Origin of the sequence: Kitasatospora paranensis (assembly GCF_039544005.1) — a bacterium.
GTDB lineage: Bacteria > Actinomycetota > Actinomycetes > Streptomycetales > Streptomycetaceae > Kitasatospora > Kitasatospora paranensis.
The window spans coordinates 2201829-2259499 of the sequence record NZ_BAABKV010000001.1 but is presented as its reverse complement, the minus strand read 5'-3'; the positions used below and the strand labels follow the sequence as shown (position 1 = coordinate 2259499).

The following is a 57671-nucleotide window of genomic DNA, read 5'->3' as shown; positions in this document are numbered from 1 at the left end:
CGGCGGCACGGCGGTGGAGCGGGCGTGGCATGGGGGTGCCCTTCCGTGGGGACGTGCCCGGTCGTGCGCGCGGATCGTGGGGGTGCGCGGACGGGGGCGGGGGACGGTGTGCGGCGCCGCCACTTCAAAATGGACTAGACCATCTGAGCACGTCAACCCCTCGGGCCCACGCTTACGCGGCCGTTAAGGTCCGTCCCGTCCGGAGGCCGCCGGTGGCCCGGAGCCCGTCGCGGGCCCGGCCGGATCCTCCGGAATGCGTTTCCGGCCAGGGGAGTTGCCTCCGGTGGCATGATCGGTGCCATGTCGACCACGCATCTGACGCCCGCACAGACCGTCGAGCGGTCCGGGTTCAGTCTGGACACCCTCCGCTACTACGAGCGGATCGGACTGCTCGGCGAGGTGCAGCGCTCGCACGGCGGACAGCGCCGGTTCAGCCCGGAGGACGTCGAGTGGCTGGGGGTCCTGCGCTGCCTGCGCGACACCGGGATGCCGATCGCCGGGATGCTCCGGTTCGCCGCACTCGTCCGGGGCGGCGACGGCACGGTCGCGGAGCGCCTGGACCTGCTCCAGGGCCATGACACCCGGGTGGAGGAGCAGATCGCGGCCCTGCGCGGGCAGCAGGCGCGGATCCGCGAGAAGATCGACCACTACCGCACCGCCCTGGCCGGCCGGCCCGTCGTCGGATCGGCGACTTGACCTGGAGTGCACTCCAAGCGGCAGGCTGGGCGCCGACATCGGCGGAACCGAAGGAGAGTCGGACATGCGCACCACCACGCTCGGTGACGGCGGCCCGGAGATCGGCGTCGTCGGCCTCGGCTGCATGGGGATGACCTGGGCGTACGACCCGAAGGGGCGCGACGACGGCACGTCCGCGGCGGTGCTGCGCTCGGCGCTGGATCTCGGGGTGACCCTGATCGACACGGCCGACGTCTACGGGCCCTACAGCAACGAGGAGTTGGTCGGCCGGGCGCTGGCCGGCGGCCACCGCGAACGGGCGGTGCTGGCGACCAAGGTGGGCCTGGTCTCGCCGGGTGCCGACGGTGCCAGGGTCGGCAACGACGGGCGGCCCGAGCATGTGCGGCGGTCGATCGAGGCGAGCCTGCGCCGCCTCGGCACCGACCACGTCGACCTGTACCAGCTCCACCGGGTCGACCCGGGGGTGCCGATCGAGGAGACCTGGGGCGCGATGGCCGAGGCGGTCACCGCGGGCATGGCGCGGCGGATCGGCCTCTCGGAGGTGACGGTCGAGGAGATCCGGCGGGCGCAGGCCGTCCACCCGGTGGCCTCGGTGCAGTCCGAACTGTCGCTCTGGACCAGGGACGTGCTGGCCGAGGTGCTGCCGTACACCGAGCAGCAGGGCATCGCGTTCCTGCCGTTCTCACCACTCGGACGGGGCTTCCTGGCGGGCCGATTCGCATCGTCGGCCGACCTGCCGGCGGACGACATGCGGGCCGCGCTGCCGCGGTTCCAGGCCGAGGCGCTGGCGGCCAACCTGGCGATCGTGGAGCGGGTCCGGGCGGTCGGCGAGCGGATCGGGGCCACGGCGGCCCAGGTGGCGCTGGCCTGGGTGATCGCCCAGGGCCGCCTGGTGGTGCCCATCCCCGGCACGAAGACGCCCGCCTACCTGGCGGACAACGCGGCAGCGGCCGGCGTGCAGCTCTCCGCGGCCGATCTCGCGGAACTCGACGCGCTGCCCGCACCGACGGGCGGCCGGTACTGACGGGCGGCCGGTACCGACCGGTCGCCGGGGCGGGCCGGTCACCGGGACGGGCGGGCCGCCCGCGGCGCCGGGTGGCCCGGCTGTCCCGGCCAAGGCCGGCGCGGGCTCAACCGGTGGTGATCCAGACCATCTTGCGGCCGGTCTCGGACGGCGCGGTGACCGGCGAGTCGTCGATCCGGTCCAGCCGGTAACCGAGCTTGCGCGGCACGGACGCACTGGCCAGGTTGGCCTCGTCGCAGTGGATCTCCACCCGGTCCACGCCGGGCAGGCCGAGCGCCGCCGCGGTCAACGCCCGGGCGCCCTCGGTGGCCAGGCCGCGGCCGTTGTGCGCCTGCGCCACCCAGTAGCCGATCTCCAGGGCGCCCGGACCGATCCGGCTGTGCAGGCCGAACGCGCCGATCACCGCGTCGCTGCCGTCCGGCGCGGTGAGCACGTACATGAAGTCGGTGCCGGCGTCCCAGACCTCCTCGCCGGCCCGGGACATCTCGATGCTGCGCTCCAGGCTGGGCTCCTCCTTGGCCCACGGCATCCACGGGCGGAGGTGTTCCAGGTCCGTGCGGACCGCCTCGTTGAGCCCGGTGGCGTGCATCACGCGGCGGCGCCGCAGCGAGGCGCCGCCGGGGAGCTCCAGCAGCTCAGGGGGCGGGCGGAGGACACCGGGTGCGGACCGGCGTCGGGCACATCGGCAGTGTGGTTCATGACAAGGATTATTCCCGCAGGCCATCGGCGCCATCAACGCCTTTCCGGCCCGGCGGCGCGCCGCTCGGCCCCTGTCAACTCTCCTTGACCGTGCCGCCGTCGACCACCAGCCGACGGTTGACCGTCACCGACTCCAGCATCCGCCGGTCGTGCGTGACCAGCAGCAGCGTCCCGGTGTACGAGGCCAGCGCGGACTCCAGCTGCTCGATCGCGGGGAGGTCCAGGTGGTTGGTGGGCTCGTCCAGCACCAGCAGGTTCACGCCGCGGGCCTGCAGCAGGGCGAGCGCGGCGCGCGTCCGCTCACCGGGGGAGAGGGTGCCGGCCGGGCGCATCACATGGACGGACTTCAGGCCGAACTTGGCCAGCAGGGTGCGGACCTCCTCGTCGGTCAGCGCGGGCACGGCCGCCGCGAAGGCGTCCGCGAGCGGCTCGTCCCCCAGGAACAGGCCGCGTGCCTGGTCGACCTCGCCGACCACCACGCCGGAGCCCAGCACCGCGCTGCCGCCTGACAGTTCGAGCCGGCCGAGGAGCGCCGCCAGCAGCGTCGACTTGCCGGCGCCGTTGGCCCCGGTGATCGCGACCCGGTCCGCCCAGTCGATCTGGAGGTCGACCGGGCCGAAGGCGAAGCCGCCGCGCTGCGCGGCGGCACCGCGCAGCGTCGCCACCACCGCGCCGGAGCGCGGCGCCGCCGCGATCTCCATCCGCAGTTCCCACTCCTTGCGCGGCTCCTCCACCACGTCCAGGCGCTCGATCATCCGCTGCGTCTGCCGGGCCTTGGAGGCCTGCTTCTCGGTGGACTCGGCGCGCGTCGCGCGGGCCTTCTTGTCGTTGTCGCTGCCCTTGCGGCGGGCGTTGCGGACGCCGTGCTCCATCCAGTTGCGCTGCATCTGTGCACGGGCCTCAAGGCCCGCCTTGGTGTCGGCGTACTCGTCGTACTGCTCGCGGGCGTGCCGCCGGGCCACCGCCCGCTCCTCCAGGTACGCCTCGTAGCCGCCGCCGTACACGTTGACCTGCTGCTGGTGCAGGTCCAGCTCCACCACCCTGGTCACCGTCCGGGCCAGGAACTCGCGGTCGTGGCTGATCAGCACGGTGCCGGCGCGCAGCCCCTTGACGAAGGACTCCAGCCGGTCGAGGCCGTCCAGGTCGAGGTCGTTGGTCGGCTCGTCCAGCAGGAACACGTCGTAGCGCGACAGCAGCAGCGAGGCCAGGCCCGCGCGGGCCGCCTGGCCGCCCGAGAGCGCGGTCATCGGCAGGTCGAGCGAGACCGCGAGGCCGAGCGAGGCGGCCACCTCCTCGGCCCGCTCCTCCAGGTCGGCGCCGCCCAGGTCCAGCCAGCGGTCCAGGTTCACCGCGTACGCGTCGTCGGCGCCCGGCCGGCCCTCCACCAGGCCCTCGGTGGCCTCGTCCAGCGCGGCCTGGGCCGCCGCCACACCGGTGCGGCGGGCCAGGAAGTCGCGGACCGACTCGCCGGGGCGCCGCTCAGGCTCCTGCGGCAGGTGGCCGACGTTGGCGGTGGGCGGGCTGAGCTGCAGCGAGCCGCCCTCCGGGGTGTCCAGCCCGGCCATCAGCCGCAGCAGGGTGGACTTGCCTGCCCCGTTCACCCCGACCAGGCCGATCACGTCACCCGGTGCGACCACCAGGTCCAGACCGGCGAAGAGGGTGCGCTCGCCGTGGCCGGCGGCAAGGTCCTTGACTACGAGAGTGGCGCTCATGATGCCCCGATTCTAGGCGAGCCGCCGCGGCCCCCGGCCCGGACCGGGGGCCCGCGGCGCCTCGCCGCGGGGCCCGTCCCTACGAGGGCTGCACGGGGCTGACGTCGAACGCCCCGCAGACCCGCAGGTGGTACGGGACGAGCAGCTGCTGGCGGCTGCCCGGCGGGAAGACGCCGAGATAGGCGGACGTCGCGCGGCAGGTCGGCACGACGCCGGGATCGTTGGTGCGGACGGTGGCGGTGGCGGTGCGGTCGGGTCCGAGGACCACGGTGGTCACCGGTACGCCGTTGCGCGCGGCCGGGGTGCCGATCATGCCGTGCCCTACGGTGAGGACGGAGACACCGGGGTAGCCGCGCAGCGCGCAGGAGTGGGTGGAGGTGTTGGTGAACTCCACCGGGTAGAGGAAGGATCCGGCGGCTCCCTGCGGCTGCCCGACGGAGAGGTAGAGATCGCCGGCCTGGCAGGTGGGAGTCGCGGACGCGGCCTGGCCGACCTGGGCCGTGCCGACCGCCCCGCCGACGGCGAGGAGGGTGGCCACGGCGCCGAGCGCCAGGGTGCGCTTGCCGATGGGAATCATGTCGTCCCCCGTTCGGGGCCGGGCAGGCATCGTCTGCAGGCCTGCCCACACCAGGGGGACGCCCGGCCGGTCACGCACGGTTGCGGCCCACCGGCGGAAAACCCTTTGCACCGTCCGAGACCGCCGCCTACCGTGGTTCGTGCCCGTTCACCCCTCCCGTCTGGAGAAGGCCGTTGCTCCTCTGAGGTCATGAGACACCGCCCCCGCTCCCGCCGTCCCGCGACGGCCGAACGTGTGTGAGCGTGCGACCTCGGACGAGAGCCGGCCCCCAGGGTGTCCGTGCCGTTCCCGCTGTGTCCCTGCCGCTCCCGCGGTGTCTCCCGTGTTGCTCCCCAGCCCATCGCAGCAACCACCGGAGGCCCCCATGGCACAACCCGTCACCTCGATCCTCTGCACCGACCTCTCGTTCGAGTGGCCCGACGGTGCCGCCGTCCTCGACGGCTTCCACCTCGCCGTCGGCCCCGGCCGTACCGGCCTGATCGGCCTCAACGGGGCCGGCAAGTCCACCCTGCTGCGCCTGCTGGCCGGCGAGCTGACCCCCACCTCCGGCACCGTCCGGATCGCCGGGGAGGTCGGCTACCTGCCGCAGGGCCTCACCCTGGCGCAGGACACCCGGGTCGACGAGGCGCTCGGCATCCGGGCGGCCCGCGAGGCGCTGCACGCCATCGAGGCGGGCGACGCCGACGAGCGGCACTTCACCGTCCTCGGCGACGACTGGGACGTCGAGGAGCGCGCCGCCGAGACCCTCGACCGGCTGGGCCTCGGCCACCTCGGCCTGGACCGCACCACCGGCGAACTCTCCGGCGGCGAGGGCGTCCTGCTGCACCTCGCGGCGCTGCTGCTGCGCCGCCCGGACGTGCTGCTGCTCGACGAGCCGACCAACAACCTCGACCGCCGGGCCCGCGCCCGGCTGTACGAGGCGGTCGCCGCCTGGCGCGGCGTCCTGGTGGTGGTCAGCCACGACCGCGAACTGCTCTCCCACGTCGACCAGATCGCCGACTTCAGGGACGGCACCGTCACCTGGTACGGCGGCACGTACCAGGACTACGAGCGGGCACTGGCCGCCGAGCAGGAGACGGCCGAGCGCCTGGTGCGCAACGCCGAGTCCGACGTCCGGCGCCAGCAGCGCGACCTGATCGAGGCGCGCACCAAGCTGGAGCGCAGCGCCGCCTACGGCAAGAAGAAGTCGTTCACCCGCAACGATCCGAAGATCCTCGCGGGCGCGTTCAAGCGGCAGGCCGAGGAGACGGCCGGCCGGGTGCGCGGCATGCACGCCGAGCGGCTCGCGGACGCCAAGGAGCGGCTCACCGCCGCGGAGGAGGCCGTCCGCGACGACGCGGAGATCAGGATCGACCTGCCCCGCACCGCCGTACCCGCCGGGCGCACCGTGCTGGTCCTCGACCGGGTGCGGCTGTCGTACGGCGCGCTCGCGCACGGCACCGCCGACCTGGAGCTGCGCGGTCCGGAGCGGGTCGCCCTGGTCGGGCGCAACGGGGCGGGCAAGTCCACCCTGCTGCGCGCGATCGCGGGCGAACTCGCCCCGGCGGCGGGCGAGGTGGCGGTGCCCGTGCCGCTGCGGCACCTGCCGCAGCGGCTCGACCTGCTGGACGACACGCTCAGCGTGGTCGGCAATGTCCGCCGGTTCGCGCCGGCGGCGGGCGACAACGCGATCCGGGCCCGGCTGGCCCGCTTCCTGTTCCGCGGCGAGCGGGCCGACCGGCCGGCCGGCACCCTGTCGGGCGGCGAGCGGTTCCGCGCCACACTGGCGGCCCTGCTGCTGGCCGACCCGCCGCCGCAGCTGCTGCTGCTCGACGAGCCGACCAACAACCTGGACCTGGCCAGTGTCCGCCAGCTCACCCAGGCCCTGGCCGGCTACCGGGGGCGCTCGTGGTGGCCAGCCACGACCTGCCGTTCCTGCGCTCGATCGGCATCACGCGCTGGCTGGAGCTGGAGGACGGGCTGCGCACCGTCGACCCGATGTGACGGTGGCCGCGGCTCAGTGCGCGGTGAGCGTCACGTCGTCGCACCAGCCGTATCCGCTGCCGCTGCGGGCGTAGCAGTAGATCCGTACGCTCGTGGCGGCCGGGCCGGTGGTGAAGTCGGTGCTGCCGCGCGCGTACGCGGTGGCGGTGAACGCGGCCCGGGTGGTGGAGCCGGCCGTGTCGTACTGCTTGGCGCCGAGCGAGAGTTCGGTGCCGGCGGCCGACACCCGGCCCCAACCCGCCAGCGTGTAGGTGGTGCCGGGCCGGACGGTGACGACCTGTTCGGCGGCGGCCCGGGCCGGTCCGACCCGGACGGCCCAGCCGCCGTCGTGGGCGGCGGCCCCGTCCGTGGCGGCGCCGCCGTAGAACGTCCAGGGGGCGAGCGTGCCGGTCTCGAAGCCGCCGTTGCGCACCGGGTCGCCCGGGGTGCAGTCGGCATCGGCGAAGGCCGTCGCCTGGTGGAAGCCGGCGTCCGGCCGGCAGACCGCGGGGACGGCCGCACCGAAGTAGTCCTGCCCGCCGTCGCCCGGCACCGCGACCCCGGCGGCGCGGGCGGGGAGGCGGCGCCGAGCCGGTAGTCCTGCGGGGTGGCGCCGCCGGGGTCGGCCAGCAGCGGGTCCGCGGTGGTCTTCTGCGGGTCGGCCGGTTCGTTCGCCGGGTGGTTGCCGAAGAACACGTTGGCCGTCCAGGTGAAGTCGCCGGGCCGGTAGCTGTTGCCGCCGAAGCCGCCGTACCCGCCGGTGCCCAGGTTGTCGAACAGGTTGCCGTTCATCGCGGTGACCGAACTGCCGCTGCCCTGCTGGATGATCGGTGCGGTGGAGCCGGCCGGCAGGTAGACGGTGTTGTTGTCCATCCGGGCGTTCTTCTCGCCGACCGCGAACAGCCACCGCGACCGGTCGCCGACGCTCAGGTTGTAGCGCACCACGGTGCCGGTGCTGCTGGAGCCCGCCCCGCAGGCCCCGCAGAACAACATGAAGCCGCCGTCGTTGTCGTGGCTGTAGTTGTACTGGAACAGCGAGCCGTTGTTGCCGAAGTCCGAGTCGAAGGCCATCCCGTCGTTGCTGTCGGAGAGCCGCCTGACCCGGTGGACCTCGTTGTACTGCACGGTGGTGGCGTCGGAGTCGATCGTCCAGATGCCCGCGTTGGAGCCCATCGGCCGCATCGCGATGTCGTACGCGGTGTTGTGCTCGACGAGCGCGTGGTCGGCGGCGCGCACCACGATCCCGTCGCCGCCGGTGTCGCTGACGGTGTTGCCGCGGAAGACGACACGGGTGCTGGGACGCCAGTTGACGGTGCTGCCGCAGCCGTCGCCGGAGCCGTAGGCCGGCCGGCACATCCAGGTGGAGCGGGTGGTCAGGCCTTCGCGGTCCACCGAGGCGATCCGCGAGTTCTGCACCACGACGTCGTCGAACGAGGTGGGTGCGGTGGTGCCGGACACCCGGAACTGGATGCCGTTGCTCCACTTCGTGCTGTCGCCGTCCACGTCGTGCACGTAGACGTCGTCCACCAGGTAGTGGCTGCCGACACCGTCCGGCAGGTCGGCGATCTCCACCAGCAGGCCGTTGCGCTCCTTGCGGGTGGCGGCGGTGTCCGGGAAGGTGATCTCCAGTCCGTGGATCTCCCACTGTTCGACGTTCAGGAGGTGCACGGCGGCGTTCTCCGGGCCGCTCGGGTCGCCCGCGACCACGGGCCGCGCCGTCCCGGGGCCGTACGGGGCCAGCACGACCGGGTTGCCGGGGCTGCCGGAGCCGTGCGGGGCGAGGGTGCCGGTGCAGGTGGTGCCGCGCTTGAGGAGCAGTCGGTCGCCGGGCCCGAGCACCAGGGCGTTCGCGGCGGCGAGGGAGTCGAGGGGGCTGGTGAGGGTGCCGGTACCGTTCACCGCGGCGGAGCAGTCGACGTACACGGTGGTGCCGGCGGCGGCGGCGGCGGCCGGACCGGCGGTGGGCAGGAGCAGGCAGGCGGCGGCCAGGGCGGCCGGTGCCGCTCCATCGCGGAGGGCGCGCAGGAGCATGAGGGTCTCCCGGAGCAGGAGTGGGGGAGAGGGTGGGGGTGCCGGGGCGGGGCGGGGCGACGAGGGCCCCGCGGCGGCGCGGCCTCACCGTAGGGTCGGTCATCTGATCGAGTCAATACACTCGGACTCTTCGATCGGACTTCGATCGAATGATACAAATTGATCAGCAATGCGGAGCACCCCGCGAACGGGAGGAGCAGCCCATGACCATCACGGCCGAGGAACGCCGGGCACGGATCCTGGAGGTCGTCCGCGACCTCGGCACCGTCCGCGTCGTCGATCTCGCGGGCCGCATCGGCCTGTCCGCGGTCACCGTCCGCCGCGACGTCGCGGCCCTCGCCGACGCCGGCCTGCTGCACCGCTCGCACGGGGCCGTCTCCCTGCCCGACAGCGGCGCCTTCGCCCGGCCGCAGGGCCGCGACCAGGTGATCGGCATGCTGGTGCCCACGGTCGGCTCGTACTTCGACGAGGTGATCACCGGCGCCCGGTCGGCCGCCGCCGCGGTCGGTGCCCGCCTGGTGCTGGGCATCGCCCCGTACGACTCGGCCGACGACCGCGCCCAGGTGCAGCGTCTGCTGGAGTCGGCGGTCGACGGCCTGCTGCTCACCCCGAACTGGCGGCCGGACGGGCGGGTCGGGGACGGCGACTGGCTGCGCGAACTGGCCGTCCCCGCCGTCCTGGTGGAGCGCCGCGCCGCCCCCGACAGCGCCGCCGCGGAGCTGGACTCGGTCGGCTCCGACCACCGGCACGGGGTCCTGCTGGCGCTGCGCCACCTCGCCTCGCTCGGCCACCGCTCGGTGCTGCTCGCCGCCCGCGACGACACCTGGACGGCGCACCGCGTCCGGCTCGGCTACGCCGAAGGCATGCGGATGCTCGGCCTGGAGCCGCAGCCGGTCGTCGACATCCGCCGGCCCGGGCTGGACGCGGAGGAGGTGGCCGCCGCGATCGCCGGCGCCGTGGCCGGCGGCGTCCGGGCCGTCCTCGTGCACAACGACCAGGACGCCATCCAGCTGCCGCCGCTGCTGCGCGCGCACGGCCTGAAAGTCCCCGACGACCTGGCGCTGATCAGCTACGACGACGTGTTCGCGGCGCTGGCCGCACCGCCGCTGACCGCCGTGGCCCCGCCCAAGCGCGCGGTCGGCGCGGCCGCGCTGGAGCTGCTGCTGCGCCGGATCGGCGGCGGCGGTTCGCTGCCCGTGCACCACCTGGAGCTGCTGCCCTCGCTGAAGGTGCGCACCTCCTGCGGCGGCACCGGCACCGGCACCGGCGGCTGACCGGCGGCCCGGCCCGACCTGCGCTGCCGCAGGTCGGGCCGGGCGCCGCAGGTCAGGCCAGGCACCGCAGGTGGCGCGCGCCCGGTCCGAGCAGCGGGGGCAGCGGCGCCGCCGCCGGGTGCCAGGGCGCCTCGTACTCCCAGGAGACCCAGCCGTCGCCGGGCAGCCCGGCCAGGCAGTCGGCCAGCGGCAGCACGCCCGCGCCGAGCGGCAGCGGCGTCAGGTCGTCGGCGCCCGCGACGTCCTTGACCTGCAGATAGCCGGGGTGGGCCGCCAGCGCGTCGCGCGTCGCGGCCGGGCTCTCGCCGGCCAGCCAGGTGTGCAGGACGTCCCAGATCGCGCCGACCGACCGGTGGCCGACCGCGGTCAGCACCCGGCCGACGGCCCGCCCGGAGCGATGCGAGTCGTGGGTCTCCAGCGCGATCCGCACGCCCAGCGCCTCGGCGAGGCCGGCCGCCGAGGCCAGCCGCCGCACCGCCCGGCCGTCCGCCTCCGCGCCCTCGGCGCCCGCGCCGCCCTGCGGGAAGACCCGCAGCCAGTGCGCGCCGAGGTCGGCCGCCAGCCGCAGGTGGTGGGCGAGCTCGGCCGCGACGGCGGCGTCCTCGCCCGGCCGGGCGACGCCCACGTACGAGGCGAGGGCCAGCGGGGTGATTTCGTGCGCCGTCAACTCGGCGGCGGCCCGGCGCCGTTCGGTGGCGGTCAGAGCGGGGTGGACACTCTCGCCGGGGGCGCAGCGCAGCTCCACCCCCTGCCAACCGTGGTCGGCGGCCAGGCGCAAGGCCTCGCCGAGCGGCCGGCCGGGCAGCCCGAGCGTGGAGAGGGCGAGCCGCACGTCTCTCAGCCCTCCCGTCGCACGGTCACCTCGGCCGTGCCCGGTCCGAGCCGGGCCTCGTGCTCGGTGCCGTCGGGCCAGCACACCCGGACGAGGGAGCCGTCGGGGGTCCGCTCCGTGGTGACGTGCACGGCCCGGAAGGGGGCCGGGGCCGGTCCCCGGGTGAGCCGGGAGGCGGCGACGAACAGGGCGGCCGGGCCGTCCGTCCGGCCCGTCAGCACCGGCACGGCGGCGGCCGGGCCGAAGGCGGTGCCCCCGGGCAGCGGCGTCGCGGTCGCGGCCCCGAAGCCGTGGACGCGCTGCAGGACCGCCGCCAGTGGCAGCCCGTCGGCGCCGGTGGCGGTGGCCGCGGCCCGCAGGTCGTCGCCGCCGGTGCCGGCCTGCTCGCCGGCCACCGCCCAGCCCGCCTGCCGGACGGCGGTGCCCGGGGCGGCCCCGGTCACGAGATGGGCGTGCACCTCCTCGGCCCCGGCGGCCAGCACCACCGAGGTCACGGTGGTGCCGGGCAGTTCGGTGCCGCCCAGCCGCGGGCGGTGACTGGACGCCGCCCAGCCCTCGCCGGTGCCGAGCGGGGTGATCCGGCCGCGCTCGCTGACCTCGTCCCCGACGACCAGCCCGAAGTGGTTGTCCGGCGGGGCGTCGAAGGCCGGGCCGGTCGCCGTGGAGTGCGCGAGCCGGGCGTACAGCGGGTCGTCGGCGATGGTCTCGTCGGCGGGCTGGTCGTCGCTGCCGTGGTTGTGCAGCCGGACGATGCCGTCCGCGGCGGTGGACTGGATCAGCCAGCCGGGCCCGGGCAGCGCGACGAGGGCGTCGGCGCGCTCGGACGGCCCGGGCTCTTCGCGGGCGGTCCACACCGGGTGGTCCGGTGGCAGCAGCAGCCCGAGGAAGCCCTTGCTCGCCCAGTACGGCGAGGCCGGGCCGGAGTACGGCTGCACCCCGGGGCGTGCGGACCGAACCAGCCGAGACCGAGCAGCCCGTCGGGGCCGGCCGCGCCGCGGTCCAGGAAGTACCGCAGGGCGCCGGAGGCCAGCCGCCGGGTGGTGCCCGGGGCCAGCGGGGTGTGCCCGGTGAGGGTGCCGGCCCACAGCGGCGCGGCGGCGGCGAAGCGGTAGGTGAGCGAACGGCCCTGGTGGATCGGGGCGCCGTCGGCGCCGAAGAGCCGGCCGGAGCCGTCGAGGTGCTCGGCGAGCCGGCGGCCGAGCCGGTCGGTGGTGTCGCGGTCGCCGGCGAGGTGGGCGTGGAGCAGCGGGTAGAGGTGGAACGCCCAGCCGTTGTAGTGGTCGAAGGCGCGCGGCCGTCCGTCGGTGTACCAGCCGCCGCCGCGGTACCAGGGTTCGACGGCGGCCAGGCCGCGGTCGATCGCGGCGCGGGCGGCCCCGGTCTCGATGCCGACCTCGGCGAGGAAGCCGCCGACGGTGAGCGGGAAGAGCCACCAGTTGTTCGCCACGGGTGTGCGGCGCAGCGCCTCGGCGAGCCAGGCCGCGGCGCGTTCCCGCTCCCCGTCGTCCAGCCTGTCCCAGAGCCAGCGGCGGGTCAGGCGCAGGCCGAGGGCGACGGAGGCGGCCTCGACCATGGCCTGGCCGCGGTCGGTGATCACCGGCCAGCCGTACGGGTCGCCGTCGGCGAGGTCCCGTTCGGTGGTGGGGCGGCGGGTGCCGGCGGTCAGGCCGGCCGCGTACCGCTCCAGCAGTCCGTGCGGGTCGGCGCCGCCCGCCCCGGCCACCCGGAGGGCGGCGAGCAGGAACGTACGGGCGTAGCCCTCCAGACCGTCCGACCGGTGGCCGGACCAGCTCGGCCGGGGGCCGGGCAGGTTGATCAGGGCGTGGCCGGGGCCGGCGTGCGGTTCGACGGCGGCGAGCAGGGCGTCGGCGGCGGCCTCCCAGTGGGCGCGGGTCCAGCCGGTGTACGGGCTGAGCACCCGGTCCTCCGGGGGCAGTGGGATCGCGGACATGCGGGCTCCTCCGGGCGGCGGACGGTGCGGCGGGTGGGGTGCGCGGGGCGGTGGGTGCGCGGTGCGGTGGGTGCGCGGGCGCCTCGAATCTAGGAAGGGGCGGATCGATCGTCAAGGCATCTCGATCATCTGATCCGGTTCGGATCATTTCAGATCATCCGATCCGAAAGTCTTGACTTCGATCGGATGTGCTCCGAGGATGGCGGTCATCCCTCGCAGACCCCCGCCTCCAGGAGCCGAGCCATGTCCGCTGCCCCCGCCCGCAGTCGCAGAGCCGCCCTTCGCGTTGCCTCCGCATTCGGCGCCGCCGCCCTCGCCACCGCCCTGCTCACCGCCTGCGGCAGCGGCACCGGCACCACGTCCGACCGGGCCGCCACCGACGGCAAGCCCGTCTCCCTCACCTTCTGGGGCTGGGCCAAGGGCACCAAGGACGTGGTCGCCGCCTTCAACGCCTCCCACCCGGGCATCCAGGTCAGCTACGAGGAGATCCCCTCCGGCAACGCCGGCGGCTACGCCAAGATCTCCAACGCGGTCAAGGCCGGCAACGCGCCCGACGTCTTCAACGTCGAGTACCCCCAGCTGCCGGACTTCGTCAGCCAGGGCGCCGTGAAGGACATCAGCAAGCTCGTCGGCGCCGACCTCAAGGCCAAGTACCTGCCGCAGGCCGTCGACCTCACCACCCTCGGCGGCGCCACCTGGGCCCTGCCGCTGGACGCCGCACCGCAGGCCTTCTACTACCGCAAGGACCTCTTCGACAAGGCCGGCATCACCGTCCCGAAGACCTGGGACGACTTCCGCACCGCCGCCCAGAAGCTGAAGCAGGCCGACCCGAACACCCGCATCGCCACCTTCTTCCCGGACGACCCGAGCACCTTCGAGGCGATGAGCTGGCAGTCCGGCGCGCACTGGTTCGCCACCTCCGGCGACAGCTGGAAGGTCGACCTGGCGGGCGCCGAGACCAGGAAGGCCGCCGACTACTGGCAGAAGATGATCGACGACGACCTGGTGCGGGTGCAGACCTCCTTCAGCCAGCAGTGGACGGCCTCCCTGCAGAAGGGCGAGACCGCCGGCTACCTCGGCGCCTCCTGGGGCGGCGGCGTGCTCAAGAGCACCCTCCCGGACGCCGCCGGCAAGTGGGCCGTCGCCCCGATGCCCAGCTGGGACGGCAGCCCCGCCAGCGGCATGCTCGGCGGCACCACCTTCGCCGTCTCCAAGGACAGCAGGAAGGCCGAGGCCGCCGTCGAGTTCGCCACCTGGGCCACCACCACCCCCGAGGGCATCAAGGCCCGGATCGCCTCCGGCACCTCCTCCGCCTACCCGGCAGACCCGGCGCTCGTCCCGGTCGCCGAGAAGGCCTTCGACACCGCCTTCTACGGCGGCCAGGACATCTACGGCGTCTACGTCGCCGCGGCCGGCTCCATCCGGCCCGACTGGGCCTGGGGCCCGGTCATGGGGGCCACCAACACCGCGCTCAAGGACTCCTTCGGCAAGCTCGCCGCCAAGTCCGGCACCCTCGCCCAGGCCGTCGACGCCGCCCAGCAGTCCACCCTGGCCGAGCTGAAGAACCGCGGCCTCAAGGTCGCCGGCTGATGAGCCCCGCCACCCGCAGCGCCGCAGACCCGGGCCCGGCCACCCGCACCGCGGCCGCGCCCGCCCAGGGCGCCCCGGCCGCGGACCGCAGCGCCGCCCGCCCCGCCGCCCCCGGCGGCGGCGCGGGCGGTACGGGGCCCCGGCCGTCCTGCTCGCCCCGTTTCTGCTGCTCTTCACCGCCTGCACCCTCGTGCCGATCGGCTACGCCGGCTACCTCAGCCTGTTCACCGAGCACCGCTCGGGCCTCGGCTTCGGCGGCAGCGAGACCGTCTTCACCGGCCTGGGCAACTACACCCGCGCGCTCGGCGACGCCGCCTTCCGGGCCGGCTTCGTCACCACCGCCGAGTACTGCCTGCTCTACATCCCGCTGATGGTCGGCCTGTCCCTGCTGCTCGCGCTGCTGCTGGACTCCGCCCTCGCCCGCGCCCGCCGCTTCTTCCAGCTGGCGCTCTTCCTGCCGCACGCGGTGCCCGCCATCATCGCCGCGCTGATCTGGATGTACCTGTACACCCCCGGCATCAGCCCGGTCGTGGACGCGCTCGACTCCGCGGGCTGGTCCGCCGATCCGATGGCCCACCCCCTGCCCGCGGTGGTCAACATCGCGCTGTGGGAGTGGACGGGCTACAACATGGTGATCTTCTACGCCGCGCTGCAGGCCATCCCGCGCGAGGTCCTGGAGGCCGCCGTGGTCGACGGCGCCGGAGCACTGCGCACCGCGGTCGCCGTCAAGATCCCGCTGATCCGGCCCTCGCTCGCGATGGTCGGCCTGTTCACCGTGATCGGCTCGCTCCAGCTGTTCACCGAGCCGGTCATCCTGCACGGCGTCTCCCCGGGCGTGGTCTCCACCTGGACGCCCAACATGTACGCCTACTCCGCCGCGTTCGAACGGGGCGACTACGGCCTGGCCGCCGCCTCGTCCGTGCTGCTCGCCCTCGCCGCGGCCGCGCTCTCGTACCTCGTCACCCGCCTCACCCGGGGCCGCGGCGGACGCCGATCGGAGGACACCGCGTGACCACCCTCGCCCCCGGCCGGGCCCGCACCCGCCGCCCCGCCCGATCCGCCGGGGACCGCCCGCGCCGCCCCCGCTCGCTCTCGAGGGCCGGCGTCAACGCGGCCCTGGTCCTCGCCACCGCCTACACCCTGCTGCCGCTCGGCTGGCTGCTCACCGCGGCCGCCAAGAACACCGGCGACCTGCTCGGCGGCCGCACCCTGTCGCCGGCCACCTGGCACCTGGGCGCCAACCTGCACGACCTCGCCACCACCGGTGACGGCATCTACTTCCGCTGGTACCTCAACTCCCTGCTCTACGCCGGGATCGGCGCCTCGCTCTGCGCCCTGGTCTGCGTCGCGGCCGGGTACGCCTTCCACGTCCACGACTTCCCCGGCAAGGAGAAGGTGTTCGGCCTCGTCCTGCTCGGCGTGCTCGTACCGACCACCGCGCTCGCCCTGCCGATGTACCTGCTGGCCTCCGAGGTCGGCGTGGTCAACACCTTCTGGGCGGTCTTCCTGCCGTCCCTGGTCAACCCGTTCGGCGTCTACCTCGCCCGGGTGTTCTGCGCCGGCTACCTGCCCGGCGAGGTGCTGGAGGCCGCCCGCATCGACGGCGCCGGGGAGCTGCGCACCTTCCGCTCGATCGGCCTGCGGATGGTGATGCCCGGCCTGGTCACGGTGTTCCTGTTCCAGTTCACCGCGATCTGGAACAACTTCTTCCTGCCGCTGGTGATGCTGTCCGACAACCGTCTGTTCCCGGTCAGCCTCGGCCTCTACAACTGGAACACCCAGACCCACGCCTTCCCCGAGTACTACCCGCTGGTCATCACCGGTTCGCTGTTCGCCGTGCTGCCCCTGGTGGCCGCCTTCGTCGGCCTGCAGCGGCACTGGAAGGCCGGTCTCACCGCCGGAAGCGTCAAGTGACCTCCGCCCGCGCCCGTTCCGCACACTCCCCGGAGCTCCCCGTGTCCCACCCGACCACGCTGCCCGTCCCGGCCCCCGGTCCGCCCCGCGCCGCCGCCCGCCGCCCGCGCGCCCTGCTGGCCATGCAGCCCGGCCTCGCCGAGCGGCTGATCGACCGCGGCACCCTGGACCGCCTCACCGACCTCGCCGACCTCGACCCGGCCCTGGTCGTCCACGACTTCGGCACCCCCGCCGCGGCCGCCGCGCTCCGCGAGGCCGAGGTCGTCGTGACCAGCTGGGGCTGCCCGCCGCTGGACGACGCCGTCCTCGACGCCGCCCCCGCGCTGCGCGCCGTCATCCACGCCGCCGGATCGGTCAAGCACCACGTCACCGAAGCCTGCTGGCGGCGCGGCCTGCAGGTCAGCTCGGCCGCCTGGGCCAACGCCCTGCCGGTCGCGGAGTACACGGTGGCGGCCGTGCTGCTCGCCAACAAGCAGCTGCTGCGCATCCGCGAGGACTACCGTGCCCGCCGCGCCCCGCACGACTGGCAGGACGCCTACGCCTCGGCCGGCAACTACCGCCGCACCGTGGGCATCGTCGGCGCCTCCCGGATCGGCCGCCGGGTGCTCGACCTGCTGCGCCCGCACGACCTGGACCTGCTGCTGCACGACCCGTACGTGGACGCCGCCGAGGCGGCCGGGCTCGGCGCCCGGTCCGTCTCCCTGGACGAACTCTGCGCCGCCGCCGACGTGGTGAGCGTGCACGCGCCCGAACTCCCGGCCACCCGCTGCCTGATCGACGGCCGCCGGCTCGGCCTGATGCGGGACGGCGCCACGCTGGTCAACACCTCGCGCGGCTCGCTGATCGACCAGGACGCCCTGGTCGCCGAGCTGGTCACCGGCCGGATCGACGCCGTGCTGGACGTCACCGAGCCCGAGGTGCTGCCCGCGGACTCCCCGCTCTACGACCTGCCGAACGTCGTGCTCACCCCGCACGTGGCCGGCTCGCTGGGCGGCGAACTGCACCGGATGGCCGCCGCCGCGGCCGACGAACTCGCCCGCTACGCCGCCGGGTTGCCCTTCGCGCACCCGGTGACGGCCGAGGACGCCGCCCGCTCGGCCTGAGCGGACGGCGTCCCGGCCGGCCCGGGGTCAGTGGTCGGCGTGCTCCGGCTCGGCGACCCGCTCCGGAGCGGGCTCGCCCGCCGAGCGGCCGGCCAGCCGGGTGCCGAGCCGGTCGAGGCCGACCACGGCCGCGCCGAGCACCACGAACTCGACGGTCAACTGCCCGATCTGGCCCAGCACCCAGCCGTACCCGTCCGTGGTCGGGTCGAGGAAGAAGTACGGGTACTTCAGCGGGAAGGACGGGAAGAGGATCGCCCGCAGCTCGGTCAGCACGGCGTAGCCGAGCGGGAAGGCCAGCCACAGCGGCAGGTCCTTCCAGCGGGAGGCGTTGCGGGGCTTCAGGACCAGCCAGTCGCCGAGGACGAGCAGCGGCGTCACGTAGTGCAGGAAGAAGCTCGACCAGTTCTGCAGCCGGTCCGGGCCGTCGACCAGGCCGGGCAGCGGGTCGGCGCCGTGGTTGAGCAGGATGTGCGCGACCAGGCCGGTGATGGTGATGTAGAGCGTCGCGGCGCCGCGCAGCCGGGGCGCGGGCGCCAGGACGGTGCCGCGCCGCACCATCCAGTAGACGGCGCCGATGAAGTAGCCGAGCACGATCACGTTGCTCTCGATGGTGAAGTACACCAGCGAGCTGTTGCTCAGGATCAGGCCGAGCCCGGCCGAGAGTACGATCGCCAGCCGCCACCAGAGGGCGGGCCTGGTCCGGACGGTCATGTGCTGCGTTCCCCGTTCCCGTCCGCGCGCCCGTGGGGCCGCCGGACCGCGAGGGACGGATGGGTGGAAAGGCGGACCGGTCGCCGCACTCTACCCGCCGGTAGCGTGGCTGCGGAAGCCGCCGGCGATCACGCCGACGGGCTCGCCGCGCAGCGTGCGGGCAAGGGAGCGGGCCCGGTGGCCGTCGTCGCCGGGCCCTTCGCGTGCGCCGGATCAGAGGCCGAGCCGGGCCGTCTCGTGGGTGCGGGTCTCGATCCCCGTGGCCGCCTTGTCGATCAGCTGGTGCGCGAGGTTGGAGCAGGCCCGGGCGGCGGCGAGCTCCTCGCCGATGGTCGAGTCGGGCGAGTCGTCGGGATTGCGCCGCGCGATGCCGATGCCGCGGACGCCGGGAGCGCTGAAGCCGCTCAGTGAGGCGGTGCAGCTGGTACGGCTCTCGTCCTCCTCGAAGTTCAGGTCGACGATCCAGTGGTTGTGCATGGCGGATCACCCTCTCCGGATTTGCGCTCGTCAGCCCCAGAATCCGCCCCTGCGCCCGGGACGGCAACCGCGGCGGCCCGGCCCGGGCGGCGCGCCGGACAGCCGGCGGCGGGCTCTTGTTACCGGCGGGTTGCGTGTCTATCATCGCGACTGTGACAGCTTCACTGTCAAACTTTGGAGGGCCGGCGGTGGCGAACGACCGTGCAGTCCCCGGCGGCGCGGGGCACGGTCCGCTGGCCGGCGTCCGCGTCCTGGAGCTGGCCGGGATCGGCCCCGGCCCGTTCGCGGCCATGCTGCTCGCCGACCTCGGCGCGGACGTCGTCCGGGTCGACCGCCCCGGCGGGGCCGGGATCGGCCCCGAGCCGGCCGCGGACCTCACCAACCGCAACAAGCGCTCCGTCCTGCTCGATCTCAAGGCCCCCGACGGGCTCGCCGCGGCACTCGCCCTCGCCGGGCGGGCCGACCTGCTGATCGAGGGCTACCGGCCCGGCGTCGCCGAGCGCCTCGGCATCGGCCCGGCCGACTGCCTCGCCCGCAACCCCGCCCTGGTCTACGGCCGGATGACCGGCTGGGGCCAGGACGGACCGCTCGCCCAGCGGGCCGGCCATGACATCGGCTACCTCGCGACCGCCGGGGTCCTCGGCATGATCGGCGCCCCCGACGGCCCGCCCGCCATTCCGGCCAACCTGCTCGGCGACTACGCCGGCGGCTCGCTCTACCTGGTGGTCGGACTGCTCGCCGCCCTGCACCATGCCCGGGCCACCGGCGCCGGCCAGGTCGTCGACGCCGCCATCGTGGACGGCGCCGCCCACCTCGGCACCATGCTCTGGGGCCTGCTCGGCGCCGGCCAGTGGCAGGACCACCGCGGTGCCAACCTGCTCGACGGCGGCCTGCCCGGCTACTCCGTCTACCGGACGGCCGACGGCGCCTGGATGGCGGTGGGCGCCCTGGAGCCCCGGTTCTACGCCGAGTTCGCCGCCCTGCTCGGCCTCGGGGAGGACGCCCCCGGGCCGTACGACCTCGCCCGCGCGCCCGAACTGCGCGAGCGGATCGCCGCCCGCTTCGCCACCCGCACCCAGGCCGAGTGGGCCACCCTGTTCGAGGGATCGGACGCCTGCACCGAAGCCGTGCTGACGATGCGTCAGGCATCGGAGCACCCGCACCTGGCGGCCCGCGGCACCTACACCGAGCGGGACGGCATCGTCCAGCCCGCGCCCGCGCCGCGGTTCTCCGCCACCCCCGGCGCCCTGCGCCGCCCGCCCGCCCTCCCGGGCGCGCACACCGCCGAGGTCGCCCGCGACTGGGACGTCCCCGGCCTCACCGCACCGCAGCACGGCTGACCGCACCGACCGTCCACACCCCCGAGGAGCAGCAGGTGCAGCGCGAGATCTACACCGACGAGCACGAGGCGTTCCGCGAGACCGTCCGGGCCTTCCTCGCCAAGGAGGTGCTGCCGCACCACGAGCGCTGGGAGCAGGCCGGCATCGTCGACCGCGAGGCGTGGCTCGCCGCCGGCCGGCACGGCCTGCTCGGTCTCGCCGTCCCCGAGCAGTACGGCGGTGGCGGCACCCCCGACTTCCGCTTCCCGGCCGTGCTCGCCGAGGAGTTCACCCGGGCCGGGGTGAGCGGGCTGGCGATCGGCCTGCACAACGACATCATCGGGCCGTACCTGACCTCGCTCGCCACCGAGGAGCAGAAGGAGCGCTGGCTGCCCGGCTTCTGCAGCGGCGAGATCGTCACCGCGATCGCGATGACCGAGCCGGGCGCCGGCTCCGACCTGCAGGGCATCCGCACCACGGCGGTGGACCGGGGCGACCACTACCTGCTCAGCGGCACCAAGACCTTCATCTCCAACGGGATCATCTCCGACCTCGTCGTGGTGGTCGCCCGGACGACCCCCGAGGGCGGCGCGCACGGCCTCAGCCTGCTGGTCGTCGAGCGCGGCATGGCGGGCTTCGAGCGCGGCCGCAACCTCGACAAGATCGGCCAGAAGTCCCAGGACACCGCCGAACTGTTCTTCGACGAGGTGCGGGTGCCCAAGGAGAACCTGCTCGGCGAGGAGAACGAGGGCTTCCTGTACCTCATGCGCAACCTCGCCCAGGAGCGGCTGGCCATCGCGGTCTCCGCCATCGCGGGCGCCGAGCACCTGCTGGAGCTCACCACCCGGTACGTCAAGCAGCGCACCGCGTTCGGCAAGCCGCTCGCCAGGCTCCAGCACGTCCGCTTCGAGATCGCCGAGCTCGCCACCGAGTGCGCGGTCACCCGCACCTTCGTCGACCGGTGCATCACCGAGCACAACCGGTACGCGCTCACCCCGGTGGACGCCTCGATGGCCAAGTGGTGGGCGACCGAACTGCAGAAGCGCACCGCCGACCGCTGCCTCCAACTGCACGGCGGCTACGGCTACATGAGCGAGTACCCGGTTGCCAGGGCGTTCACCGACGGGCGCATCCAGACCATCTACGGCGGCACCACCGAGATCATGAAAGAGATCATCGGCCGCCCTCCTCGGCTGACCCCGATGCATCGAAAGGCATCCACCGTGACCACTGAAGCGTACGTCTACGACGCCGTCCGCACCCCCGGGGCCGGGGCAAGGCCAACGGCTCCCTGCACGGCACCAAGCCGATCGACCTCGTGGTCGGCCTGATCCACGAACTCCAGGCCCGCTTCCCGACGTTGGACCCGGCGGCGATCGACGACATCGTGCTCGGCGTGGTCAGCCCGATCGGCGACCAGGGCTCCGACATCGCCCGGATCGCGGCCATCGCCGCCGGGCTCCCCGACACCGTCGCGGGCGTCCAGGAGAACCGCTTCTGCGCGTCCGGCCTGGAGGCGGTCAACCTGGCCGCGGCCAAGGTGCGTTCGGGCTGGGAGGACCTCATTCTGGCCGGCGGCGTGGAGTCGATGTCCCGGGTGAAGATGGGCTCCGACGGCGGAGCCTGGGCGATGGACCCGATGACCTCGTACGAGACCGGCTTCGTCCCGCAGGGCATCGGCGCCGACCTGATCGCCACCATCGAAGGCCTGAGCCGCACCGACGTGGACGCCTTCGCCGCCGAGTCCCAGGCGCGCGCCGCCAAGGCCCAGGCCGACGGCCACTTCGACCGCTCGGTCGTCCCGGTGCGCGACCGCAACGGGCTGGTCGTGCTCGACCGCGACGAGTTCATCCGCCCGGGCACCACCGTGGAGACGCTGGCCGGCCTCAAGCCGTCCTTCGCGGGGATCGGCGAGATGGGCGGCTTCGACGCGGTCGCGCTGCAGAAGTACCACTGGGTGGAGCGGATCGACCACGTCCACCACGCGGGCAACTCCTCCGGCATCGTGGACGGCGCCGCGCTGGTGGCGATCGGCTCCCGGGAGGTCGGCGAGCGCTACGGCCTCACCCCGCGCGCCCGGATCGTCTCCGCCGCCGTCTCCGGCTCCGAGCCGACCATCATGCTCACCGGCCCCGCCCCGGCCACCCGCAAGGCGCTCGCCAAGGCCGGGCTGACCGCCGAGGACATCGACCTGGTCGAGATCAACGAGGCGTTCGCCGCCGTCGCGCTCCGCTTCATGCGCGAACTCGGCTTCGGCCACGAGAAGGTGAACGTCAACGGTGGCGCGATCGCGCTCGGCCACCCGCTCGGCGCCACCGGCGCGATGCTCATCGGCACCCTCGTCGACGAACTGGAGCGCCGCGACCTGCGCTACGGCCTGGCCACCCTCTGCGTGGGCGGCGGCATGGGCGTCGCCACCGTCGTCGAGCGCATCTGACCACCCCTGATCCCCGGAGAGACCCTGCCATGACCGACGCAACCGCCATCCGCTGGGAGCAGGACCAGGACGGTGTGGTCACCCTCGTCCTCGACGACCCCGCGCAGTCCGTCAACACCATGAACGCCGCCTTCACCGCCTCCCTGGACGAGGTGGTGGCCCGCCTGGCGGCCACCGAGGGCCTGCGCGGCGTGATCGTCACCTCCGCCAAGAAGACCTTCTTCGCCGGCGGCGACCTGCACCTGCTCTCCTCCGTCGGGCCCGACCGGGCCGAGGAGACCTTCGAGCACGGCATGCGGATCAAGCGCGCCCTGCGGGCCCTGGAGACCCTCGGCCGGCCGGTGGTGGCCGCGATCAACGGCGCCGCGCTGGGCGGCGGCCTGGAGATCGCGCTCGCCTGTCACCACCGGATCGCCCTGCGGGCCCCCGGCTCGAAGATCGGCCTGCCCGAGGTGACCCTCGGCCTGCTGCCCGGCGGTGGCGGTGTCGTCCGCACCGTGCGGCTGCTCGGCATCACCGACGCCCTGCTGAAGGTGCTGCTGCAGGGGCAGCAGTACCGTCCGGCGCAGGCGCTGCAGCACGGCCTGGTCGACGAACTCGCCGACACTCCGGAGGAGTTGCTGACCAAGGCACGGGCGTTCATCGACGCCCACCCGGAGTCCGTGCAGCGCTGGGACGCCAAGGGCTACAAGATCCCCGGCGGCACCCCCGCCACCCCGGCGCTGGCCGCCAACCTGCCCGCCTTCCCGGCGAACCTGCGCAAGCAACTGGCCGGCGCGCCGTACCCCGCCCCGCGCAACATCCTGGCCGCCGCCGTGGAGAGCGCCCAGGTCGATGTCGACACCGCGATGGCGATCGAGGCCCGCTACTTCACCGAGCTGGTCACCGGGCAGACCGCCAAGAACATGATCCAGGCGTTCTTCTTCGACATGCAGGCCGTCAACTCCGGCGCCGGACGCCCGAAGGACGTCCCCGCCCGCCCGGTCGCCCGGGTCGCCGTGCTCGGCGCCGGGATGATGGGCGCGGGCATCGCGTACTCCTGTGCCCGGGCCGGCATCGAGGTGCTGCTCAAGGACGTCACGGTGGAGGCCGCCGAGCGCGGCAAGGCGTACTCGGCCGCTCTGCTGGACAAGGCGGTGGCCCGCGGCCGCAGCACCCCGGGGAGCGCGACGCGCTGCTCGCCCGGATCACGCCGACCGCGGACGCGGCCGACCTGGCCGGCTGCGACACCGTCATCGAGGCGGTCTTCGAGAACCCCGAGCTCAAGCACAAGGTGTTCCAGGAGGTGCAGGATGTCGTCGCCCCCGACGCGCTGCTCTGCTCCAACACCTCCACGCTGCCGATCGGACTGCTCGCCGAGGGCGTCTCGCGCCCCGCCGACTTCATCGGCCTGCACTTCTTCTCGCCGGTCGACAAGATGCCGCTGGTGGAGATCATCAAGGGCGAGCGGACCGGCGACGAGGCGCTGGCCCGCGCGTTCGACCTCGTCCGGCAGATCCGCAAGACCCCGATCGTGGTGAACGACTCGCGGGGCTTCTTCACCTCGCGGGTCATCGGACAGTTCATCAACGAGGGCGTGGCGATGGTCGGCGAGGGCCTCGACCCGGTCTCGGTGGAGCAGGCCGCCGCCCAGGCCGGGTACCCGGCCAAGGTGCTCTCGCTGATGGACGAGCTGACCCTCACCCTGCCGCGCAAGATCCGCAACGAGTCGCGGCGCGCGGTCGAGGAGGCCGGCGGCAGCTGGACGGCGCACCCGGCCGACACGGTGATCGACCGGCTCGTCGACGAGTTCGACCGCCCGGGCCGCAGCGGCGGCGCGGGCTTCTACGAGTACGAGGACGGGCGGCGGACCCGCCTGTGGCCGGGGCTGCGCGAGCACTTCACGCAGCCCGGCAAGGAGATCCCGTTCGAGGACATGAAGGAGCGGATGCTCTTCAGCGAGGCACTGGACTCCGTCCGCTGCCTGGAGGAGCAGGTGCTCACCTCCGTCGCCGACGCCAATGTCGGCTCCATCCTCGGTATCGGCTTCCCCGCCTGGACGGGCGGCGTCCTGCAGTACGTCAACGGCTACCCGGGCGGGCTGCCCGGCTTCACGGCCCGCGCCGAGGAGCTGGCCGCCGCCTACGGTGAGCGGTTCACCCCGCCCGCGCTGCTGCGGCGGATGGCCGCCGAGGGCCGCACCTTCGGCGACTGACCTCGTCCGTGCCGCCCCACCCCGCCCGCGCGGGGTTGGGCGGCACAGGTCCGCCGTGCGTCCCGCCCGGCGGGCGGGCTACCCCAGGCGCGCGTCGTGGGCGAGGGACTCGACGAGCTCGTCGACGCGCTGCTCGGGCAGCCCCCGGGAGGCGAACCAGGCGCCGACGTTGCGGACGTCCCGCTCCAGGAAGGAGCGCGCGCGGGGGTTGGCGACGAGGTCCACGATCTGCGGCACGTCGATGATCACCAGCCGCCCGGCGTGGACGAGGATGTTGTAGGCCGACAGGTCGCCGTGCGCGTAGCCGCCGAGCGCGAGCAGCGACAGGCTGCGTCCGAGCTGCTCCCACAGGTCGTCGATGTCGGCTTCCTCCGAGCGGAGTTGGGCCAGCCGGGGTGCGGCCGCGCCGCCCGCGTCGCCGACGAACTCCATCAGGATCTCGGTGCCCGTGATCTGCACCGGGTACGGGACGGCCACCCCGGCCGACCAGAGCCGGCACAGCGCGGCGAACTCGGCGGCCGCCCACTGCCCGGCGATCGCCTCCTTGCCGAACGCGGTGCGCTTGGCCATCGCCCGGCTGACCCGGGACTCCTTGTGCGCGCGGCCCTCCAGGTACCCGGAGTCGCGGTGGAACATCCGGTGCTGGGCGTCCCGGTAGCGCTTGGCGGCCATCAGGGTGCGCCGCCCGGTGCCCGGCACGCCGCGTTCCAGCAGGAAGACGTCGGCCTCCTTGCCGGTCTTCACGATGCCGAGCTCGGTGTCGACGGCCGCCAGCTCGGTCACCACCCAGGCGGGGCGCGGCTCGGGCCCCTTCTCGGTGGGGGTGGACCGGTCCCAGGTGGACCAGCGGTCGCCCTCGGCGGGGCCGTCCAGGGTGTCGGCGTCGTCGAGGGCGTCGGGCTGTCCGTCCGTGCCGGACGGGACGTACTCGGGCTCGAAGTCGTCGAACCGGTCGGACCTGCGGCCGCGACGGGATCCGCCCCTGGGGCGGATGCGGGAGAAGGAATCGCTGTCGGCAAAGCGCTCGCGCACTGCGGTGGCTCCTGAGGAGTGGCCCACCGGGCGGGCGTGACGACGCGCTGTCAGCCGGTGGGGAGAGGACGTACGAGGGAGGCGTATGGCGCGCACACGAAGGCGCGCCGCGTCACGGCGGCAACCATCCGGACACACCTCCTCGACGTCAGGTCCTCGCACGGCATCCGCGAGAACGTCAGTACCCTAGCCGCTCCCTCCCGCGGCGCAACCGAATATTCTGCGGGCCGGCCGACCGCCCCGGGGGTGTGGTGGTCGAGGGACGGCGTCGCGCCGGTGCCGAGAGCGGCGGCGGCGCCCGTCCGGGTGCCGGGGCGCTACTCGGTGCCGCCGGTCAGCTCCTCGGCCAGCGAGCGCTGAAAGGCCGTCACCAGCGCCTGCACCAGCAGGGGCTGGATCTGGTCGGTGAGCAGTTTCATCCGCTCCAGCTCGGCCGGTTCGGGACCGCTCTCCCGGTACGGCTTCCAGACGGTGTCCCGGAACAGCCGGTGCAGGTCGTGCGCGGTCGCCCGGCTGTGCAGGCGGACGACGGCGCGGGCGGCCAGCAGGGTCTCCAGCGGGATCGGGACGTCCAGCACCCGGACGCCGAGCGGCAGCAGACCGGGGTCGATCTTGAAGACGTCCGGGTCCTCCGTGCGGTGCAGGGCGCCCATGGCGGCCAGTCGGTCCACGTCGGCGTCGGAGAGGGTGCGGCCGGCCCGCCGCGAGAGCTGGGCGCGGTCGGCCTCCTCGGCGGCCTCCGGCGTCCACGACGCGACCAGGGCACGGTGGATGGCGAGGTCGAGCGACCCGATGTCGTCCGGGAGCTGGGCCAGGTACCGCTCGATGGCGGCCAGTGTCAGGCCCTGCCGCTGGAGCTCCTCGATCAGCTCCAGCCGGCCCAGGTGCTCCGGCCCGTACCGGCCCACCCGGCGCGGCCCGAGCTCGGGTGGCGGGAGCAGCCCCTTGGCCGCGTAGAAGCGCAGGGTGCGGACGGTGACCCCGGCGCGCGCCGCCAGCTCGTCGACGGTCAGCTGCGGCGTGCTCGCTGTCATCCCCTGCCCTCCTGTGCCCCGCGCCCCGCCGGGTGCGGCAGTCCTGCTGTGACAGCAGCAGTGTGACAGTGCCCGCCGCCCGTGGTCCACCCGCGGCGGGCGGTCCGGCGCCGCCCGGACGCCCGGGGCCGATCCGCACTAGGCTCGGCGCCATGAGTCCTTCGATCGCCACCAACACCCGGGTGCAGCTGGCCGAGCTGCTGGACTTCGTCCGCCCCCGGCACCGTGCCCTGCTGCTGACCCGGCGGGCCGACGGCACCCCGCAGGCCTCGCCGCTCACCTGCGGGGTGGACGACGCGGGGCGGATCGTGATGTCGACCTACCCGGAACGGGCCAAGACCCGCAACGCGAAGCGGGATCCCTCGGTGAGCGTGGTGGTGCTCTCCGACGAGTGGAACGGGCCGTGGGTGCAGGTGGACGGCGAGGCGGAGGTCGTCGACGTCCCGGAGTCGGTCGGGCCGCTGGTCGAGTACTACCGGAACATCGCCGGCGAGCACCCGGACTGGGACGAGTACCGGGCCGCGATGCTCCGGCAGGGCAAGTCGCTGATCCGGATCACCCCGCGCCGCTGGGGTCCGATCGCCACCGGAGGCTTCCTGCCCGCCTCGTCCAGGACGAGGCCTGAGCTCCCGCCGTCAGAGCGCGGCGCGGACGAGGTCGAGGATCTCCGGGTCCGACAGGCCGAGTGCGCGGGCCTCGGCGACCAGGCCGACGGCGCTCTCCCGCAGCCGGGTGCGGTCGGGGGAGGCGCCGGCCGCGACCACGGCGCCGCGGCCCCGGCGGAGTTCGATCAGGCCCTCGTCCCGGAGCAGCTGGTAGCCGCGCAGCACGGTGTGCATGTTGACGTCGAGCGAGTCGGCGAGCGCCCGGGCGGAGGGCAGGCGTTCGCCCGGGCGGACGCTCCCGTCGGCGAGGGCGCCGCGGACCGCGCCGGCGATCTGCTCGGCCAGGGGGAGCGGCGAGGCGGGGTTGACCCGGAAGAGCACGTGGGCGTCCTACCGTGAGCGCTGGAGGAGGGCGGTGAGCAGGCCCGCGGCGGTGGCCGCGTCGGCGACCGTCACCACGAACTCCGAGCCGTCGGTGAGGCGCAGGGCGAGTGCCTCCCCGGAACGCATCACTATGCCACTGGTGCCTGGCCGCAGTCGGTGGCCCCAGCCGCCGAACTCCGCGCGGGCCCGGACCTGCCGGGTGCCGGCGGCGGCGATCCGCTCCAGCGGGATGTGCAGGTGCGGACGGCGCAGCAGGGGCGGGCCGACCGTCAGGCCGTGCCGGTCGACGGTGACCCGGATCCGGGCGCCCGCGGCGACCAGCAGCCCGGCCGCCGCGATCGGGGCCGCGCCCGCCGGGCTGCCGGCCGCCCAGACGATCGCGGCGAGGGCGAGCAGCGCGGGCCCGGCGGTGCGCAGGGCGGGGAGCCGGCCGTACGGCTCCAGGCGCCGCGGTCGCCGGTGCCGAGGTCGAGCGGTTCCGCGGGGCGGACCGGCGCGGGGGTGCGGGGGCCGGTGGCCGAAGCGCCGGGGAGCGGCCCGCGAGCAGCAGTCCGAGGGCGCCGGCCGCCGCTGCCGCGGCCAGGGCGAGGGCGGCCGCCCCGCCGGGGAAGGACACCCGGTCGGCGGTGCCGGCGTCGGCGTTGGCGGCCAGCAGGGCGGTGAACAGCCCGCCGAGCAGGGCGGCGGCCGCGTATCCGGCCGCGAGCGCGCCGCGCAGCATCGGCCCGTCGGCGCGGTGGGCGAAGGCGACGGACACCACGCCGACCAGGGCCTGGAGGGCCAGCGCGAGAAGCAGGAAGCGCAGCGGGGCCATGGTGCCGTCGGTGCGGCTGCCGGAGAAGTGTGCGGCCATCGGGTCGGGCAGCCGGCCGTGCAGACCCAGGTAGGTCAGGGCGACGGTGCCGGCGGCGAGCAGGTGGGGCGGTAACGCGAGGGTGCGGCGGCGCGGGGTGCGCGGTGCCGGCTGGTCCATGGGGATGCTCCAGTTGTTTGCATGATGCTAGAACAATGCAAGCATTGAAGGCGCGCGGACGCAACAGTGCGGCCGCTCCCCGGGGAGCGGCCGCACCGTCGTGGTCGGGCCGGATCGGCGCCGGGTCAGGCCGCGGTGAGCGGCAGCAGGTCGGCGTGGTGCCGCCGGGTCACCCCGGGGTGGGCCCGCAGGTAGCCCTTGAGTTCGTTGCGGCCGAACTCGGCGTACAGCGGGTTCGCCGGGTCCTGGGTGGCGCCGGGCGCGTGGTGGGCCTGCGGGAAGTCGAGCGGTTCGATGTGGGCGTCGAGGCGCGGGTTGTAGAAGAACGGCACGGAGAACCGTTCGCGCGCCCCGGGCGGGCTGACCACCCGGTGGCTGGTGGCCTTCAGGTAGCCGTCGGTGGCGACCTCCAGCAGTTCGCCGAGGTTCACCACGAACGCGCCCTCCATCGGCGGCACGGCCAGGAAGGTGCCGTCCGGGCGCTCCACCTCCAGCCCGCCGACGGTGTCCTGGAGCAGCAGCGTGATGAAGCCGTAGTCCTTGTGGGAGCCGACCCCCTGGGCCGCGCCGTCGGGCGCGGTGCCGGGGTAGCGCACCAGCTTGAGCCGCAGGTGGGGGTGGCCGGCGAAGGCGTCGTCGTAGAAGTCCGGGCGGGCGCCGATCGCGGCGAGCAGTTCGTGCAGCAGCCGCCGTCCGACGCCGCCGAGCCGGTCGATCCAGTGCAGCGCGGCCTCCCGCAGTTCGGGCAGGGCGGCCGGCCACTGGTTGGGGCCCTCCAGCCACCAGTACGGGGGTTCGCCGCGGGCGGGCACGTGCGGGGGCAGTTCGGCGCCGATGTCGAGCTGGTCGCGCCAGTCGCGGTTGCCGCCGGTGCGTTCGTCGCCGGTGCGGGTGTAGCCGCGGAAGTGCGGGGAGTTGAGGTTGCTCACGGCCAGCCGGTCGGCCTCCGGCAGGGCGAAGAACGCCCGCATGGCTCCGGTGAGGGCGGCCGTCTCGGCGGGGGTCACGTCGTGTCCGACGAGCTGGAAGAAGCCGACGCCGGTGGCGGCCGACCGCAGCGCGGTGTGCAGCCGGGTGCGGCCCCGGGGGCCGTCGTCGGCGAGCGAGAGGTCGATCACGGGGAGACCGGTGGGGTGGGACTGCTGCGTCATGGGTGACATCACCTGGGGTGTCGATGCCCGGCGGGGCCCGGCGATGGCCGGGGGCGCTGCCGCTGCCGCACCGGGTGTGTCGGGTGCAGCGGGGCCGGGACGGGTGTGTGCCCTGAGGGCGGAGGCGGAGCGGGATCAGCCGGAGCGTCGACAGGACATGCTCGTGACGCGGAGCAGGTCCACGTGGCGACGGCTGACGAGAAGGAGCACGTCACCAGGGTAACGGACGGCGACCGGCGGTGGCCGGGCGCGCAGCCCGGCGGGTAACCGGCCCGGTCCGGTCCGGCGGCTCATCCCTGCAGGGCCCGGGCCGCCCGTTCGCGCAGTTCGTTCTTTCTGACCTTGCCGCTCACCGTCATCGGGAAGCCGTCGACCACGTGCACGTGGCGGGGCGTCTTGAAGTGCGCGAGGCGGCCGCGGCAGAAGTCCGCGACCTCCGCCGTCCCGAGCGTGCCGGACGGGTCGCTCAGCACCACGAAGGCGCACACCTCCTCGCCGTACCGCTCGTCGGGCACGCCGACGACCTGGACGTCGGCGATGGCCGGGTGGGTGTGCAGGAACTCCTCGATCTCGCGCGGGTACACGTTCTCCCCGCCGCGGATGATCATGTCCTTGATCCGGCCGACGATCGCCAGGTAGCCGTCCTCCTGCATGACCGCGAGGTCCCCGGTGTGCATCCAGCCGTCCGGGTCGACCGCCTCGGCGGTGCGCTCGGGGTCGTTCCAGTAGCCGAGCATCACCGAGTAGCCGCGGGTGCACAGCTCGCCGGGCAGGCCGCGGTCCACCGTCCGCCCGGTGGCCGGATCGACCACCTTCACCTCCAGGTGCGGCAGCACCCGGCCGACCGTGCCGGTGCGGTGCTCCAGGTCGTCGTCGCGGCGGGTCTGGGTGGAGACCGGTGAGGTCTCGGTCATCCCGTACGCGATGGCCACCTCGGCCATGTGCATCTCGGTCTGGACGCGCTTCATCACCTCCACCGGGCAGGGCGAGCCGGCCATGATGCCGGTGCGCAGCGAGGTGAGGTCGTACCCGGCGAAGCCGTCGAGGCCGAGTTCGGCGATGAACATCGTCGGCACGCCGTACAGCGAGGTGGCGCGTTCGGCCTGGACGGCGTGCAGGGTGGCGGCCGGGTCGAAGCCCTGCCCGGGGATGATCACGCAGGCGCCGTGGCTGAGCGCGGCGAGATTGCCCATCACCATGCCGAAGCAGTGGTAGAAGGGCACCGGCAGGCAGATCCGGTCGTGCTCGGTGTAGCCGACCAGCTCGCCCACCCAGAAGCCGTTGTTGAGGATGTTGCGGTGCGAGAGGGTGGCGCCCTTGGGGAAGCCGGTGGTGCCCGAGGTGTACTGGATGTTGATCGGGTCGTCCGGGGCCAGGTCGGCGGGGAACTCCCCGTCGCCGTCCAGGCCTTCCCACTGCGGGTCGCCGATCCAGAGCGTCTCGCGCAGCCCCGGGCACTGCTCGCGGACCTCCGCCACCATCGCGCGGTAGTCGCTGGTGCGGTGGGCGGGCTGGGCGACCAGCAGGCAGACCCCGGACTGGTTGAGCGCGTAGGCGAGTTCGTGCGTCCGGTAGGCGGGGTTGATGTTCACCAGGATCGCGCCGAGCCGCGCGGTGGCGTACTGCACCAGCACCCACTCGGGGCAGTTGAGCGCCCAGATGCCGACCCGGTCGCCGCGGCCGACCCCGCGCGCCTGCAGCCCGCGGGCCACCCGGTCGACGTCGCGGCCGAGTTCGGCGTACGTCCAGCGGCGGCCGCTCGGCACGTCGACCAGGGCCTCGCGGTCCGGGAAGGCGGCGACCGCCTCGTCCAGACACCGACCGATCGTCCCGGTCAGCAGTGGGACATCGGTGCGGCCGTGCGCGTGGGACGCCTGAGCGGTCACCGTTGACCTCCGGGGCTGGGCTGCTCTGCCGGGACAAGGCTTGCCACCGGGCGGCCTTTCGTCAAGGGCATCCGGTGCGATTCGGATGGTCCGGGCCGGCCGCGGCGGCGAGCAGGGCGTGCACGGTGAGCGCCATCGTCCGGCGGGCGTCCTCGGGGGCCAGGCCGCGGTTGCGCCAGTGGTGCCAGGCGCCCCAGGTGGTGGCGGCGTCCAGGGCGTTGAGGAGGTCGGTACGGCGGTCCGCGGGCAGCGGGTCGAGCTCGACGGCGAAGACGTCGGCCAGCCGCTGCCGGGCGAAGTCGGTGACCTGGCGGACGGCCTGCCGGACCTTCTCGGAGGGGCTGTCCAGCCGCAGGACGGCGAGCCGCGCCGGGGTGATCCACTCCAGGATCCGGGCGCGCTGCTCGGTGAGGGCGGTGACCCGGGTGTCGCGGGGGCCGTCGGTGGGCAGCGGGCCGATCCGGCCGGCCAGGTCGTCCAGCCGGCGGGCGATCGCGGTGTCCACCAGCTGTGCCATGTCCTCGAAGTGGTGGAAGACCAGGCGCCGGGAGACGCCGGCCCGTTCGGCGACCCGGTCGGCGGGGAAGCTCGCCTCGCCGTCGTCGAGCAGCGAGAGCAGCGCGTCGGCGATCTTCTCCCGGGTCTGCCGTCCGCGCTCGGTGCGGCCGTCCACGGCCCGGCCCGCCGCGCCCGCTGCCGGTGTGTCCACCTGCGCACCCCTTCGTCGCCCGTCGATTGACATTGTTGCACTTCGAATGCAACGGTAAAGCTGCACGGGGAGTGCAATGAGTTGGGGTGGGGCGGCCGCGACCGCAACCGCCGTACGGAAGGACGACCGGCCGATGTTCACCACCCTGGGGCGCTGGTGCGCCCGTCGGCCCCGGCGCACCGTCGCCGCCTGGCTGCTGCTGCTCACCGCGGCCCTCGCCGCCGTCGGGGCGCTCGGGAAGGTGACCAGCGAATCGGTCTCCATCCCCGGCAGCGACAGTCAGGCGGCCCGTGACCTCGGCGCCGTGTTCCACGACAGCCCCTCCGGCCGGCAGCCCGTCCTCCTGCACACCGCCGCCGGTGCGGCCGCCCTCACCGCCCCCGACGTCCGGGCCGCGGTCGAGCGGGCCGCGCAGGCCGTCGCCCGGGTCGACCACGTGGTCGCCGTCACCACCCCCTACGACCCGGCGGGCCGCTCCGCCCTGAGCGCCGATGGGCACACCGGCTACCTCGCGGTCGAACTCGACGTCACGGCCCGGGACATCACCGCGGAGATCACCCGGGCCGTCACGGCCGCCGCGGCCCCCGCCGGCGCCGCCGGGGTGGAGGTCACCCCCGGCGGGGCGCTGGCCGCCGCCGTCGACAAGGGCTCGACCGGCCGCAGCGAGGCCGTCGGGCTCGTCGCCGCCCTGGTCGTCCTCACCGTCACCTTCGGCAGCCTGGTCGCGGCCGGCCTGCCGCTGCTGTTCGGCGCGCTCGGCCTCGGCATCGCCCTGCCGGCGATCGGCCTGCTGGGGCACGTGGTCGACATGCCGTCCTCCGGCGCCACCATCGCCGCCATGATCGGGCTCGGCGTGGGCATCGACTACACGCTGTTCTGCCTCACCCGCTTCCGCGAACTGCGCGCCGCGGGGGTGGGCGTCGAGGACGCCGCGGTGCGGACCATGGCCGGCTCGGGCAAGGCCGTCGCCTTCGCCGGCAGCGCGGTCGTCGCCGCCCTGGCCGGCCTCGCCCTGGGCGGGCTGCCCCTGCTGTACGCGCTGGCGATCGCTCCCGGGATCGCCGTCCTCGTCGCCATGGCGGCCGCGCTCACCCTGCTGCCCGCCGTGCTGGCCCTGCTCGGGCGCCGGCTCACCCCGAAGGCCGCTCCCGCCCCGGCCGCGGGCCCGCGCGGCTGGGGCCGGGTCGCCGCGTACGTCGCGGCCCGGCCCTGGCGCTGCCTGGCCGGCGGACTCGCCCTGCTCGGCGTCCTCGCCGCGCCGGCCGCCGGCCTGACCTTCGGCCAGCTGGACGCCGGCTCCGACCGGACGGGCTCGGCGAGCCGCACCGCCTACGACCGGATGGCCGCCGCCTTCGGCCCCGGCGCCAACGGGACGCTCCAGGTCCTCGACGTGCTGCGCACCCCGGCGGCCGGCCCCTCCGACGGCCGGCTGACCGCGCTGACGGCGGCCCTGCGCGCCACCCCCGGGGTGGCCGCCGTCGGCCCCGTCCAGGTGAGCGCCGACGGCCGGTACGCCCGCTGGCAGATCACCCCCGCCACCGCGCCCGCCGACCCGGCCACCGTCGCCCTGGTGCACCGGCTGCGGACGGACACCCTGCCCGCTGCCGCCGCCGACGGCGGGACGGCCCACGTGGGCGGCGCCCCGGCCGCGCAGGCCGACCTCAACGACCGGCTCGCCCGGCGGATGCCGCTGGTGGTGGGCTTCGTGCTGGTCGTCGCCGGGCTGCTCCTGCTGCTGGCCTTCCGCTCCCCGGTCGTCGCGGCGAAGGCCGCGCTGATGAACCTGCTCTCGGTGGCCGCCGCCTACGGCGTGCTCACCGCGGTGTTCCAACGCGGCCACGGCGCACGGCTCATCGGCCTGGAGGGCGCGGTGGCGATCCCCGGGTACGTGCCGCTGCTGCTGTTCGCGGTGCTGTTCGGCCTGTCGATGGACTACGAGGTCTTCCTGCTCACCGCCGTGCGCACCGCCTTCCTGCGCGGCGGCGACAACCGGCGCGCGGTGGTCGCCGGCCTGGCGGGGACGGGACGGATCATCACCTCGGCGGCCCTGATCATGGTGAGCGTCTTCCTCGGGTACGTGCTGTCGGACGATCCCGTGGTGAAGATGTTCGGCGTCGGCCTCGCCGTCGCGGTCGCCCTGGACGCCACCGTCGTCCGCGGCGTGCTCGTGCCCGCGAGCATGGTGCTGCTCGGCCGCGCCAACTGGTGGCTGCCCGGATGGCTGGACCGGCTGCTGCCGCACGTGGACATCGAGGGCGACGGCCACGACGGCACCCCGGAGGAGCCGCCCGGCACGGCCGTCGCCGGCGCCCTTCCGGCCGCGGCCGACGCGCTCTGAGATCACGCTCTCCCGCCTGCCGGGCGCCGGCCCCGCACCCGGTGTGCCGTCAGGGCCCGTCCTGTCACGGAGTTGTGACGAATGCGGGAAGAAAATCGGATCCTTGGTGGACGATCGGCCGCATAGGCTTGTCCCCATGGCACCCCACAACTCCAGAGGTCTTTGGAAGAAGGCGCTGCTCGGCGCCCGGCTCCTGGGCGCGAGCGCGCTCGGCGGCGTCCTCGTCGCAGGCCTCGCCCTCCCCGCGGTGGGGGCCGCGGGGCTGGGCGCACGTTCGGCAGTGGACGACTTCGACAACCTGCCGGACGACTTCGTGACCCCTGCGCTGTCGCAGGCCTCCACCGTCCTCGACGCCGACGGCGGCACGATCGCCACCATCTACAGCCGGGACCGCACGGTGGTGGCCTCCGACAAGATAGCCCCGGTGATGAAGACCGCCCTGGTGGACATCGAGGACAGCCGCTTCTACCAGCACGGCGCCGTCGACCTCAAGGGCATACTGCGGGCCCTGAACTCCAACGCGGCCAACGGCGGCACCTCGCAGGGCGCGTCCACCCTGGCCCAGCAGTACGTGAAGAACGTCTTCGTCGACCAGGCCGGCGACGACCCGCAGAAGGTGCTGGAGGCCCAGCGGCAGACCGTCGACCGCAAGATCCGCGAACTGAAGTACGCGATCAAGGTCGAGGAGTCGCTCACCAAGGACCAGATCCTCACCAACTACCTCAACATCACCTTCTTCGGCGAGAAGGCGTACGGCGTGGAGGCCGCCGCGCAGCGCTACTTCAGCGTCTCCGCGAAGGACCTGACCCTCCCGCAGGCCGCCCTGCTGGCCGGCCTCGTCCAGTCGCCGTCCGCCTACGACCCCACCGTCAAGGCCGACCTGGCGAAGGAGCGGCGCGACACCGTGCTGCGCAGGATGGCGGAGCTGGGGCACATCACGCCCGCCCAGGAGCAGCAGGCGATCGCCGCCCCGCTCGGCCTCAACGTGACCCGGCCCCACCAGGGCTGCATCACCGCCGGGACGGGCGAGGGCTTCTTCTGCGACTACGTCCAGAAGGTGGTGCTCACCGACCCGGCCTTCGGGAAGACCGCGGCCGACCGCACGGCGCTGTGGAACCGCGGCGGCCTGCAGATCCGCACCACGCTCGACCCGAAGACGCAGAAGTCGGTGCAGGACGCCGTCACCTCGCACGCGTACCCGTCCGAGAAGCCCGCCGCGGCGATGACCGTGGTGCAGCCGGGCACCGGCAAGATCCTCGGCATGGCGCAGAGCCGCACCTACGGCCTGGGCCAGGGCCAGACCCAGATCAACCTGAACGTCCCGAAGCGGATGGGCGGCGGCCTGGGCTTCCCGACCGGCTCGACCTTCAAGCCGATCGTGGCCGCCGCCGCGCTGGAGAACGGCATCCCCGTCACCCAGAGCTACACCTCGGACTACAGCATCCCGTGGCCGGCGATGAAGGACTGCTCGGGCGGCCGGTTCCCGGAGAACGGCGAGGTGCACAACGACAGCACCAAGCTGGTCGGCAGCTTCGCGATGCCGGAGGCGATGGCGAAGTCGGTCAACACCTACTTCGCCCGGCTGGAGGCCGACGCCGGTCTGTGCAACGTGGCGAAGCTGGCGGCCTCGCTCGGGATCACCCAGCAGGCCGGCGGCGAGAAGCTCAGCGTGGTGCCCTCGATGACGCTCGGCAGCAACGACCTGACGCCGCTGGAGATGGCCTCGGCCTACGCCGCGTTCGCCGCGCACGGCACGTACTGCACGCCGACGGCGATCACCGCGGTGATCGGCCCGGACGGCAAGGGCCTGACGGTGCCGAAGCAGAGCTGCGCCGACGTGATGTCACCGACCACCGCCGACACCGTCACCGCGATGCTCCGGGGCGTCGTCGAGGACGGCACCGGTACCACCGCCGGGCTGGACGACCGCGACAGCGCGGGCAAGACCGGTACCACCAACGAGGGCCGGCAGGCCTGGTTCGTCGGCTACACGCCCGAGGTCGCCGGGGCCACCGTGGTCAGCGACACCCTGGCGCCCGCGCCGCTGGAGGGCCAGCGGATGGGCGGCCGGCGCATCGACCAGGCCTTCGGCGCCACGCTGGCCGGGCCGATCTGGCGGGACGCCGTCGAGGGCGCCCTGGACGGTGTCCCGGCCGGTGACTTCACCGCCGTGCACCTGCCGTAGCCTGCCCCGCCGCCCGCCCCGCACCCGCCGGGACGGGCGGCGGCCGCCGGTCAGTCCGGCCGGCCCGCCTCCGGGCCCACCCGGTCCGGTGCGAACGGGCAGCCGCCGGCGGCGGGCCCGTCCCCCGGCTCGAAGGTGCCGAGTTCGGCGATCCGGTACCCGCCCGCGTAGCCGCGGACCTGCCGCCCGTCGCGGGCCAGGTGCGGCCGGCGGCGCGGGGGAGCAGCCGGACGAAGCGCCCGCGCAGCCGCATCCCGCCGCGGACGAGGGCGGTCAGCGCCGCGGGCGGCTTCGGGTAGCCGAACGCCTCCCGCAGCGGGTCGTCCAGCAGGCAGAGCGAGGACCGCCGCATCTGGGCGCCGAGCGGGCGCGGGTACCAGCTCGCGGTGAGGTCCAGGGTGGCGTCGGAGACGTCCCGGCCGCCCTGGTCGAAGGCGAAGTGGGCCCGCTCGTAGGCGTCGAGGAGCCGCTCGAAGCCCTCGTAGGTCTCCGGGACGTCCTTCAGCCCCATGTGCCGGCCCAGCTCGCGGTAGTAGTTGACGCTCGCCCGGACCTCGTGCGCGGAGTAGGGTCGCCAGCCGTAGTCGTCGAGCCAGCGCTTGGGCACCACCACGAAGGTGGCGAGCACGTACACGAAGTCCTCGTTGGAGATCCCGTACCGCCGGTGCATCCGGTTCATCCGGCGGATCGCCTCGCGGCCCTGCTCCGAGTCGAAGCCGTGCTCGACCACCGCCTCCAGGATCAGCACGGTGTCGTCGTAGCGCTTCTGCGTCCGGGCGGTGAACTCGCCCGTCCGGGCCAGCAGCCGGCCGATGCTCGGCACCGCGTACGTGCGGTACAGCGCGAAGCCCAGCGACTGGTTGGTGTCCCACGGGAACTCGTACCAGCTGCTGATCCGGTAGATCTCCGCGAAGTCGGTCTCCGGGTCGAGCTGCCGGATCCGCTCCAGCCAGTGGTGACGCTTCATGGGTTCCTCCGGCGGGCGGGGGCGGTCGCCCCGACTGTAGGGGCTGTCCAAGATCACGGTCAACGCCGCCCGGCCGCCCCGGGGCGCGGGACGTGCAGCGCGGCGGCCGCGGGTGCAGGGTGGGGAACATGACGCGCGGGCGCCCGGCAGCACCCCGCGGGGCGTGGCGCCGCGGCCACGCCCTGGTGGCCGTGCCGCTCGCCTTCATCGCGGTCATCTCGGCGGTCGACATCGCCTCCCCGCCGACCGTCCACCTCGGCCCGCTGCTGGTGGTGGCCCCGGCGATCACCGCCTCGTTCGGCGGGCCGTGGCTGACCGGCCTGATCGGGGCCCTGGCCGTCGTCGCCCAGGTGCTGATCGGGATCTTCCACGGCGGCCTGTGGACGACCAACCACGAGACGCAGATCATCGCGCTGATCGTGGTCTCCACGCTGATTGTCCTGTACTGCCGGCTCCGTGAACGAAGACGCCGTGAGCTCACCCGGGTGCGCTCGGTCTCCGAGACCGTCCAGCGCGTCCTGCTGCGCCCGTTGCCCGACCGGCTGGGGCCGCTGCGGGTCGCCGCCTTCTACCTGGCCGCCGAGGACGAGGCCGACCTCGGCGGCGACCTGTACGCGGCGACCCGGGTGCGCGGTGCGACCCGGGTGCTGATCGGCGACGTCCGGGGCAAGGGGCTGACCGCGATCGAGGACGCCGCCGCGGTGCTCGGCGCGTTCCGCGAACTGGCCCACCACCACGGTGGGCTGCCCGGTCTGGCGGCGGCGCTGGACGCGAGCTTCACCCGGCACCTGACCGAGACCGCGGACGTCGGCGAGGCCGAGGAGCGGTTCGTCACCGTGATGCTGGTCGAGCTGCCGGACGACGGCGGACCGGTCGGCATCACCAACTGCGGCCACCCGCCCCCGCTGCTGCTGGCGTCGGGGCGGCCGGTGCGGCTGCTGGAGCCCGGCGTCGGCGCGGACGGGCACGGCACCGGGGCGCCGCCGATCGGGCTGGGCTCGCTGCCGGGCGTGCACTACGCGGTGGACGCCTTCGACGTCGGGCCCGGCGAGACCCTGCTGCTGTACACCGACGGTGTCACCGAGGCCCGGGACGACGGGCGCGCGTTCTACCCGCTCACCGACCGGGCCGCCCGCTGGGTGGCCCGCGAGCCGGCCGGTCTGGAGCCGGCCGCGCTGCTGGCCCGGCTCCGCCACGACCTGCTCGTCCACGCCGGCGGCAGGCTCAAGGACGACGCCGCCGCAGTCGCCGTCGACCGGCCGGAGCGCCGGTGACCCCGATCCGGTACGGGCGGTGCGCGGTCGGCCACGCGGCGTCGACCGGAGCCGGCCCGGAGTGGCCGGTCGGGCGTTTCCGCTGCTCGGTCAGGTGATCAGGACTTGAAGAACAGCGAACGAATGTTCGATCCTGGGGACGTGCCCGATTTCGAAAACGTGTTCGTACGGTCGGCGGCGGCCCCGCCGGCCGACGAGGACGCCCTGCTGCCGGTCCTGCCGCCGCTCGCACCCCTGCTGCCCGGCGGCGGCCTGCGCCGCGGCACCGCGGTCTCCGTCGCCGGGGACACCGCACTGCTCCTCGCCCTGGCCGCCGGCGCGGTCGCGGCCGGCGGCTGGGCCGCCGCGGTCGGCCTGCCCGACCTCGGCCTCGCCGCGGCCGCGGGCTACGGCCTCGACCTGGACCGCCTGCTGCTCGCCGACGATCCCGGCCCGCACTGGCCCGAGGTCGTCTCCGCGCTGGCCGGAGCGGTGGGGCTGATCCTGCTCCGTCCCACCGGCCCGGTCGCCCCGCAGCTCGCCGCCCGGCTCACCGCCGTGCTGCGGCGCGGCGGCTGCGCGCTGCTGGTCGCCGGCCCCTGGCCCGGCGCCGGACTGCGGCTCAGCGTGCGCTCCGGGCGCTGGTACGGCCTCGGCGACGGCTACGGGCAACTGCGCGGCCGCCAGGTCGAGATCGCCGCCGAAGGACGCGGTACGGCCGCCCGCGCCCGCACCGCCCGGCTCTGGCTGCCCGACGAGCACGGCACCGCCCGTCCGATCGGGAGCGGTGCGCAGCAGGACCCGGCCCCGGTCGTCCCGGTGCTCCCGGGCAGGCCGGCACGGCCGGCCGCGGCCGCGCTCCCGGCCCCGACGACTGCACCGGCCGCACTGGCGGTGGTCTGAGATGGCGCCCGAACCGGCCGCGGCGGCGCCCGAGGTGCCCCGGATCCTGGTGGTCTGGTGCCCGGACTGGCCGGTCGCCGCCACCGCACCCGCCGGCGGCGAGGACGGCCCGGTGGCGGTGGTCGAGGCCGGGCGGATCCTGGCCTGCTCGGACGGGGCGCGGCAGGCGGGCATCCGGCGCGGGCAGCGGCTGGGGCTCGCCCAGCGGCTCTGCCCCGATCTGCGGCTGCGCGACCGCGACCCCGAGGCGGAGACCCGGCGGTTCGAACCGGTCGTCGCCGCCGTCGAGGCCTTCACCCCGCAGGTCGAGGTGGTCCGCCCGGGCCTGTGCGCCATCCCCGTCCGCGGCCCCGGCCGCTACTTCGGCGGCGAGAAGGTGCTCGCCGGCCGCATCCACGCCGCCGTCGCCGCGGCGCTCGCCACCGGCGCCGCCCCGGCAGCGGTGGACGCCGGCCCGGACCCTGCGGCGGACGCGACACCGGGCCCGGACCCCGCGGCCGACCGGGCCGCCGGTGCCCCGGCCGGTCCGCCGGTCGGGCAGGTGGGCGCCGCCGACGGGCTGTTCGCCGCCGTGCTCGCGGCCAGGGCCGGGGTGCTGGTCCCGGCCGGGCGGACGGCCGCGTTCCTGGCCCCCTACCCGGTGGCCGTGCTCGGCGACGAGCCGCTCGCCGACCTGCTGCGGCGGCTCGGCCTGCGCACGGTGGGGGACTTCGCCGCCCTCTCCCGCGCGGCGGTCGCCGACCGGTTCGGTCCGGCCGGCACCGCCGCGCACCGGCTCGCCCGCGGCCGGGAGGCCCGCCCACTGGCCGCCCGCACCGACCTGCCCGACCTCGCGGCCGAGCAGCGCTTCGACCCGCCCGAGCGGCTCGCCGAGCCGCTGGTCTTCGTGGCCCGTTCGCTCGCCGAGCAGCTGCACGGCCGGCTCGGCGCGGCGGGCCTGGCCTGCCGGCGGGTCTCCGTCGAGGTGACCTGCGCCGACGGCCGCACGGCCGCCCGGCTCTGGCGGCACGAGGGCCGGCTCGGTTCGGCGGCGCTCGCCGAACGCGTCCGCTGGCAGCTCCAGGCCTGGCAGGGCACCGGCGCGTTCCCCGACACGGCCGGCGGCTTCACCGCGCTGCGCCTCGTCCCGGACGGCCTGCTGCCCGACCACGGGCGGCAGCTGGCGCTCTGGGGGCAGGCCGTCGTGGAGGACCGGGTGGAGCGCGCGGTGGCCCGGGTGCAGGCCCTGCTCGGCTACACCGGGCTGCGCCGGGGCGAGGCGGCGGGCGGCCGCGGCCCGGGGAGCAGGTCGCCCGCACCACCTGGACGGAGCAGCCCGGGGAGCACCGCGCCGCCGACGCCGCGGCGCCCTGGCCCGGCCGGGTCACCGACCCGGCGCCCGCCGTGGTGCCGCGCGCGCCGCTGCCCGTCCTGGTCGTCGACGCGGCGGGCGACCCGGTCACGGTCGACGGCCGCGCCGAGGTGTCGGGCAGCCCCGCCCGGGTGACGCTCAACGGCCGCGCGCTGGCGGTCACCGGCTGGACGGGCCCCTGGCCCGCCGTCGAGCAGTGGTGGGACGAGCCCCGGGCCCGCCGCCGGGCCCGCTTCCAGGTCGCCGTCGACGACGGCCGGGCCCTGCTGCTCACCGTCGAGGGCGGCCGCTGGTACCTGGAGGGCGCCTACGACTGACCGCCGCCGACACCGAAGGGCCACCCCGCACCGCACCGCCGACCAGCAACGAGGCACCACCCCCGCGATGGGATTCACCAGCCACCCCGCGCTCCCCTGGAGCGAGCTGCACCGCCGCATGGCCGGCCGGCCCGCGGCCGCCACGCCGCCGCCGACCGGCGCCACCGTGCTGCCGCTGCGCCGCCGAGCGCCGCAACAGCCGCCGGGCGGCGCGCCGGCCTGGGCGGAGCTGCACGTGCACTCCGCGTTCAGCTTCCTGGACGGCGCCAGTGATCCCGAAGTGCTGGCCGCCGAGGCCGCCCGGCTGGGTGTCGAGGCGCTCGCCCTCACCGACCACGACGGCCTGTACGGCGTGGTGAGGTTCGCCCAGGCCGCCGAGGAGGCGGGCCTGCGCACCGTCTTCGGCGCGGAGCTCTCGCTCACCCCGGACGACCACCTGCTGGTGCTGGCCCGCTCCCCGGAGGGCTACCGGCGGCTGTCGGCCGCGATCAGCGCCGCCCAGCTGCGCGGCGGCGCCAAGAACCGCCCGGCGTACGACGTCGCCGAGCTGGCCGCCGCCCACCGCGGCGAGTGGGCGGTGCTCACCGGATGCCGCAAGGGCCGCGTCCCGGCCGCCCTGGCAGCCGACGGGCCCGACGCCGCACTGCGCGAACTCCGGGAGCTGGCCGACGCCTTCGGCGACGGCAACGTGTTCGTCGAACTGATCGACCAGCGGCTGCCCGGGGACGACCTGCGCAACGACCGGCTCGCCGGGCTCGCCGCCGCGGCCGGGCTGCCGGTGGTCGCCTCCAACAACGTCCACCACGCCACCCCCGGCGAGGGCCGCCTCGCCCAGGGCCTGGCCGCCCTGCACGAGCGCCGCACCCTGCGGGACGCGGCCGGCCGCACGATGGCCGCAGGCACCGCCCACCTGCGCTCCGGGAGGGAGATGGCGGCCAGGCTGGCCCGCTTCCCCGGCGTCCGGGAGGCCACCGTCGAGCTGGCCCGCGCCTGCGCCTTCGACTTCGGCGGCCTGGCACCCCGGCTGCCCGGCTTCCCCGTCCCCGGCGGCCGCAGCGAGATCGACCACCTGCGCGCCCTGGTGGCCGCGGCCGGCCCGGAGCGCTTCGGCGCCGGCAACGGACCCGCCCTGCGGCAGCTCGCCCGCGAACTCGACGTCATCGAACAGCTCGACCTGGCCGGGTACTTCCTCATCGTCCACGACATCGTCGCGTTCTGCCGGGCCGAGGACATCTGGTGCCAGGGCCGCGGCTCGGCCGCCAACTCCGCGGTCTGCTACGCCCTCGGCATCACCGCCGTCGACCCGGTCCACTACGGGCTGCTGTTCGAGCGCTTCCTCAGCGTCGAGCGCGACGGGCCGCCCGACATCGACCTCGACATCGAGAACCGCCGCCGCGAGGAGGTCATCCAGTACGTCTACCGGCGCTACGGCCGGGAGCACGCCGCCCAGGTGGCCAACGTCATCACCTACCGGCCCCGGCTCGCGCTGCGCGACGCCGCCCGGGTGCTCGGCTACCCCGGCGGCCAGATCGACGCCTTCACCAAGCAGGTCGACTTCCGTTCCGCGCCCGCCGCCGACGCCGCCATCCCCGCCGACGTGCTCGCTCTCGGCGGCCAACTCCTCGGCCTGCCCAGGCATCTGGGCATCCACTCCGGCGGCATGGTGCTGACCCGGGAACCCGTCGGCGAGATCTGCCCCACCGAGTGGGCCCGGATGCCCGGCCGGTCCGTCCTCCAGTGGGACAAGGACTCCACCGCCGGCGCGGGCCTGGTCAAGATCGACCTGCTCGGCCTCGGCATGCTCGCGGCCCTGCACGACACCTGCGACCTGATCGCGGCTCACCACGGCGACCGCTACGACCTCGCCGCCATCCCCGACGACGACCGGGACGTCTACGAGATGCTCTGCCGGGCCGACACCGTCGGCGTCTTCCAGGTCGAGTCGCGCGCCCAGATGGCCACCCTGCCCCGGCTGCGGCCGCGCACCTTCTACGACCTGGTGGTGGAGGTCGCGCTGATCCGGCCCGGCCCGATCCAGGGCGGCTCCGTCCACCCGTACCTGCGCCGCCGGGCGGGTGAGGAACCGGCGCACTGCCCGCACCCGTTGATGGAACGCGCCCTCGGCAAGACCCTCGGGGTGCCGTTGTTCCAGGAGCAGATGATGCAACTGGCCATCGACTGCGCCGGGTTCAGCCCGACCGAGGCGGACAGACTGCGGCAGGCGATGGGTGCCAAGCGCTCCCACCAGCGGGTCGCCGAACTGCGGCAGCGGCTGCTGGACGGGATGGCGGAGCGCGGCATCCCGGCCGAGGTCGCCGAGGACGTCTACACCAAGATCGAGGCCTTCTCGAACTACGGCTTCCCGGAGAGCCACGCGATCAGCTTCGCCTACCTGGTGTACGCCAGCGCCTGGCTGAAGTACCACTACCCGGCGGCCTTCACCTGTGCCCTGCTGGCCAACCAGCCGATGGGCTTCTACGCGCCGCTCAGCCTGATCTCCGACGTGCGGCGGCACGGGGTGCGGGTCCGCGGGGTGGACGTCAACGCCTCCGCCGCCGGCCCGTCCCTGGAGCCGGAGGAGGAGCCGTCCGCGCCGCCGCCGCTCACCGCCGGCCGGCCGCAACCCGCCGTCCGGCTCGGCCTGTCGGCCGTCCGCGGGCTCGGCGAGGCGCAGGCCGCGGCGGTCGCCGCCGGCCGGCCCTACACCGACCTGGAGGACTTCGCCCGCCGCACCGCCCTGCCCGCCCCGGTCCTGGAGGCGCTCGCCACCGCCGGCGCCTTCGGCTGCTTCGGCCTGACCCGCCGCCAGGCGCTCTGGTCGGCGGGGGTGTACGCGGCGTCCACCCCCGGCACCATCCCGGGCACCGTGCCCGGCGGGTCGGCCCCCGACCTGCCGGCGATGACCCCGGTCGAGGAGACCATCGCCGACCTGTGGGCGGTCGGGGCGTCCGCCGACAGCCACCCGATGCAGCACCTGCGCCCGGCGCTGAGCCGCGGTGGTGCCCTCACCGCCGCCCAGCTGCGCACCGTCCCCCGGACACGCCGGTCGTGGTCGGCGGGCTGGTGACGCACCGTCAGCGGCCGCCGACGGCGGGCGGCGTGCTGTTCATCAGCCTGGAGGACGAGACCGGCCTGATCAACGTGATCTGCAGCCGCCCGGTCTGGGAGTCGCGCCGCCGTACCGCCCTCGACCGGGCGGGGCTGCTGATCCGCGGCCACGTCGAGCGCCGGCACGGCGCGACCAACCTGGTCGCCACCCGGCTCGACCCGCTGCGGATCGGCGTCTGACCCGGCTCCGGGGCGCCCCGCTCAGCGCGGGTCCAGCCCCGTCAGCATCTCCGGCAGCTCCCGGCTGTGGACGACCCCGAGGCGCTTCGTCGCCCGGGTGAGCGCGACGTAGAGGTCGTTCGCGCCGCGGGAGTGCGCCGCGAGGATGTCGGCGGGCTCCACGACGAGGACGGCGTCGAACTCCAGCCCCTTGGACTGGGCGGCCGTCATCAGGACGACGGGCGAGTCCAGGGCCGCCGGGCCGTCGGCGACCGCGACGCCGTCCAGCCCGGCCAGCGCGTCGACCAGTTCGGCCGGCGCCCCGGGGGCGTGGATGATCGCCATCCGTCCGTCCAGCTCCGCGATCTCCTGCGCGACGGCGGCGCGCAGCGCCGGCCCGGGGTCGTCCGCGGGGATCCGCAGGCTCCACGGACGGATCCCGCCCTCGCGCACCGCCCTCGGCGCGGCGAGTGCGGGGTCGACCGCCCGCAGCACGCCCTCGGTGACCCGCATGATCTCGGCCGGGGTCCGGTAGTTGACGGTGAGCTCCACCGTCCGCCAGCGCCCCGCCGCGTACCCGTCGAGCGCCTCGCCCCAGGAGCCCAGCCCGGCCGGCGCCCCGGTCTGCGCCAGGTCGCCGACGATCGTCATGGAACGGCCGGGGCAGCGCCGGGCCAGCAGCCGCCAGGCCATCGGGGACAGCTCCTGCGCCTCGTCGACGATCACATGGCCGAAGGCCCAGGTCCGGTCCTCGGTCGCGCGCTCGGCCAGCGGGCGCAGCGCCTCCTCGCCGCGGTACTGGCGGGCCAGCATCTCCGCGTCCATCTCGACCAGCCCCACGCCGAAGTCGTCGAGCACGAGCTTGGCGAACTCCCGTTCCCGGGCCTCGGCGGCGGCCTCCGCCCGGCGGGTCGCGGCGCTGCCGGGCAGCGGGCCGAGCAGTTCGGCGGCCTCGTCGAGCAGCGGCACGTCGGCGGTCGTCCAGGGTGCGGCCTCCTCCTCCGGGTCCGGCTGCGGGCGCAGCAGTGCGGCGCGTTCGGCCGCGGAGAAGTCCGGCATCGCCTTCGCCAGCAGCTCCGGGGAGCCGAACAGGGTGGTGAGCAGCCGCTCGGGGCTCACCGGCGGCCACAGCCGCTGGACCACGGCCTGGACGTCGGGCTCGTCGACGAGCGCGTCGGCGAGGTTCGCCACGTCGTCCAGGGCCATCTCCCCGCCCCGGTCGCGGGCGATCCGCAGGGCCAGCTCCGAGGTGAGCCGCTCCACCAGGGCGGACCGGGCCGCGTTGTGCGGCTCGCCCGTGCGGTGCGCGGCGGCGTGGGCCCGCTCGCAGAGCGCCCGGCCGATCACGAGCTCCTCCCGGTGCGCCGACCGGCGGCCCACGGTGATCGTCCAGGACTCCTCCGGCAGCTCCCGGAGGTCCGCCAGGGCGTCGGCGAGGACCCGGGCCATCCGGGCGTCGCCCTTGACGGCGGCCGCCTCGGGCGTCTCCGTGTCCGACCCCGTCACGCCCGGGTAGAGCGCGCCGATGCTGCTCAGCACGACGTCGCTCTCGCCCAGTGCGGGCAGCACCTGGTCGATGTAGCGCAGGAACATCGTGTTCGGCCCGATGACCAGCACACCGCTCCTGGCCAGCCGGTCGCGGTGGGTGTAGAGCAGGTACGCGGCACGGTGCAGCGCGACCACCGTCTTGCCCGTCCCCGGTCCGCCCTGGACGACCAGCACACCGCTCAGCCCGGAGCGGATGACCTGGTCCTGCTCGGCCTGGATGGTGGAGACGATGTCGCCCATCCGCCCCGTCCGGGCCGCCGTGAGGGAGGCGAGCAGGGCGGTCTCCCCGCTGAGCTCGGAGCTTTCCCGGCCCTCCAGCGCACCCACGCCGAAGGCGTCGTCGTCGAAGTCGACGACCGTCCGGCCCTTGCTCCGCAGGTGCCTGCGCCCGGTGACGCCGCCGGGTGCGGCGGGCGTCGCCCGGTAGAACGGCTCGGCGGCCGACGCCCGCCAGTCGGTGAGCAGGGGCTCGTGGTCGTCGTCCGCGAGGGCGATCCGGCCGATGTACTGCTGCTCGCCGTCGGCGGTCTCGATCCGGCCGAAGCAGAGGCCGTACTCGGCGGCGTACAGCTCCGCCAGCCGGCGGGTGTGGTGGATCTCCAGCGTGTCGCGCTCCATGCGGGACTGGGACGTGCCGCCCCTCTCCTGGAGATGGATCTCGCGGAGGCGGTCCGCCGCGCGTGCGCGCTGGGTCTCCAGGCGGTCGTAGAGCCCGCCGACGTAGGCGTTCTCCGTCCGCAGCTGCTCGGTGCGCCAGGCGTCGGAGGACGGCGCGCCGCCGGAGTCCGGGGTGGTGGCGTCCGGGGTGCCCGCGGCCGCGGACGGGGACGACGAAGGGGGGACCAAGACGTGCTCCAGTGACTCGGGATTCTTCAGGGGGTGGCGGGCCGTCCGCCGGTCACGGCGCGTCGGCGCGGAGGACGATTGTGCGGCACGACGGGGGTCTTGCGGCAAGGCCCCCTTGCGCTATACGTTAGATGTGGAAAGGAGTGGGTTCTCCTCCGTCCGCCCCGCCGTCCGTCGAAAACGGACCGTCCCCCGCTGCCGTCGGTGCCGTGCTGTCCCGGCCGCCGGTGTCGGCAGCCGGGACCGGGAGGCATCACCCCAGGGCGGCCGCGACCGCCGCTTCGGCGTGCAGCCGGGTGGTCGGGAACACCGGCACCGGGCTGTCCCCGGCCCCGACCAGGAGCTCGATCTCGGTGCAGCCCAGCACCACGCCCTGGGCGCCGCGGGCCACCAGGGCGGCGATGACCTCGCGGTAGGCCGCCCGGGACTCCTCCCGGACGATGCCCAGGCAGAGCTCCTCGTAGATCACCCGGTGCACCTCGGCCCGCCCGTCCGCGTCCGGGACGAGCACCTCCAGCCCGTGCCCGGCCAGCCGGCCCCGGTAGAAGTCCTGTTCCATGGTGAACGCGGTGCCCAGCAGGCCGACCTTCGCCAGTCCGGCCGCCCGCACCGCCTGCGCCGTGGTGTCCGCCAGGTGCAGCAGCGGCACGTCGACCGCGGCCGCGACCCGGTCGGCCACCTTGTGCATGGTGTTGGTGCAGATCAGCAGCAGCTCCGCGCCGGCCGCCTCCAGCGCCCGGGCGGCGTCCGCGAGCAGGTCGCCCGCCTCGGCCCAGCGGGCCGCCGACTGCAGCCGCTCGACCTCGGCGAAGTCCACCGAGTACAGCACGCACTTCGCCGAGTGCAGGCCGCCCAGCCGTTCGCGGGTGCGTTCGTTCAGCAGCCGGTAGTACTCGGCGGTGGACTCCCAGCTCATCCCGCCGATCAACCCGATGGTCCTCATCGGGCCACTCGCACACACCTTCCGCCGCTTTGGCCCGCCGCCTCCCGGGAAACCGGTGGCAGCGTGCCGCCCCGGCGGGTACGACTGGGTGCCATGAACCGCACCGCGCCAGGCTTCGCCCCCGTCCCGCTGGACCTCGGGGACGTGCAGCTCGTCCCGTGGGGCGCCGGGCTGCTGCACCTCGCGCCCGCGATGGCCGAGGTGGCGGCGGATCCCGAGGTCGCCCGCTGGAACCCGATCCGCGAACCCGACATGGCGGCCTGGATCCTGGGCCACGCCGAGGGCAGCGGCGAGCCCGGCGACCAGGCGGGCTTCGCCGTCCTGGACGCGGCCGGCGGCACTCTGCTCGGCACGGTCGGGCTGTACTGGCTGAACCGCCCGGACGGCCAGGCCGGGATCGGCTACCGGCTGCTGCCCGCCGCCCGCGGCCGGGGCGTGGCGACCCGGGCGACCGCGGCCGCCGCCCGGTGGGCGTTCGCGACCGCGGCCGTGCGCCGGATGGAGCTCGCCCACGCGGTCGGCAACGCCGCCTCCTGCGGGGTCGCCGAGCGCTGCGGCTTCCGGCTGGAGGGCACGCTGCGCGCCTCGCACCGCTACGGCGACGGCCAGCACCACGACGAGCACCTGCACGCCCGGCTGGCCGGCGACCCGGAGCCGCCGGCCGGCACGGGGGTGTCCGCCATGACATGACGGCGCGTCAGCTTGGCACGGTGGGCATCCCGAGCGCCACCGGGCCGGCCGCGGCGCCGCGGGTGCAGCTGTCGTGGCAGTCGGCGTCGAGGCTGCAGCAGAGCGAGCAGATGGTGCCCCGGTGGAACGGGCAGTGCGCGGTGTCGGGCACCTCGAAGGAGCCCTCGCAGACCGTGCACCCCCGGGTCTCGGTGACGTCGAGGACGTCCGCCTCCGGGTTGGGGCGGGCCAGGTAGTACCGGCCCTTGGTGGCCCGGGCGATCACCGGGCTGAGCACCATGGCCAGCAGCAGTGCGATGAACGGACTGAACGCCTCGGCGTAGCTGCCGAACCAGCCGAAGAAGGCGGCGATCGACGCCGCCGCCGCCACGCACATCGCCCCGAACCCGGCCGGGTTGACGGCGTGCAGGTAGGCGCGCTTGAACTCGATGTGCTTCGGGCTCAGCCCCAGCGGCTTGTTGATCACGAGGTCGGCCGTGACTGCGCCGATCCAGGCGATCGCGACATTGGAGTAGAAGCCCAGCAGGCTGCCCAGCGCGCTGAACATGTTCATCTCCATCAGCAGCAGCGCGACCCCGCAGTTGAGGAAGATGTACCAGACCCGGCCGGGATGGCGGTGCGTCAGCCGGGAGAAGAAGTTCGACCAGGACAGCGAGCCCGAGTAGGCGTTGGTCGAATTGATCTTCACCTGGGAGACCACCACGAACAGCCCGGCCACCGGCAGCGCCGCCGCCCCCAGCCAGGGCCGCAGCGACTCCACGTACGGCGCGATCGGCTCCAGCGCCCTGGCCTCGCCGACGGCGCCCAGCGCGGCGAACGCCAGCAGCGCGCCGCCGAGTTGCTTGAGTGCGCCGATCACCACCCAGCCGGGGCCGGCGGCCAGCACCGCGACGTCCCACCGGCGGGCGTTCTGCGGGGTGCGCTGCGGCATGAACCGCAGGTAGTCCGCCTGTTCGCCGATCTGCGCGATCAGCGACAGCGCAACGCCGGTGCCCAGCCCGAAGCCGAGCACGCTGAAGCCGGAGCCGGCCCCGTGCACGCCGCCGAAGTGGGCGAAGGAGCCGAACACGCCGGGGGAGTGGACGGCCAGCACGACGAACGGCAGCACCAGGCCGAGGATCCAGATCGGCTGCGTCCACGCCTGCACCCTGGCGATCCAGCTCATCCCCTTGAACACGATCGGGATGACGATCAGCGTGGTCAGCAGGTACCCCACCGGCAGCGGGATGTGCAGCACCGCGTGGAAGGCCTGCGCCATGATCGAGCCTTCGAGGGCGAAGAAGATGAACGTGAAGCTGGCGTACACCAGCGACGTCAGCGTCGACCCGAAGTACCCGAACCCGGAGCCCCGGGTCAGCAGGTCCATGTCGACGCCGTTGGCCGCGCAGGCCCGCGCGATCGGGATGCCGGTCAGGAAGATCACCACCGCCGCGGCGAGGATCGCCGCCAGCGCGTTGGTGAACCCGTACGACATCACGATGCCCGCGCCGATCGCGTAGTCCGCGAGGTAGGCGATGCCGCCGAGGGCCGTGGACGCCACGGCCAGTGGCGACCAGCGGCGGAAGGAGTGCGGGGCGTAGCGGAGCGAGTAGTCCTCCAGGCTCTCGTCGGCGGCGGACCTGGCGTACGAGCGGCGTGGGCCCCGCCCCGCGCGGCGGCGGCGGGGGCGGACGCGTCGGCGATCTCGGTCATGCACCACTCCTGACGGTCGGGGCCGTGTGAGCGGTGACGGTAGGGAAGCGGTGTGAAGCGGAGAGTGCCCGCGCCGTTTCGGCGCGGTAACAGTCCGTCAGGAGGCCTTCACCCGAGCGGCGGACGGTCCTTGCCGGGCGGGCCGGCGAAGGCCTGGGCGATCGGCAGCCAGGCGCGGGCGGTGTCGCCCTCGGCGGTCAGCCCGAGATCGTCCAGGTGGCGGCGGCGGGTCACCAGCAGGCAGAAGTCCAGGGCCGGACCGGTCACCCGGTCCGCCGCGTCCACCGGCCCCCACTCCCAGAACTCTCCTGCCGGGCCGATCAGTTCGACCCTTACCGGGTCGGTGGGCGCGGGCCGCCCGTGCACCGCGAAGGCGAAGCCCATGGTGCGCACCCCGAGGTGCGCGACGTGCCGCAGCCGGGCGGTCGGCTCCCGGCGGGCGCCGAGCGCGTCGGCGACGTCCTGGCCGTGCGCCCAGGTCTCCATCAGCCGGGCGGTCGCCATCGAGGCGGGCTTCATCGGCGGGCCGAACCAGGGCAGCCGGGTGCCGTCCGGGACGGCGGCCAGCGCCGCCAGCAGCTCCCGGCGGCCCGTCCGCCAGCGCGCCAGCAGCGCCGCCGGGTCCTCGCGGGCGCCCTCGGCCGCGCCCCGGTCGACGGCGTCGTAGCCGTACTCGAACTCCCGCTGCACGGCGGCGTGGAAGGCCTCCGGGTCGCCGGTCGCCAGCAGTGACCAGTGGTCGGTCCAGGCGAGGTGGGCGAGCTGGTGGGCGACCGTCCAGCCCTCGGCCGGGGTGGCGGTGGCCATGCCGGCCGCGTCGAGGTCCGCGACCAGGGCGTCCAGGGCGTCGTTCTCGGCCCGCAGGTCGTCCAGCAGGGCGGTGATGTCGGTCATGCGTTCCTCTCTCGGTGGGACCGGTCTCGTCCGAGACGGGTCGTGTCGCGCCCCTCCCCAAGCCCCGGGGCCCGTGTGAGAATCGCCCGGTGACGAGCGCAGCCCCCGAACCTCCGGACGCGCGCGCCGCCGAGCTGGTCGAAGCCGCGGTGCTCGCCGACCTCGCCCGCCGGGTCGTCGCCGACTGCGGCGCGGACGTGGGGCTGGTCGGGGTGCCCGACGGTCCGGACGGGATGGTGCTGCGCCACTGGGCCGGTACCCGCGCGGACCTCCTGCACAACCTCCGCGTCCCGGCCGGCACCGGGCTCGGCGGCCGGGCGCTCGCCGAGCGGGCGCCGACCTGGGTCGCCGACTACCGGGCGGCGACCACGATCTCGCACCACTACGACGCCGCGGTGGGGGCCGACGACCTGTACGCGATGCTCACCGTGCCGCTGGTGAACGGCGGCCGGGTGCACGGCGTGGTGTACGCGTCGATGCGGTCGGTGGTGCCGTTCGGCGACGTCCGGATCGGCTCGGTGAACGACCTGGCCCGCACCGCGACCCGGGCGATCGCGGGGGCCGCGGCGTGGGCCGGGCGCTCGTCCGGCCCGGGCACCGGCGCCCGGCTGACCCCGCGTGAGCACGAGGTGCTGCGCTGGGCGGCGACCGGCCGGACGAGTCCGGAGATCGCCGCCCGGCTCGGCCTCGCCGGCACCACCGTGACCGGCTACCTGAAGGGCGCGATGCACAAGCTCGGCGCCCGCAACCGGGTGGAGCTGCTGGTCACCGCCCGCCGGCACGGGCTGATCAGTTGACCGTGCGCTCCCGGCCCGCCCAGTAGGGCTCGCGCAGCCGGAACTTCTGCAGCTTGCCGGTGGTGGTGCGCGGCAGCGTCTGCCGGAACTCCACCGAGGTCGGCGCCTTGTAGCCGGCCAGGCGCTGCTTGCAGTGCGCGATCAGCTGCTCCTCGTCGGCGTCCGCGCCCTCGCGGAGCACCACCAGGGCCTTGATCGTCTCGCCCCACTTCTCGTCGGGGACACCGATCACTGCCACCTCGGCGACGGCCGGGTGGTCGTAGAGGCAGTCCTCCACCTCGATCGAGGAGACGTTCTCGCCGCCGGTGATGATCACGTCCTTCTTGCGGTCGGAGATGGTGAGGTAGCCGTCGGTCATGGTGCCGCCGTCGCCGGTGTGGAACCAGTCGTCGCGCAGCGCGGCGTCGGTCTCGTCGGGCCGCTCCCAGTAGCCGTCGAGGACGGTGTTGGAGCGCACCAGCACCTCGCCCTCCTCGTCGACGCGGATCGTGGTGCCGAGCGACGGGGCGCCGGCCCGGACGAGCCGCTCGGCGCGTTCGGCGGTGGAGAGGCCGTCCCACTCGGCGCGGGTGCGGTTGACCGTCACCACCGGGGAGGTCTCGGTGAGGCCGTAGATCTGCAGGAACTCCCAGCCGAGTTCGCGCTCCACCCGCTCGATCACCGAGGTCGGCGGCGGGGCGCCGGCCACCACCATGCGGACCCGGTCGCGGCCGGGCACCGGCCCGTCCCAGGTCTCGGCGGCGGCGAGCACCATCGACACCACGGCCGGCGCCCCGCACAGGAAGGTCACCCCGTGCTCCGCGACGCGGCGCAGGATCTCGGCGCCGTCCACCTTGCGCAGCACGATGTGCTGTCCGCCGAGCCCGGTGATCACGTACGGCAGGCCCCAGCCGTTGGCGTGGAACATCGGCAGGGTGTGCAGGTAGACGTCCCGGTCGCTCGCGCCGAAGTGCAGGCCCATCAGCGTGGCGTTGAGCCAGAGGTTGCGGTGGGTGAGGCGGACGCCCTTGGGGCGGGCGGTCGTCCCGCTGGTGTAGTTGATCGTCGCGGTGTCGGACTCGGCGACCGGGTGGCGGACGGGCTCCCGGTCGAAGGCGTACAGCTCCCGGTCGCTCTCCTCGCCGAGCACGAACCGGTGCCGGGCGGGCACCCCGGCCAGCGCGTCCGCGACCTCCGGGTCGAGGAGCAGGACGGACGCCCCGCTCTGCTCGACGATGTACGCCACCTCCTCGGCCCGCAGCCGGAAGTTGACCGGCACCAGGACCCGGCCGAAGCCGCTCACCCCGTACAGCGAGGTCATCAGCCGGGCCGAGTTGTGCGACACGACCGCGACCCGCTCGCCGGGGCCGACGCCGAGCCGGTCCAGCCCGGCGGCCTGCGCCCGGGCCAGTTCGGCGACCCGGCGGTAGGTGACGTCGCCCCAGGATCCGGCGGGCTGCGCGGGCTCGTCGACGATCCCGACCCGGTCGCCGTAGACCAGCTCGGCCCGGTCGAGGAAGTCCATCACGGTGAGTGGAGTCTGCATGGGGTCACTGTGCCCGCGGCCCGCGCACCGCGGACACCCCCGATCGGGGGTGTTACCCGGACGGAGTACCGGCCGCCGCGTCGGTGCGGGCACGCGGTGCGCGCGGCGGATGCTGGGGGTGACAGGGCGGCGGACGGAACGGGCGGGTGCGGCATGGCGGAGATCGTGGTGTTCGGGGCGAACGGGGCGATCGGCCGGTGCATCGTCACCGAGGCGCTGGCGCGCGGCCACCGGGTGACCGCGGCCGTCCGCGACCCGGCCAAGTACCAGGGGCTGAGCGGCGAGGTGATCCGCGGCGACGTGCTGGTGGCCGAGGACGTGGCCCGGGCGGCGGAGGAAGGGACGTCCTGGTCAGCGCGGTCGGCGGCGGTGACGGCCCCGGCCACCTGCGGCTGATCGAGCCGGCGGCCCGCTCCCTGGTGGCGGGCCTGCGGCTGCTCGGGGCCGACGCGCCGCGGCTGATCGCGGTCGGCGGCGCCGGCAGCCTGGAGACCGCGCCCGGTGTCCGGGTCTGGGACACCCCGGGCCTGCCGGCCCCGGTGCTGCAGATCATGCACGCGCACGGCGACGCGCTGGCGTTCTACCGGACGGTGTCCGACATCCGCTGGACGGTGCTCAGCCCGGCCGCCACCATCGAGCCGGGTGAGCGCACCGGCGAGTACCGCACCGACACCGACCGGCTGGTGATCGACGCGGAGGGCCGCAGCCGGATCAGCGTCCCGGACTTCGCGGTGGCGCTGGTGGACGAGATCGAGCAGCCGCAGCACCTCGGCGAGCGCTTCACCTGCGCGCGCTGACCGGCGCCGGCCGGCGGCGGGGGCGGTCAGCCGAGCTGGACGGAGCGCTTGGCCAGACCCATCCAGAAGCCGTCGATCACGCTGCGCTGCGCGCCGAGGTCGGCCTCGCCGGCGCCGAGGGTGACGAACAGCGGCGCGAAGTGCTCGGTGCGCGGGTGGGCGAGCCGCCCGGCCGGGGCCTTGTGCTCGAAGTCGAGCAGGGCGTCCAGGTCGCGGGCCTCCAGGGCGCGCCGGCCCCAGTCGTCGAACTCGGCCATCACCGAGGTCACCCGGCCGTCGGTGCTCAGCGCCCGCAGGTTGTGGGTGAAGAACCCGCTGCCGACGATCAGCACGCCCTCGTCGCGCAGCGGGGCGAGCCGGCGCCCGATCTCCAGCAGCCGCCCGGGGTCGAGGGTCGGCAGCGAGATCTGGAGCACCGGGATGTCGGCGTCCGGGTACATCTCGACCAGCGGCACGTAGGCGCCGTGGTCGAGGCCGCGATCGGGGACGTCCTGCACCGGGGTGCCGGCGGTGCGCAGCAGCTTGCGGACGTTCTCGGCGAGCCCGGGCGCGCCCGGGGCGGCGTACCGGACGCGGTAGTAGTGCTCCGGGAAGCCCCAGAAGTCGTACACCAGGGGCAGCGGGGTGGTGGCGCCGATGGCGAGCGGCGCCTCCTCCCAGTGGGCGGAGACCATCAGGATGGCGGTGGGGCGCGGCAGGTCGGCGGACCAGGCGGCGAGCTGGCCGGGCCAGACCGGGTCGTCGGCCAGCGGGGGCGCGCCGTGCGAGAGGTAGAGGGCGGGCATGCGCCCGGGGGCGGCGGTGCTCATCGGGATCGTCCTCCGTGCCGGTGCGGCGGGCTGGGTGCTCGGTGCCGGGTGCGGGCGGGGGTGCCGCCCAGGCGATGGTTCAAGTTTGAACCTTCTGGGGTCGACGGTACACCTTCATTCAAATTTGAACAATGGCGGTAGGATGGCCCCCATGGACGAACCCCGTTGGCTGAACGAGAACGAGATGGCCGCCTGGCGCGGCTTCCTCGCGGCCACCAACCTGGTCGCCCGGCACCTGGAGCGGCAGCTCAAGGAGGACGCCGGCCTCTCGCACACCCAGTACGAGATCCTCGTCCAGCTCTCCGCCGTCCCCGAGGGATCGCTGCGGATGACCGACCTGGCCGACCGCCTGATCACCTCCAAGAGCGGACTCACCTACCAGATCGGCCAGTTGGAGCGCGGCGGGCTGGTCTCCCGACGCTCCTGCCCGAGCGACGTGCGCGGCGTCTTCGCCGAGATCACCGAGCAGGGCCGGGAGGTGCTGCGGGACGCCGCCCCCGGCCACGTCGCCGCCGTCCGCGAGGCGCTGATCGACGTCCTCAGCCCCGAACAGCTGGCCGGACTCGCCGACAGCCTGGGCACGGTCGGCCGCCGGCTGCGCGGCCGCGACGGCTGAGCCGCCCGCCGGCACGGCTCACCCAGCGGGTGAGCACAGCAGGGCCGCCCGAAGGTCGAGGCGGTCCTCCAGCCGGGCCAGGCTGCGCCCGGTGAGCTCCTCGATCCGCCGGATCCGGTAGTGCACCGTGTTCACGTGGATGTGCAGCGCCTCCGCCGTCCGGGCCCAGGAGCCGTCGTGCGCGAGGAACGTCCCCAGGGTGTCCAGCAGCGACACCGCGTTCGCCCGGTCGTGGGCGGCCACCGGGCCCAGCAGCCGGCGGTGGAACGCCCCGGTCACCTCGGTGGGGATGCCGTGCAGCAGGGAGGCCAGGGAGACCTGGTCCGCGCTGGCGCCGACCGCGGCGGCGGGGGCCGCGTCGAGCGCGTAGCCGGCCTGGACGAGGCCGCCGCGCAGCTCCGGGCCGGTCGGCCGGACGGTCGGTCCGACCCCTGCCCGCAGGGCCTGCCGCCGCGTCAGGTTCCGCTGCAGCGCCGGCCAGGCCTCGCGCAGCGCGGCCGTCACCGCCGCCGCCGGGGCCGCGACCAGGGCGGCGGCACCCTCCCGGCCGTCCGGCGCGGCCGCGAACGCCGCGCCCGTCCGCTCCAGTGCCTCGGCCAGCGCGGCGGCCGCCCACACCGGCGGCCCGCCGTCGATCCGGGCCGCGACCGGGGTGAGTGCGGCCTGTTCGGGCAGGCCGACGGCGGCCAGCGCGTCCGGCAGCCCGGGGAGTCCCGCTCCAGCAGGTCGAGCAGCCGGGCCGCGCCGCGGCGGCGGGCGGCGGCCACCGCCCGGGCCCGCGCGGCCTGCGGGCCGAGCAGTTCGGCGAGCCCGCGCAGCACGGTGGCCGCCGCGGGATCGGGCCGATTTTGCGGTCGGAGCAGCCAGCCGTCGAACGGTGAGTCCCCGGCGCCGCCGACCGGCACGGCGGAGGCCGGTTCGGAGCCGTGGCCGGCCGCGGCGGCGACCGTCGGCGGCGTGGTCGTGGTCGCGGTGGCCAGCACCCGTCCGCCGGTGGTGGTGATGGAGCAGTCCGGGAGCCCCAGCCGGGCGGCGGCGTGCGCGAGCAGCCGGGCCGGCGGGGCGTCCGTGTGCATCAGGGCGACCAGCTCGCCGCGGACGGCCTCCGGGACGGCCGCGACCTCCGGCGAGCGGGCCTGGAGGTCGCCCCACAGCCGGAGGTAGACCCGGTCGGTGACGGCCCGGAAGCTGGTGCCCGCGGGCACCGCGAGCAGGGGATGCCGTGCGTGCGGCAGGCGTCGACCAGCGGAGCCGGGACGCTGCCGTGGGTGCCCTCGCCGGCCAGCAGCGCGGCGACCTCCGCGCTGCGCAGCGAGGTGGCGAAGCGGGCCGCGGCCCGGGCGTCCTCCGGGCGCCACCAGACCAGGCCGGTGAGGACGAGCTCGCCGGGCTGGAGGTAGCGCGCCGGGTCCTGGAGGTCGGTGGAGGTGACCCCGGTGACCGGGCGCTCCAGGAGGTCGGGCGTGGCCCAGGCCACGCCGATGTCCAGCCCGTCCAGTTCCAGCAGGTCCCCGACGATCATCTGTTGCTCCTTGTTGCCCGACGTTCTGCCGCGCCCCTCGCCGATGCGAGTTCGAGGCGGCCAAGGGCATCGTAAATGCAAGTTCTCGGAACGTCCGCCCGCCTTGTCGGATCGCCCAGCGGGGCTGTTCCGGG

41 protein-coding genes and 9 pseudogenes (1 of these 50 only partly in view) are annotated in these 57671 nt (G+C 74.8%); 25 read left to right on the top strand and 25 right to left on the bottom strand.

Annotated features, from left to right (window positions below):
- Positions 1–31, bottom strand: the 5' portion of a protein-coding gene (locus tag ABEB13_RS11220) for a carbohydrate binding domain-containing protein (protein ID WP_345705387.1). Its footprint begins 1487 nt before the window's first position; only the first 31 of its 1518 coding nucleotides appear in the window; it begins with the start codon at positions 29–31; its stop codon lies off the left edge, out of view.
- Between the two features lie 269 nt (positions 32–300).
- On the opposite strand from ABEB13_RS11220, the gene ABEB13_RS11215 reads away from it, so the two are divergent.
- Together ABEB13_RS11215 and ABEB13_RS11210 are read left to right on the top strand one after the other, a co-directional pair.
- Positions 301–696: a MerR family transcriptional regulator gene (locus ABEB13_RS11215; RefSeq protein WP_345705386.1), complete on the top strand. Its 396-nt coding sequence runs from the start codon at positions 301–303 to the stop codon at positions 694–696.
- A 64-nt stretch (positions 697–760) separates the two neighbouring features.
- Positions 761–1720 carry an aldo/keto reductase gene (locus ABEB13_RS11210; RefSeq protein WP_345705385.1) on the top strand — a complete coding sequence of 320 codons (960 nt, stop codon included), beginning with the start codon at positions 761–763 and terminating at the stop codon, positions 1718–1720.
- A gap of 106 nt (positions 1721–1826) precedes the next feature.
- On the opposite strand, the gene ABEB13_RS11205 is transcribed toward ABEB13_RS11210, so the two are convergent.
- The 3 genes from ABEB13_RS11205 to ABEB13_RS11195 form a co-directional block, all read right to left on the bottom strand.
- Positions 1827–2309, bottom strand: coding sequence for a GNAT family N-acetyltransferase (locus tag ABEB13_RS11205; RefSeq protein ID WP_345709630.1), 483 nt, complete (start codon positions 2307–2309; stop codon positions 1827–1829).
- A gap of 184 nt (positions 2310–2493) precedes the next feature.
- Positions 2494–4131: an ABC-F family ATP-binding cassette domain-containing protein gene (locus tag ABEB13_RS11200; RefSeq protein WP_345705384.1), complete on the bottom strand. Its 1638-nt coding sequence runs from the start codon at positions 4129–4131 to the stop codon at positions 2494–2496.
- Between the two features lie 79 nt (positions 4132–4210).
- Entirely contained in the window at positions 4211–4708 is a 498-nt protein-coding gene (locus ABEB13_RS11195; RefSeq protein WP_345705383.1) for a DUF4232 domain-containing protein, read from the bottom strand.
- Positions 4709–5072: 364 nt separating this feature from the next.
- Here ABEB13_RS11195 and ABEB13_RS11190 point away from each other — a divergent pair.
- Positions 5073–6691, top strand: a pseudogene (locus ABEB13_RS11190) (ABC-F family ATP-binding cassette domain-containing protein).
- A gap of 13 nt (positions 6692–6704) precedes the next feature.
- On the opposite strand, the gene ABEB13_RS40485 reads toward ABEB13_RS11190, so the two are convergent.
- The gene (locus tag ABEB13_RS40485; RefSeq protein WP_425559962.1) at positions 6705–7103 is read right to left on the bottom strand and encodes a carbohydrate binding domain-containing protein; all 399 of its coding nucleotides are present in this window, start codon (positions 7101–7103) and stop codon (positions 6705–6707) included.
- A gap of 437 nt (positions 7104–7540) precedes the next feature.
- A pseudogene (locus ABEB13_RS41105) lies at positions 7541–8026 on the bottom strand (right-handed parallel beta-helix repeat-containing protein); the annotation flags it as partial.
- Between the two features lie 878 nt (positions 8027–8904).
- Here ABEB13_RS41105 and ABEB13_RS11180 point away from each other — a divergent pair.
- Positions 8905–9975 (top strand): substrate-binding domain-containing protein, encoded by a 1071-nt coding sequence (locus tag ABEB13_RS11180; RefSeq protein ID WP_345705381.1) that lies wholly within the window; start codon positions 8905–8907, stop codon positions 9973–9975.
- Between the two features lie 52 nt (positions 9976–10027).
- Here the strand turns inward: ABEB13_RS11180 and ABEB13_RS11175 are convergent, their stop codons facing one another.
- Together ABEB13_RS11175 and ABEB13_RS11170 are read right to left on the bottom strand one after the other, a co-directional pair.
- Positions 10028–10807, bottom strand: coding sequence for a sugar phosphate isomerase/epimerase family protein (locus ABEB13_RS11175; protein WP_345705380.1), 780 nt, complete (start codon positions 10805–10807; stop codon positions 10028–10030).
- Positions 10808–10812: 5 nt separating this feature from the next.
- Positions 10813–12758, bottom strand: a pseudogene (locus ABEB13_RS11170) (DUF2264 domain-containing protein).
- Positions 12759–13001: 243 nt separating this feature from the next.
- Between ABEB13_RS11170 and ABEB13_RS11165 the strand changes: the two are divergent.
- The 4 genes from ABEB13_RS11165 to ABEB13_RS11150 all read left to right on the top strand — a co-directional run bounded on the left by ABEB13_RS11165 (position 13002) and on the right by ABEB13_RS11150 (position 17365).
- Positions 13002–14348 (top strand): ABC transporter substrate-binding protein, encoded by a 1347-nt coding sequence (locus tag ABEB13_RS11165; protein ID WP_345705379.1) that lies wholly within the window; start codon positions 13002–13004, stop codon positions 14346–14348.
- Between the two features lie 148 nt (positions 14349–14496).
- Positions 14497–15360: a carbohydrate ABC transporter permease gene (locus tag ABEB13_RS11160; RefSeq protein ID WP_345709629.1), complete on the top strand. Its 864-nt coding sequence runs from the start codon at positions 14497–14499 to the stop codon at positions 15358–15360.
- Positions 15357–16262 carry a carbohydrate ABC transporter permease gene (locus tag ABEB13_RS11155; RefSeq protein ID WP_380232393.1) on the top strand — a complete coding sequence of 302 codons (906 nt, stop codon included), beginning with the start codon at positions 15357–15359 and terminating at the stop codon, positions 16260–16262. The genes ABEB13_RS11160 and ABEB13_RS11155 overlap by 4 nt, the downstream gene beginning before the upstream one ends.
- A gap of 122 nt (positions 16263–16384) precedes the next feature.
- A complete protein-coding gene (locus ABEB13_RS11150; RefSeq protein ID WP_345709627.1) occupies positions 16385–17365 on the top strand; it encodes a hydroxyacid dehydrogenase in 981 nt (326 codons plus the stop codon).
- A gap of 27 nt (positions 17366–17392) precedes the next feature.
- Here ABEB13_RS11150 and ABEB13_RS11145 read toward each other — a convergent pair whose 3' ends face one another.
- Complete coding sequence (locus ABEB13_RS11145) at positions 17393–18076, bottom strand: Pr6Pr family membrane protein (protein WP_345705378.1); 684 nt, start codon at positions 18074–18076, stop codon at positions 17393–17395.
- 213 nt (positions 18077–18289) lie between these two features.
- The gene (locus tag ABEB13_RS11140) at positions 18290–18553 is read right to left on the bottom strand and encodes a DUF1876 domain-containing protein (protein WP_100890909.1); all 264 of its coding nucleotides are present in this window, start codon (positions 18551–18553) and stop codon (positions 18290–18292) included.
- 233 nt (positions 18554–18786) lie between these two features.
- On the opposite strand from ABEB13_RS11140, the gene ABEB13_RS11135 reads away from it, so the two are divergent.
- From ABEB13_RS11135 to ABEB13_RS11120, 4 genes and pseudogenes are all read left to right on the top strand, one after another.
- A complete protein-coding gene (locus ABEB13_RS11135; RefSeq protein ID WP_345709626.1) occupies positions 18787–19893 on the top strand; it encodes a CaiB/BaiF CoA transferase family protein in 1107 nt (368 codons plus the stop codon).
- Positions 19894–19928: 35 nt separating this feature from the next.
- Positions 19929–21056: pseudogene (locus tag ABEB13_RS11130) on the top strand (acyl-CoA dehydrogenase family protein); the annotation flags it as partial.
- Positions 21057–21095: 39 nt separating this feature from the next.
- A pseudogene (locus tag ABEB13_RS11125) lies at positions 21096–22309 on the top strand (acetyl-CoA C-acetyltransferase).
- Between the two features lie 29 nt (positions 22310–22338).
- Positions 22339–24503: pseudogene (locus tag ABEB13_RS11120) on the top strand (3-hydroxyacyl-CoA dehydrogenase NAD-binding domain-containing protein).
- 78 nt (positions 24504–24581) lie between these two features.
- Here the strand turns inward: ABEB13_RS11120 and ABEB13_RS11115 are convergent.
- On the bottom strand, positions 24582–25535 hold the full coding sequence (locus tag ABEB13_RS11115; RefSeq protein WP_345705377.1) for a serine protein kinase RIO: 954 nt from the start codon (positions 25533–25535) through the stop codon (positions 24582–24584).
- Between the two features lie 317 nt (positions 25536–25852).
- Entirely contained in the window at positions 25853–26569 is a 717-nt protein-coding gene (locus ABEB13_RS11110) for a MerR family transcriptional regulator (RefSeq protein WP_345705376.1), read from the bottom strand.
- 152 nt (positions 26570–26721) lie between these two features.
- Between ABEB13_RS11110 and ABEB13_RS11105 the strand changes: the two are divergent.
- A pseudogene (locus ABEB13_RS11105) lies at positions 26722–27194 on the top strand (PPOX class F420-dependent oxidoreductase).
- A 10-nt stretch (positions 27195–27204) separates the two neighbouring features.
- Here ABEB13_RS11105 and ABEB13_RS11100 read toward each other — a convergent pair.
- The 4 genes from ABEB13_RS11100 to ABEB13_RS11085 all read right to left on the bottom strand — a co-directional run bounded on the left by ABEB13_RS11100 (position 27205) and on the right by ABEB13_RS11085 (position 32277).
- Positions 27205–27555, bottom strand: a complete 351-nt coding sequence (locus ABEB13_RS11100; RefSeq protein ID WP_345709625.1) for a GntR family transcriptional regulator — start codon at positions 27553–27555, stop codon at positions 27205–27207.
- 1101 nt (positions 27556–28656) lie between these two features.
- On the bottom strand, positions 28657–29682 hold the full coding sequence (locus ABEB13_RS11095) for an isopenicillin N synthase family dioxygenase (RefSeq protein WP_345705375.1): 1026 nt from the start codon (positions 29680–29682) through the stop codon (positions 28657–28659).
- Between the two features lie 290 nt (positions 29683–29972).
- A complete protein-coding gene (locus ABEB13_RS11090; protein WP_345705374.1) occupies positions 29973–31568 on the bottom strand; it encodes an AMP-binding protein in 1596 nt (531 codons plus the stop codon).
- 61 nt (positions 31569–31629) lie between these two features.
- Complete coding sequence (locus ABEB13_RS11085; protein ID WP_345705373.1) at positions 31630–32277, bottom strand: TetR/AcrR family transcriptional regulator; 648 nt, start codon at positions 32275–32277, stop codon at positions 31630–31632.
- A gap of 133 nt (positions 32278–32410) precedes the next feature.
- Between ABEB13_RS11085 and ABEB13_RS11080 the strand changes: the two genes are divergently transcribed.
- The gene (locus ABEB13_RS11080) at positions 32411–34615 is read left to right on the top strand and encodes an MMPL family transporter (RefSeq protein WP_345705372.1); all 2205 of its coding nucleotides are present in this window, start codon (positions 32411–32413) and stop codon (positions 34613–34615) included.
- A gap of 136 nt (positions 34616–34751) precedes the next feature.
- A complete protein-coding gene (locus tag ABEB13_RS11075; RefSeq protein ID WP_345705371.1) occupies positions 34752–36800 on the top strand; it encodes a transglycosylase domain-containing protein in 2049 nt (682 codons plus the stop codon).
- A gap of 50 nt (positions 36801–36850) precedes the next feature.
- Here the strand turns inward: ABEB13_RS11075 and ABEB13_RS11070 are convergent.
- A pseudogene (locus ABEB13_RS11070) lies at positions 36851–37767 on the bottom strand (oxygenase MpaB family protein).
- A gap of 128 nt (positions 37768–37895) precedes the next feature.
- On the opposite strand from ABEB13_RS11070, the gene ABEB13_RS11065 reads away from it, so the two are divergent.
- From ABEB13_RS11065 to ABEB13_RS11040, 6 genes are all read left to right on the top strand, one after another.
- Positions 37896–39041 carry a PP2C family protein-serine/threonine phosphatase gene (locus ABEB13_RS11065; RefSeq protein WP_345705370.1) on the top strand — a complete coding sequence of 382 codons (1146 nt, stop codon included), beginning with the start codon at positions 37896–37898 and terminating at the stop codon, positions 39039–39041.
- 141 nt (positions 39042–39182) lie between these two features.
- Positions 39183–39923 (top strand): hypothetical protein, encoded by a 741-nt coding sequence (locus ABEB13_RS11060; RefSeq protein WP_345705369.1) that lies wholly within the window; start codon positions 39183–39185, stop codon positions 39921–39923.
- 1 nt (position 39924) lies between these two features.
- Entirely contained in the window at positions 39925–41409 is a 1485-nt protein-coding gene (locus ABEB13_RS11055; protein WP_345705368.1) for a Y-family DNA polymerase, read from the top strand.
- Positions 41406–41591 carry a hypothetical protein gene (locus ABEB13_RS11050; RefSeq protein ID WP_345705367.1) on the top strand — a complete coding sequence of 62 codons (186 nt, stop codon included), beginning with the start codon at positions 41406–41408 and terminating at the stop codon, positions 41589–41591. Before ABEB13_RS11055 ends, ABEB13_RS11050 begins: the two co-directional genes overlap by 4 nt.
- A 67-nt stretch (positions 41592–41658) precedes the next feature.
- Entirely contained in the window at positions 41659–44658 is a 3000-nt protein-coding gene (locus tag ABEB13_RS11045; protein ID WP_345705366.1) for an error-prone DNA polymerase, read from the top strand.
- Positions 44655–44879: a hypothetical protein gene (locus ABEB13_RS11040; RefSeq protein ID WP_345705365.1), complete on the top strand. Its 225-nt coding sequence runs from the start codon at positions 44655–44657 to the stop codon at positions 44877–44879. Before ABEB13_RS11045 ends, ABEB13_RS11040 begins: the two co-directional genes overlap by 4 nt.
- A 21-nt stretch (positions 44880–44900) precedes the next feature.
- Here the strand turns inward: ABEB13_RS11040 and ABEB13_RS11035 are convergent, their stop codons facing one another.
- Both ABEB13_RS11035 and ABEB13_RS11030 read right to left on the bottom strand, forming a co-directional pair.
- A complete protein-coding gene (locus tag ABEB13_RS11035) occupies positions 44901–47252 on the bottom strand; it encodes a HelD family protein (RefSeq protein ID WP_345705364.1) in 2352 nt (783 codons plus the stop codon).
- A 253-nt stretch (positions 47253–47505) separates the two neighbouring features.
- A complete protein-coding gene (locus ABEB13_RS11030; protein ID WP_345705363.1) occupies positions 47506–48195 on the bottom strand; it encodes an aspartate/glutamate racemase family protein in 690 nt (229 codons plus the stop codon).
- Between the two features lie 93 nt (positions 48196–48288).
- Between ABEB13_RS11030 and ABEB13_RS11025 the strand changes: the two genes are divergently transcribed.
- On the top strand, positions 48289–48885 hold the full coding sequence (locus tag ABEB13_RS11025; RefSeq protein WP_345705362.1) for a GNAT family N-acetyltransferase: 597 nt from the start codon (positions 48289–48291) through the stop codon (positions 48883–48885).
- A gap of 7 nt (positions 48886–48892) precedes the next feature.
- Here the strand turns inward: ABEB13_RS11025 and ABEB13_RS11020 are convergent, their stop codons facing one another.
- On the bottom strand, positions 48893–50581 hold the full coding sequence (locus ABEB13_RS11020) for a purine-cytosine permease family protein (RefSeq protein ID WP_345705361.1): 1689 nt from the start codon (positions 50579–50581) through the stop codon (positions 48893–48895).
- A 104-nt stretch (positions 50582–50685) separates the two neighbouring features.
- Positions 50686–51471: a TIGR03084 family metal-binding protein gene (locus tag ABEB13_RS11015; RefSeq protein ID WP_345705360.1), complete on the bottom strand. Its 786-nt coding sequence runs from the start codon at positions 51469–51471 to the stop codon at positions 50686–50688.
- An 89-nt stretch (positions 51472–51560) separates the two neighbouring features.
- Here ABEB13_RS11015 and ABEB13_RS11010 point away from each other — a divergent pair, with 89 nt between their 5' ends.
- Positions 51561–52268 (top strand): helix-turn-helix transcriptional regulator, encoded by a 708-nt coding sequence (locus ABEB13_RS11010; RefSeq protein ID WP_345705359.1) that lies wholly within the window; start codon positions 51561–51563, stop codon positions 52266–52268.
- Here ABEB13_RS11010 and ABEB13_RS11005 read toward each other — a convergent pair.
- Positions 52261–53793, bottom strand: coding sequence for an AMP-binding protein (locus ABEB13_RS11005; RefSeq protein WP_345705358.1), 1533 nt, complete (start codon positions 53791–53793; stop codon positions 52261–52263). The two genes, ABEB13_RS11010 and ABEB13_RS11005, sit on opposite strands and share 8 nt — an antisense overlap.
- Positions 53794–53946: 153 nt before the next feature.
- On the opposite strand from ABEB13_RS11005, the pseudogene ABEB13_RS11000 reads away from it, so the two are divergent.
- Positions 53947–54590, top strand: a pseudogene (locus tag ABEB13_RS11000) (NAD(P)-dependent oxidoreductase).
- A 26-nt stretch (positions 54591–54616) separates the two neighbouring features.
- Here the strand turns inward: ABEB13_RS11000 and ABEB13_RS10995 are convergent.
- Positions 54617–55399, bottom strand: a complete 783-nt coding sequence (locus tag ABEB13_RS10995; RefSeq protein WP_345705357.1) for a dioxygenase family protein — start codon at positions 55397–55399, stop codon at positions 54617–54619.
- A 151-nt stretch (positions 55400–55550) separates the two neighbouring features.
- Here ABEB13_RS10995 and ABEB13_RS10990 point away from each other — a divergent pair, with 151 nt between their 5' ends.
- A complete protein-coding gene (locus ABEB13_RS10990) occupies positions 55551–56015 on the top strand; it encodes a MarR family winged helix-turn-helix transcriptional regulator (RefSeq protein ID WP_100890936.1) in 465 nt (154 codons plus the stop codon).
- Between the two features lie 18 nt (positions 56016–56033).
- Here the strand turns inward: ABEB13_RS10990 and ABEB13_RS10985 are convergent, their stop codons facing one another.
- Positions 56034–56633 carry a PucR family transcriptional regulator gene (locus tag ABEB13_RS10985; RefSeq protein WP_345705356.1) on the bottom strand — a complete coding sequence of 200 codons (600 nt, stop codon included), beginning with the start codon at positions 56631–56633 and terminating at the stop codon, positions 56034–56036.
- A gap of 457 nt (positions 56634–57090) precedes the next feature.
- Positions 57091–57537, bottom strand: a complete 447-nt coding sequence (locus tag ABEB13_RS10980; protein ID WP_345705355.1) for a PucR family transcriptional regulator ligand-binding domain-containing protein — start codon at positions 57535–57537, stop codon at positions 57091–57093.
- Positions 57538–57671 lie beyond the last annotated feature (134 nt).

Excerpts from the sequence above, each read along its gene's own strand:
- ABEB13_RS11215 (WP_345705386.1), top strand. The coding sequence starts at position 301 with ATGTCGACCACGCATCTGACGCCCGCACAGACCGTCGAGCGGTCCGGG.
- ABEB13_RS11210 (WP_345705385.1), top strand. The coding sequence starts at position 761 with ATGCGCACCACCACGCTCGGTGACGGCGGCCCGGAGATCGGCGTCGTC.
- ABEB13_RS11205 (WP_345709630.1), bottom strand. The coding sequence starts at position 2,309 with ATGCACGCCACCGGGCTCAACGAGGCGGTCCGCACGGACCTGGAACAC.
- ABEB13_RS11200 (WP_345705384.1), bottom strand. The coding sequence starts at position 4,131 with ATGAGCGCCACTCTCGTAGTCAAGGACCTTGCCGCCGGCCACGGCGAG.
- ABEB13_RS11195 (WP_345705383.1), bottom strand. The coding sequence starts at position 4,708 with ATGATTCCCATCGGCAAGCGCACCCTGGCGCTCGGCGCCGTGGCCACC.
- ABEB13_RS11180 (WP_345705381.1), top strand. The coding sequence starts at position 8,905 with ATGACCATCACGGCCGAGGAACGCCGGGCACGGATCCTGGAGGTCGTC.
- ABEB13_RS11165 (WP_345705379.1), top strand. The coding sequence starts at position 13,002 with ATGTCCGCTGCCCCCGCCCGCAGTCGCAGAGCCGCCCTTCGCGTTGCC.
- ABEB13_RS11150 (WP_345709627.1), top strand. The coding sequence starts at position 16,385 with ATGCAGCCCGGCCTCGCCGAGCGGCTGATCGACCGCGGCACCCTGGAC.
- ABEB13_RS11145 (WP_345705378.1), bottom strand. The coding sequence starts at position 18,076 with ATGACCGTCCGGACCAGGCCCGCCCTCTGGTGGCGGCTGGCGATCGTA.
- ABEB13_RS11140 (WP_100890909.1), bottom strand. The coding sequence starts at position 18,553 with ATGCACAACCACTGGATCGTCGACCTGAACTTCGAGGAGGACGAGAGC.
- ABEB13_RS11110 (WP_345705376.1), bottom strand. The coding sequence starts at position 26,569 with ATGACAGCGAGCACGCCGCAGCTGACCGTCGACGAGCTGGCGGCGCGC.
- ABEB13_RS11095 (WP_345705375.1), bottom strand. The coding sequence starts at position 29,682 with ATGACGCAGCAGTCCCACCCCACCGGTCTCCCCGTGATCGACCTCTCG.
- ABEB13_RS11080 (WP_345705372.1), top strand. The coding sequence starts at position 32,411 with ATGTTCACCACCCTGGGGCGCTGGTGCGCCCGTCGGCCCCGGCGCACC.
- ABEB13_RS11075 (WP_345705371.1), top strand. The coding sequence starts at position 34,752 with ATGGCACCCCACAACTCCAGAGGTCTTTGGAAGAAGGCGCTGCTCGGC.
- ABEB13_RS11065 (WP_345705370.1), top strand. The coding sequence starts at position 37,896 with ATGACGCGCGGGCGCCCGGCAGCACCCCGCGGGGCGTGGCGCCGCGGC.
- ABEB13_RS11055 (WP_345705368.1), top strand. The coding sequence starts at position 39,925 with ATGGCGCCCGAACCGGCCGCGGCGGCGCCCGAGGTGCCCCGGATCCTG.
- ABEB13_RS11045 (WP_345705366.1), top strand. The coding sequence starts at position 41,659 with ATGGGATTCACCAGCCACCCCGCGCTCCCCTGGAGCGAGCTGCACCGC.
- ABEB13_RS11030 (WP_345705363.1), bottom strand. The coding sequence starts at position 48,195 with ATGAGGACCATCGGGTTGATCGGCGGGATGAGCTGGGAGTCCACCGCC.
- ABEB13_RS11025 (WP_345705362.1), top strand. The coding sequence starts at position 48,289 with ATGAACCGCACCGCGCCAGGCTTCGCCCCCGTCCCGCTGGACCTCGGG.
- ABEB13_RS11015 (WP_345705360.1), bottom strand. The coding sequence starts at position 51,471 with ATGACCGACATCACCGCCCTGCTGGACGACCTGCGGGCCGAGAACGAC.
- ABEB13_RS11005 (WP_345705358.1), bottom strand. The coding sequence starts at position 53,793 with ATGCAGACTCCACTCACCGTGATGGACTTCCTCGACCGGGCCGAGCTG.
- ABEB13_RS10995 (WP_345705357.1), bottom strand. The coding sequence starts at position 55,399 with ATGAGCACCGCCGCCCCCGGGCGCATGCCCGCCCTCTACCTCTCGCAC.
- ABEB13_RS10990 (WP_100890936.1), top strand. The coding sequence starts at position 55,551 with ATGGACGAACCCCGTTGGCTGAACGAGAACGAGATGGCCGCCTGGCGC.
- ABEB13_RS10980 (WP_345705355.1), bottom strand. The coding sequence starts at position 57,537 with ATGATCGTCGGGGACCTGCTGGAACTGGACGGGCTGGACATCGGCGTG.